Origin of the sequence: Streptomyces sp. NPDC126503, assembly GCF_040302405.1 — a bacterium.
Taxonomy (GTDB): Bacteria; Actinomycetota; Actinomycetes; order Streptomycetales; family Streptomycetaceae; genus Streptomyces; species Streptomyces gulbargensis.
On the sequence record NZ_JBEORS010000034.1, the window covers coordinates 1 to 43,091 of the forward strand.

Annotated in this window: 39 protein-coding genes; 26 read left to right on the forward strand and 13 right to left on the reverse strand. The window is 73.4% G+C overall.

Annotated features, from left to right (window positions below; translation table 11 throughout):
- Positions 1 to 54: 54 nt before the first annotated feature.
- From ABTY40_RS28760 to ABTY40_RS28780, 5 genes are all read right to left on the reverse strand, one after another.
- Positions 55 to 192, reverse strand: a complete 138-nt coding sequence (locus ABTY40_RS28760; RefSeq protein ID WP_352062186.1) for a hypothetical protein — start codon at positions 190 to 192, stop codon at positions 55 to 57.
- A 104-nt stretch (positions 193 to 296) separates the two neighbouring features.
- The gene (locus tag ABTY40_RS28765) at positions 297 to 998 is read right to left on the reverse strand and encodes a response regulator (RefSeq protein ID WP_352062187.1); all 702 of its coding nucleotides are present in this window, start codon (positions 996 to 998) and stop codon (positions 297 to 299) included.
- Complete coding sequence (locus ABTY40_RS28770) at positions 995 to 2,167, reverse strand: sensor histidine kinase (RefSeq protein WP_352062188.1); 1,173 nt, start codon at positions 2,165 to 2,167, stop codon at positions 995 to 997. Before ABTY40_RS28770 ends, ABTY40_RS28765 begins: the two co-directional genes overlap by 4 nt.
- Positions 2,168 to 2,169: 2 nt before the next feature.
- Positions 2,170 to 2,856, reverse strand: a complete 687-nt coding sequence (locus ABTY40_RS28775) for a glycerophosphodiester phosphodiesterase (RefSeq protein ID WP_352062189.1) — start codon at positions 2,854 to 2,856, stop codon at positions 2,170 to 2,172.
- Between the two features lie 18 nt (positions 2,857 to 2,874).
- Complete coding sequence (locus tag ABTY40_RS28780) at positions 2,875 to 3,930, reverse strand: adenosine deaminase (protein ID WP_352062190.1); 1,056 nt, start codon at positions 3,928 to 3,930, stop codon at positions 2,875 to 2,877.
- Between the two features lie 75 nt (positions 3,931 to 4,005).
- On the opposite strand from ABTY40_RS28780, the gene ABTY40_RS28785 reads away from it, so the two are divergent.
- Positions 4,006 to 4,635: a DUF4190 domain-containing protein gene (locus tag ABTY40_RS28785; protein WP_352062191.1), complete on the forward strand. Its 630-nt coding sequence runs from the start codon at positions 4,006 to 4,008 to the stop codon at positions 4,633 to 4,635.
- Between the two features lie 63 nt (positions 4,636 to 4,698).
- Here the strand turns inward: ABTY40_RS28785 and ybiA are convergent, their stop codons facing one another.
- Entirely contained in the window at positions 4,699 to 5,253 is a 555-nt protein-coding gene (ybiA, locus tag ABTY40_RS28790) for a riboflavin biosynthesis intermediates N-glycosidase (protein ID WP_352062192.1), read from the reverse strand.
- Between the two features lie 175 nt (positions 5,254 to 5,428).
- Between ybiA and ABTY40_RS28795 the strand changes: the two genes are divergently transcribed.
- From ABTY40_RS28795 to ABTY40_RS28830, 8 genes are all read left to right on the forward strand, one after another.
- Positions 5,429 to 6,943: a gamma-aminobutyraldehyde dehydrogenase gene (locus ABTY40_RS28795; protein ID WP_345286958.1), complete on the forward strand. Its 1,515-nt coding sequence runs from the start codon at positions 5,429 to 5,431 to the stop codon at positions 6,941 to 6,943.
- A 48-nt stretch (positions 6,944 to 6,991) separates the two neighbouring features.
- Complete coding sequence (locus ABTY40_RS28800) at positions 6,992 to 8,239, forward strand: ABC transporter substrate-binding protein (RefSeq protein ID WP_352062193.1); 1,248 nt, start codon at positions 6,992 to 6,994, stop codon at positions 8,237 to 8,239.
- 43 nt (positions 8,240 to 8,282) lie between these two features.
- The gene (locus ABTY40_RS28805) at positions 8,283 to 9,431 is read left to right on the forward strand and encodes an ABC transporter ATP-binding protein (RefSeq protein WP_352062194.1); all 1,149 of its coding nucleotides are present in this window, start codon (positions 8,283 to 8,285) and stop codon (positions 9,429 to 9,431) included.
- Positions 9,428 to 10,354, forward strand: a complete 927-nt coding sequence (locus ABTY40_RS28810; RefSeq protein ID WP_352062195.1) for an ABC transporter permease — start codon at positions 9,428 to 9,430, stop codon at positions 10,352 to 10,354. The genes ABTY40_RS28805 and ABTY40_RS28810 overlap by 4 nt, the downstream gene beginning before the upstream one ends.
- On the forward strand, positions 10,354 to 11,151 hold the full coding sequence (locus ABTY40_RS28815; protein WP_352062196.1) for an ABC transporter permease: 798 nt from the start codon (positions 10,354 to 10,356) through the stop codon (positions 11,149 to 11,151). Before ABTY40_RS28810 ends, ABTY40_RS28815 begins: the two co-directional genes overlap by 1 nt.
- 36 nt (positions 11,152 to 11,187) lie before the next feature.
- Positions 11,188 to 12,606, forward strand: coding sequence for an NAD(P)/FAD-dependent oxidoreductase (locus tag ABTY40_RS28820; RefSeq protein WP_352062197.1), 1,419 nt, complete (start codon positions 11,188 to 11,190; stop codon positions 12,604 to 12,606).
- A 123-nt stretch (positions 12,607 to 12,729) separates the two neighbouring features.
- Positions 12,730 to 13,254 carry a hypothetical protein gene (locus ABTY40_RS28825; RefSeq protein ID WP_352062198.1) on the forward strand — a complete coding sequence of 175 codons (525 nt, stop codon included), beginning with the start codon at positions 12,730 to 12,732 and terminating at the stop codon, positions 13,252 to 13,254.
- A 66-nt stretch (positions 13,255 to 13,320) separates the two neighbouring features.
- On the forward strand, positions 13,321 to 15,138 hold the full coding sequence (locus ABTY40_RS28830) for a chitinase (protein ID WP_352062199.1): 1,818 nt from the start codon (positions 13,321 to 13,323) through the stop codon (positions 15,136 to 15,138).
- On the opposite strand, the gene ABTY40_RS28835 is transcribed toward ABTY40_RS28830, so the two are convergent.
- A complete protein-coding gene (locus tag ABTY40_RS28835) occupies positions 15,086 to 15,838 on the reverse strand; it encodes a phosphatase PAP2 family protein (RefSeq protein ID WP_352062200.1) in 753 nt (250 codons plus the stop codon). The two genes, ABTY40_RS28830 and ABTY40_RS28835, sit on opposite strands and share 53 nt — an antisense overlap.
- Positions 15,839 to 15,965: 127 nt before the next feature.
- On the reverse strand, positions 15,966 to 17,300 hold the full coding sequence (gabT, locus tag ABTY40_RS28840; protein WP_352062201.1) for a 4-aminobutyrate--2-oxoglutarate transaminase: 1,335 nt from the start codon (positions 17,298 to 17,300) through the stop codon (positions 15,966 to 15,968).
- A 510-nt stretch (positions 17,301 to 17,810) separates the two neighbouring features.
- Here gabT and ABTY40_RS28845 point away from each other — a divergent pair.
- A complete protein-coding gene (locus ABTY40_RS28845; protein WP_352062202.1) occupies positions 17,811 to 20,111 on the forward strand; it encodes an ATP/GTP-binding protein in 2,301 nt (766 codons plus the stop codon).
- A 317-nt stretch (positions 20,112 to 20,428) separates the two neighbouring features.
- Positions 20,429 to 21,988, forward strand: a complete 1,560-nt coding sequence (locus ABTY40_RS28850; RefSeq protein ID WP_352062203.1) for a PucR family transcriptional regulator — start codon at positions 20,429 to 20,431, stop codon at positions 21,986 to 21,988.
- 228 nt (positions 21,989 to 22,216) lie between these two features.
- Here the strand turns inward: ABTY40_RS28850 and ABTY40_RS28855 are convergent, their stop codons facing one another.
- Positions 22,217 to 22,450: a hypothetical protein gene (locus ABTY40_RS28855; protein WP_352062204.1), complete on the reverse strand. Its 234-nt coding sequence runs from the start codon at positions 22,448 to 22,450 to the stop codon at positions 22,217 to 22,219.
- A 97-nt stretch (positions 22,451 to 22,547) separates the two neighbouring features.
- On the opposite strand from ABTY40_RS28855, the gene ABTY40_RS28860 reads away from it, so the two are divergent.
- The 11 genes from ABTY40_RS28860 (at position 22,548) to ABTY40_RS28910 (ending at position 37,166) form a co-directional block, all read left to right on the forward strand.
- The gene (locus ABTY40_RS28860; protein WP_352062205.1) at positions 22,548 to 23,528 is read left to right on the forward strand and encodes an EamA family transporter; all 981 of its coding nucleotides are present in this window, start codon (positions 22,548 to 22,550) and stop codon (positions 23,526 to 23,528) included.
- Between the two features lie 60 nt (positions 23,529 to 23,588).
- Positions 23,589 to 24,878, forward strand: coding sequence for an outer membrane protein assembly factor BamB family protein (locus tag ABTY40_RS28865; protein WP_352062206.1), 1,290 nt, complete (start codon positions 23,589 to 23,591; stop codon positions 24,876 to 24,878).
- A 170-nt stretch (positions 24,879 to 25,048) separates the two neighbouring features.
- Positions 25,049 to 26,494 (forward strand): aldehyde dehydrogenase family protein, encoded by a 1,446-nt coding sequence (locus ABTY40_RS28870; protein ID WP_352062207.1) that lies wholly within the window; start codon positions 25,049 to 25,051, stop codon positions 26,492 to 26,494.
- A 135-nt stretch (positions 26,495 to 26,629) separates the two neighbouring features.
- Positions 26,630 to 28,552 (forward strand): acyl-CoA dehydrogenase family protein, encoded by a 1,923-nt coding sequence (locus tag ABTY40_RS28875; RefSeq protein ID WP_352062208.1) that lies wholly within the window; start codon positions 26,630 to 26,632, stop codon positions 28,550 to 28,552.
- A gap of 74 nt (positions 28,553 to 28,626) precedes the next feature.
- Positions 28,627 to 29,874, forward strand: a complete 1,248-nt coding sequence (gene aroA, locus ABTY40_RS28880) for a 3-phosphoshikimate 1-carboxyvinyltransferase (RefSeq protein WP_352062209.1) — start codon at positions 28,627 to 28,629, stop codon at positions 29,872 to 29,874.
- Positions 29,875 to 29,908: 34 nt separating this feature from the next.
- Complete coding sequence (gene dxr / locus ABTY40_RS28885) at positions 29,909 to 31,159, forward strand: 1-deoxy-D-xylulose-5-phosphate reductoisomerase (RefSeq protein ID WP_352062210.1); 1,251 nt, start codon at positions 29,909 to 29,911, stop codon at positions 31,157 to 31,159.
- A complete protein-coding gene (locus tag ABTY40_RS28890) occupies positions 31,156 to 32,463 on the forward strand; it encodes a M50 family metallopeptidase (protein ID WP_352062211.1) in 1,308 nt (435 codons plus the stop codon). The genes dxr and ABTY40_RS28890 overlap by 4 nt, the downstream gene beginning before the upstream one ends.
- A 108-nt stretch (positions 32,464 to 32,571) precedes the next feature.
- Positions 32,572 to 33,729 carry a flavodoxin-dependent (E)-4-hydroxy-3-methylbut-2-enyl-diphosphate synthase gene (ispG, locus tag ABTY40_RS28895; RefSeq protein WP_345286916.1) on the forward strand — a complete coding sequence of 386 codons (1,158 nt, stop codon included), beginning with the start codon at positions 32,572 to 32,574 and terminating at the stop codon, positions 33,727 to 33,729.
- A gap of 181 nt (positions 33,730 to 33,910) precedes the next feature.
- Positions 33,911 to 34,756 carry a GNAT family N-acetyltransferase gene (locus ABTY40_RS28900; RefSeq protein WP_345286914.1) on the forward strand — a complete coding sequence of 282 codons (846 nt, stop codon included), beginning with the start codon at positions 33,911 to 33,913 and terminating at the stop codon, positions 34,754 to 34,756.
- A gap of 82 nt (positions 34,757 to 34,838) precedes the next feature.
- Positions 34,839 to 35,423: a GNAT family N-acetyltransferase gene (locus tag ABTY40_RS28905; protein ID WP_352062212.1), complete on the forward strand. Its 585-nt coding sequence runs from the start codon at positions 34,839 to 34,841 to the stop codon at positions 35,421 to 35,423.
- Between the two features lie 42 nt (positions 35,424 to 35,465).
- The gene (locus ABTY40_RS28910; protein ID WP_345286910.1) at positions 35,466 to 37,166 is read left to right on the forward strand and encodes a proline--tRNA ligase; all 1,701 of its coding nucleotides are present in this window, start codon (positions 35,466 to 35,468) and stop codon (positions 37,164 to 37,166) included.
- Positions 37,167 to 37,242: 76 nt separating this feature from the next.
- Here the strand turns inward: ABTY40_RS28910 and ABTY40_RS28915 are convergent, their stop codons facing one another.
- The 4 genes from ABTY40_RS28915 to ABTY40_RS28930 all read right to left on the reverse strand — a co-directional run bounded on the left by ABTY40_RS28915 (position 37,243) and on the right by ABTY40_RS28930 (position 40,204).
- Positions 37,243 to 38,226 carry a slipin family protein gene (locus ABTY40_RS28915; RefSeq protein WP_352062213.1) on the reverse strand — a complete coding sequence of 328 codons (984 nt, stop codon included), beginning with the start codon at positions 38,224 to 38,226 and terminating at the stop codon, positions 37,243 to 37,245.
- 86 nt (positions 38,227 to 38,312) lie between these two features.
- Positions 38,313 to 39,209: an aminoglycoside phosphotransferase family protein gene (locus ABTY40_RS28920; RefSeq protein WP_352062214.1), complete on the reverse strand. Its 897-nt coding sequence runs from the start codon at positions 39,207 to 39,209 to the stop codon at positions 38,313 to 38,315.
- A 36-nt stretch (positions 39,210 to 39,245) separates the two neighbouring features.
- Positions 39,246 to 39,662, reverse strand: coding sequence for a ferritin-like domain-containing protein (locus ABTY40_RS28925; protein WP_352062215.1), 417 nt, complete (start codon positions 39,660 to 39,662; stop codon positions 39,246 to 39,248).
- Positions 39,659 to 40,204 carry a hypothetical protein gene (locus ABTY40_RS28930; RefSeq protein ID WP_352062216.1) on the reverse strand — a complete coding sequence of 182 codons (546 nt, stop codon included), beginning with the start codon at positions 40,202 to 40,204 and terminating at the stop codon, positions 39,659 to 39,661. The genes ABTY40_RS28925 and ABTY40_RS28930 overlap by 4 nt, the downstream gene beginning before the upstream one ends.
- 157 nt (positions 40,205 to 40,361) lie before the next feature.
- On the opposite strand from ABTY40_RS28930, the gene rimP reads away from it, so the two are divergent.
- From rimP to ABTY40_RS28950, 4 genes are all read left to right on the forward strand, one after another.
- The gene (rimP, locus tag ABTY40_RS28935) at positions 40,362 to 40,859 is read left to right on the forward strand and encodes a ribosome maturation factor RimP (protein ID WP_352062217.1); all 498 of its coding nucleotides are present in this window, start codon (positions 40,362 to 40,364) and stop codon (positions 40,857 to 40,859) included.
- Positions 40,860 to 40,861: 2 nt separating this feature from the next.
- Entirely contained in the window at positions 40,862 to 41,857 is a 996-nt protein-coding gene (nusA, locus tag ABTY40_RS28940) for a transcription termination factor NusA (protein ID WP_352062218.1), read from the forward strand.
- An 85-nt stretch (positions 41,858 to 41,942) separates the two neighbouring features.
- Entirely contained in the window at positions 41,943 to 42,224 is a 282-nt protein-coding gene (locus ABTY40_RS28945) for a YlxR family protein (RefSeq protein ID WP_345286896.1), read from the forward strand.
- Between the two features lie 148 nt (positions 42,225 to 42,372).
- Complete coding sequence (locus ABTY40_RS28950) at positions 42,373 to 43,023, forward strand: translation initiation factor IF-2 N-terminal domain-containing protein (protein ID WP_352062219.1); 651 nt, start codon at positions 42,373 to 42,375, stop codon at positions 43,021 to 43,023.
- Positions 43,024 to 43,091 lie beyond the last annotated feature (68 nt).

Below are 43,091 nucleotides of genomic sequence, written 5' to 3' on the forward strand. Positions count from 1 at the left end.
AAGCTCGTGCGCTTGGCGCAGAGCACCAGCGCGCAGCCGCCTCCACACGAGCGCTCACGATCCCTCACTCTGTGGACGGCACCCCCCTACCCCTCCCGGCACCGCCCAGGCCGGGTCCGCCGCGACGGCGGAGGGCACGCCGACGCCCAGGAGCAGGGCGGCGGCGAGCAGGGTGCGGGTGGTCTTTCCCATGCTGAACTCCCGTGGGGGAAAACGTCGTTCCGGACGGTTCCCATCCTGCTGACCGGAGTCGCCGCGCGGATCGCCCGCACCGGCGGCATCGCCGCGCCGGTTCCTCACCGCCACGGGGGAGGGACCGCCCCCGCGCCTCCCCCGGCCGGGGGAGCGCCCGCCGCGACCAGGCCCGTCTCGTAGGCGCAGATGACCGCCTGCACCCGGTCCCGCAGCCCCAGCTTGGCCAGCACGTTGCCCACGTGCGTCTTCACGGTGTGCTCGCTCACCACCAGTTCCGCCGCGATCTCCGCGTTCGACAGGCCGCGCGCGAGGAGCAGCAGCGTCTGACGCTCCCGCCCCGTCAGGACGCCGAGCCGCGGGTCCGGGTCCGTCCGGCGCGGCCCGCCCGCCGTGTACTGCTCCACGAGCCGCCGCGCCACGGACGGTGCGAGCAGCGAGTCGCCCGCCGCCACCACCCGGACCGCGTGCACCAGGTCGTCGCGCCGCACGTCCTTCAGGAGGAAGCCGCTCGCGCCCGCGTGCAGCGCCTCGTACACGTACGCGTCCGTGTCGAAGGTCGTCAGCATCACCGTCCGGCAGGCGGACTCCGCCGCGATCGCACGGCAGGCCTCGATGCCGTCCACGCGCGGCATCCGGATGTCGAGCAGCGCCACGTCGGGCGCGTGCGCCCGCACCGCCGCGATCGCCGCCGCGCCGTCGCCGGCCTCCGCCACCACCTCGATGTCCGGCTGCGCGTCCAGGATCATCGCGAAGCCGCCGCGGACCAGCTCCTGGTCGTCGGCCACCACCACACGGATCGTCACGACCCCACCTCCGCCGTGGAGGGTACGGGCAGCAGCACCCGCACCTCGAACCCGCGCCCGCCCGGGCCCGGGCCCGCCGTCACGCTCCCGCCGTGCGCGGCGGCCCGCTCCCGGATGCCGACCAGACCGTGACCGGTGCCCGGCGCGGCGGCGGGGGAGCGGGGCCCGCGCCCGTCGTCCCGTACGAGCACGGTCAGCCGGCCGTCCGCGTGGTCGAGGCGGACGCTCGCGGTCCGGGCCCCGGCGTGCCGGACCACGTTGGTCAGCGCCTCCTGCACGATCCGGTAGACCGTCGCACCGACCGAGGAGGGCAGCGCCCGCACCCCGCCGGAGGTCTCGTACACGACGCCGAGGCCGCCGGCCCGTACCCGGTCGAGCAGGGCGGGCAGTTCGCCGAGGTCCGGCTGCGGCGCGCGCGGCGGCCCGCCCGCGCCGGGGTCCTCCCGCAGCACGCCCAGCATCCGCCGCAGCTGGACCATCGCCTCCCGGCCCGTCTCCGAGATCGCCTCGAAGGCGGCCTCGGCCCGCTCCGGCGCCGTCCGTACGGCGACGGGCCCGGCCTCCGCCTGGACGACCATCAGGCTCACCGCGTGCGAGAGGACGTCGTGCATCTCCCGGGCGATCCGGGCCCGTTCCCGCGCGGCGGCCCGCTCGGCCTCGACCACCTGGGCCCGCTGCCGGGCGGCGGTGAGCCGGCCGAGGACGTACGCGGCGCCGAACACGAAGAGGGAGAAGGTCAGTTCACGCGCCGACCGGGTGTTCAGCCACACCGAGACCGGCACCGCCACCACCAGGACCGCGGCGGTCACCACCCGCTTCCAGACCACCGAGAGCGCGGCGATCGTGTACACGGCGACGAGTCCGGTGTACGGCAGGGGCTGCCCCGGACCGTCCACGGCCAGCGTGTACAGGGCGCTCGTCGCGAGGACCGCCCACAGCACCGCCACCGGCGCCCGCCGCCGGGCCACCAGCGGCAGCACGGTGAGCGTCATCAGGCCGTACGCGCTCCACGTCGCCGGCTCCAGGTGCGCCGGGCGCGGCACCACGAACGGCATCGTCATCGCGGCCTGCACGAGCAGCGCGAGCCCGCCGTCCACCGCCCAGGGATTCGCCGCGCCCCAGGTCCGCGCCCGCGTCCACCGGTCGCGGACGTCCCCCCGTGCTCCCACGCCTACCGGCCCTCGCGCAGGACGGCGGCGAGCGCGTCGACCCGGTTGGTGGTGACGGAGTCGGCCCCGGCGGCGATCAGCCGGCGCATGGTGCGCCGGGTGTCGGCCGTCCACGCCGAGACGAGCAGGCCGTCCCGGTGGATCCGGTCGGTCAGCGGCCGGCTGATCAGCCCGAAGCGGTAGTTCAGCCACTTGGGGCGGACCGCGTCGAGCAGCACCGGCCGGGGCGGGGCGAGCGAGGTCCACGTCAGGGCGATCTCGGCGTCCGGGTCGGCCGCCCGCACCTGGAGCATGGCGACCGCCCCCGCGCAGTAGTAGACGCGCTCGGCGGCCCCGCACTCGCGGACGGTGCCGACGACCGTGCGGACCGACTCCTCGTTCCCGCCGGGCAGATCCAGCATCAGCCGGTGCGACCCCGCCACCACCAGCGCCTCGCGCAGGGTCGGCACCCCGCCGTCCGTCAGCTCGCGCAGCCGCGCGTACGGCAGGGAGGCCAGCGGCAGTTCGTGCCGCCACAGCCGCTTCAGCGTGTCGTCGTGGAGGAGGACGGGCACCCCGTCCGCGGTGAGCCGGACGTCGACCTCGACGGCGTCCGCGCCCCGCTCGATCGCGGAGGCGATCGAGGGGAGCGTGTTCTCACGGACGCGGTACGGGTCGCCGCGATGACCTACGACAGTGACAGGGCGCATGGGCCCATTGTCGGTGTCTCAGCGGGTGAGCCAGGCCTCGGTGTACGTGTCGATCTCGGCGGCGAGCCGGGCCTTGCCGGCCGGGTCGAGGAAGGAGGCCTCGACGGCGTTGACGGCCAGGGCGGCGAGGCCGCGCTCGTCCAGGCCGAGGAGCCGGGCGGCCACCGCGTACTCGTTGTTGAGGTCGGTGCCGAACATCGGCGGGTCGTCGCTGTTGACCGTGACCAGCACCCCGGCGTCGACCATGGCCCGGATCGGGTGCTCGTCCAGGGTGGCGACGGCCCGGGTGGCGATGTTGGACGTCGGGCAGACCTCCAGGGCGATCCGGTGCTCGGCCAGGTGGGCCAGGAGCTCGGGGTCCTTGACCGAGCTGGTGCCGTGGCCGACGCGCTCGGCGCCGAGTTCGCGCAGCGCGTCCCAGACCGTCTCCGGGCCGGTCGTCTCGCCCGCGTGCGGGACGGACCGCAGACCGGCCGCCCGGGCCCGGTCGAAGTACGGCTTGAACTGCGGGCGCGGCACGCCGATCTCGGGGCCGCCGAGGCCGAAGGAGACCAGGCCCTCCGGCCGGATGCCGTCCGTGGTGGCGAGCCGCGCGGTCTCCTCGGCGGCCTCCAGGCCCGCCTCGCCGGGGATGTCGAAGCACCAGCGCAGGACCGTGCCGAACTCGGCCTCGGCCGCCTTGCGCGCGTCCTCGATCGCCTCCATGAAGGCCCGCTCGTCGATGCCGCGTCGGGTGGAGGAGTAGGGGGTGACGGTCAGTTCGGCGTACCGGATGTTCTGCCGGGCCATGTCCCGGGCCACCTCGAAGGTCAGCAGCCGCACGTCCTCCGGGGTGCGGACCAGGTCCACCACCGAGAGGTAGACCTCGATGAAGTGGGCGAAGTCCGTGAAGGTGAAGTAGTCGGCCAGTGCCTCCGGGTCCGTGGGGACCTCGGAGTCCGGGTGCCGGGCGGCGAGCTCGGCGACGATCCGGGGGGAGGCGGAGCCGACGTGGTGGACGTGCAGTTCGGCCTTGGGCAGGCCGGCGATGAAGGGGTGGAGATCCGGGCGGAGGCCGGGGCGCAGATCGGTCATCCGGTCATCGTAGGCCGGTCGGTTCCCCCGTACGGGGGAGGCCGTAGCATGACGTGACCACGATGGGGGAGGCCCATGTCTGACAACCGACACCAGCAGCCGGGCGGCTTCGACCCGGCGGACCCGTGGGCTCCGCCGAACCGCGACGGGGTGGAACTGAGCAAGGGCTCGGCCACGTCCCCGGTCCACGACCAGCCGACCGTCACGTCCATGCCGTCCGCGGGCGGCCCCGCCGCCGACGTCCCGCCGCCCCCGGTCGCCCCCGGCGGCCCGGCGGCCACACCCGGCGCCTACGGATACCCGGCCCCCGCTTCCGCCCCCGCCGCGCCGCCCGGGCCCTCGTACGGCTACCCGCCCGCCTACGGGTACGGGACGCAGCCCGGCTGGGGCGCCAGGCCCGCCAACGGCATGGGCATCACGGCCATGGTCCTCGGCATCGTCGCCGTGGCCGGTTTCTGCTTCTGGGGCCTCGGCGTCGTCCTCGGGATCATGGCCCTCGTCTTCGGCGTCATCGGCATGAAGAAGGCCAACCGGGGCGAGGCCACCAACCGTGGCATGGCACTCGCCGGTGTCATCCTCGGCTCGATCGGCATCGTGATCAGCGGGGCCTTCCTGGGCTTCCTCATCTGGTCGCTCACCCAGGACTCCTCGTCGTCCGGCTCCGACGAGGACCCGTTCCCCACCAGCCTGTCGGACACCCGGTAGGGACCGGCCGCGGCAGCCGCCCGGCAGGAGGCGTTCCCGCCGGCCGCGCGCGGGGGCCCGGTGTCACCCGGCCGCCGCGCGCAGCCGGTCCCGGGCCTCCATCAGGGCGAATCCCAGCAGGTTGAGGCCGCGCCAGCGGGCCGGGTCGTGGGCGCGCGGGTCGTCGGCGGCGAGCCCGATCCCCCAGATCCGGTCCAGCGGGCTGGCCTCCACCAGGACCCGGGTGCCGGTGGAGAGAAGGAAACCGCGCAGGGCCTCGTCCGCGGAGAACTTGTGGACGCTGCCCGCGACGACGACCCCGAAGCGCTCCCGCTCCCACACCGCCTCGTCGAAGTCCCGCACCAGCCGGCCCGCGTTCTTCGCCTCCGCCGGGGTGGCGGAGGCCAGCACGGCCCGCTCGGCCGCGGCGTCGCCGAAGAGACGGGCCTTCGCCGCCATCATCCAGTGCTCGGCGGTCGCGTACTCCACCCCGTCCACGGTGAACGGCGCCGGCCACCACTGGCTCAGGCAGCTCGCCGAGAGCCGCCCGTCGGGTCGCGGACGGTGGCCCCAGAAGTGCAGCCACTTCACCCGTTCACCCTTGCTGACCTGCTGTGTCAGCTCCTCGATCATGGTCATGCACGCGAGTCTGGCAGGCGCCACGGACACTCCGTACGGAGATGTTCCGGCGGCCTCGACACATGGTCGACCGATTCCGTCGCGTAACCAAAAGGCAACAACGGAATCACTTGTTGGGCCGACAGGCCTCTGTCAGGATCGGCACTCAATTCGAGCTGGAACAACGGAGAGCGTCATGGGCAACCGCTTCCAGGTGACGGACCGCTTCGCGGACGGCGCACAGTACATCGGCGGGCGACCGCGCCACGGAACCTCGGGTCAGGACCACCACGTGATCGATCCGGCGACGGGGGAGAGCGTCCTCACCTACGCGCTCGCCTCCACCGCCGACGTGGACGCCGCCGTCGCCGCCGCCGAGGCGGCCCTCCCCGCGTGGGCGGGCGCCACCCCCGGCGAACGCGCGGAGGCACTCCACCGGCTCGCCGGCGTCCTCGCCGAGCGGGCCGACGACTTCGCCCGGGTGGAATCCCTCCAGTGCGGCAAGCCCCTCAAGCTCACCACCGAGTTCGACGTGCCCGGCACCGTCGACAACACCGCCTTCTTCGCCGGGGCCGCCCGCCACCTCCAGGGCCAGTCCGCCGGCGAGTACAGCGGCGACCACACCTCCTACGTACGGCGCGAGCCCATCGGCGTCATCGGCTCCATCGCCCCCTGGAACTACCCCCTCCAGATGGCCGCCTGGAAGATCCTCCCGGCCGTCGCCGCCGGCAACACCGTCGTCCTCAAGCCGGCCGAGCTCACCCCGCTCACCTCCCTCATGTTCGCCGAGGCGGCCACCGCCGCCGGCCTCCCCGACGGCGTCGTCAACATCGTCACCGGCGCCGGCCGCACCGCGGGCGAACACCTCGTCGGCCACCCGTCCGTCGCCATGACCTCCTTCACCGGCTCCACCGCCGTCGGCAAGCGGGTCGCGGAGATCGCCACCGCCACCGTCAAGCGCCTCCACCTCGAACTCGGCGGCAAGGCCCCCTTCGTCGTCTTCGACGACGCCGACCTGGAGGCCGCCGCCCACGGCGCCGTCGCCGCCTCCCTCATCAACACCGGCCAGGACTGCACCGCCGCCACCCGCGCCTACGTCCAGCGGCCCCTCTTCGACGCCTTCGTCGCCCGCGTCGCGGAACTCATGGAGACCGTCCGCCTCGGCGACCCCTTCGACCCCGCCACCGACCTCGGCCCGCTCATCAGCCACGCCCAGCGCGACCGGGTCGCCGGCTTCGTCGAGCGCGCCCGCGGCTACGCCACCGTCGTCACCGGCGGCGAGGCTCCCGGCGGAGACCTCAAGGACGGTGCGTACTATCGACCGACCCTGATCACCGGCGCCGCGCAGGACAGCGAGGTCGTCCGCTCGGAGATCTTCGGTCCGGTCCTGGTGGCCCTGCCCTTCGACAGCGACGACGAGGGCATCCGGCTCGCCAACGACACCCCCTACGGCCTCGCCGCCTCCGCCTGGAGCCGCGACGTCTACCGGGCGGGCCGGGCCACCCGCGAGATCAAGGCCGGCTGCGTCTGGGTCAACGACCACATCCCGATCATCAGCGAGATGCCCCACGGCGGATACCGGGCCTCGGGCTTCGGAAAGGACATGTCGGTGTACTCCTTCGAGGAGTACACGCAGGTCAAGCACGTGATGTACGACAACACGGCGGTGGCCGCCAAGGACTGGCACCGCACGATCTTCGGGGACCGATAGCAGCCCGCCGCCCGACCAGCGGCGAACCATCCCGAAAGGGCACAGCGCATGGAGCAGTACGAGCCCGACAGCCTCTCCGCCGCGCAGCGCGCGGCGATACGGCGCAGCCTCACGAACGGCCGGGGCGCCCTCAGCCGCCGTTCGCTGCTGCGCGCGGGCGGTGTCGGCGCGCTCACCGCGGGCGGCCTCACCACCCTGAGCGCCTGCGGCATCCCGCCGGCCAAGCGCGAGGGCCAGGGCCCCGCCTCCACCGACTTCTCGGCCAAGGAGAAGACCCTCGCCTTCTCCAACTGGACCGAGTACATGGACGTGAGCGAGGACGAGAAGTCCCGCCCCACCCTGGAGGCGTTCACGAAGCGCACCGGGATCAAGGTCAAGTACACCGAGGACATCAACGACAACGTCGAGTTCTTCGGCAAGATCAAGCCGCAGCTCGCGGCCGGCCAGGACACCGGCCGCGACCTGATCTGCGTCACCGACTGGCTGGCCGCCCGCATCATCCGGCTCGGCTGGGCCCAGAAGCTCGACCCCTCGAACCTCCCCCACGCCTACGCCAACCTCTCGGCCCAGTTCCGCAGCCCCGACTGGGACCCGGGCCGCGCCTACTCGTACCCGTGGACCGGCATCTCCACCGTCATCGCCTACAACGCCAAGGCGACCGGCGGGAAGAAGGTCGACTCGGTCAGCCAGCTGCTCGACGACCCCTCCCTCAAGGGCCGCGTCGGCTTCCTCACCGAGATGCGCGACTCCGTCGGCATGACCCTCATCGACATGGGCAAGGACCCCGGCAGCTTCACCGACGCCGACTTCGACGCCGCCGTCGGCCGCCTCCAGAAGGCCGTCGACAAGAAGCAGATCCGCCGCTTCACCGGCAACGACTACACCTCCGACCTCGACAAGGGCGACCTCGCGGCCTGTCTGGCCTGGGCCGGTGACGTCATCCAGCTCCAGGCCGACAACCCCGACATCAAGTTCGCCATCCCCGCCGCCGGTTACATCACCTCCAGCGACAACCTGCTCGTGCCCGCGCAGGCCCGGCACAAGACCAACGCCGAGAAGCTCATCGACCACTACTACGAGCTGCCCGTCGCCGCCCAGCTCGCCGCCTACATCAACTACGTCTGCCCCGTCGACGGGGTGAAGGACGAACTCGCCAAGATCGACCCCGAACTGGCGGACAACCCGCTGATCCTCCCGGACAAGGCCATGGCCAGGAAGTCCCGCGCCTTCCGCTCGCTCAGCAGCGCCGAGGAGTCCGCGTACGAGGAGAAGTTCGCCAAGCTCATCGGCGCCTGAGGCAGTCGTCGTCCACCCCTCTCACCGACCGGGACCAGCACCCATGACCGACACCACCACCGGCGGCGACGTCCGTCTCACCGGCATCAGCAAGACCTACGGCTCCTTCACCGCCGTCCACCCGCTCGACCTGACCGTCCCCCAGGGCTCCTTCTTCGCCCTCCTCGGCGCCTCCGGCTGCGGCAAGACCACCACCCTGCGCATGATCGCCGGCCTGGAGGACCCCAGCACCGGCAGCGTCTTCCTCGGCGACACGGACGTCACCGACCTGCCGCCCTACAAGCGGCCGGTCAACACCGTCTTCCAGTCCTACGCGCTCTTCCCGCACATGGACATCAGCGAGAACATCGCCTTCGGCCTGCGCCGGCGCGGCATCAAATCGGTGAAGAAGCAGGTCGACGACATGCTGGAACTCGTCCAGCTCGGCGACAAGGCCAGGCACCGGCCGCACCAGCTCTCCGGCGGCCAGCAGCAGCGCGTCGCCGTGGCTCGCGCCCTCATCAACCACCCGCAGGTGCTCCTCCTCGACGAGCCGCTCGGCGCCCTCGACCTCAAGCTGCGCCGCCAGATGCAGCTGGAGCTCAAGCGCATCCAGACCGAGGTCGGCATCACCTTCGTGCACGTCACCCACGACCAGGAGGAGGCCATGACCATGGCCGACCAGGTCGCGGTGATGAACGGCGGCCGGGTCGAGCAGCTCGGCGCCCCCGCCGACCTGTACGAGAACCCGCGCACCACCTTCGTGGCCAACTTCCTCGGCACCTCCAACCTCATCGAGGCGGAGGTCGTCGAGACCGGCGCCGACGTGCTCGTCACGGCCGGTGGCGGCCGGCTGCGGGTGCCCGCCGACCGCTGTACCTCCGCCGTCCGCAAGGGCGGCAAGCTCCTCGTCGGCGTACGCCCCGAAAAGATCTCGCTCGCGCACGCCGACGACGCGGGGGAGATCGGCGCGGGCCGCAACCGGGTGACCGGACGGATCGCCGACTCCTCGTTCATCGGGGTCTCCACCCAGTACGTGGTGAACTCGCCGGCCGGGGCCGAGCTCCAGGTGTACGAACAGAACGTGGAGAGGCGCGCCGGGCTCCTCCCCGGTACCGAGGTCGTCCTGCACTGGAACCCCGCCCACACCTTCGGCCTCGACGCCGACCAGGACATCGACGCCGGTGTGGAGACGGTGGAGGACTCGCTGTGAGCGCCACACCGACGACACAGGCGCCACCGGTGGCCGGGCCGGTGCCGCGCAAGCCCGCCACCCGCAAACGGCTCGTCCCCTACTGGCTGCTGCTGCCCGGCATCGTCTGGCTGCTCGTCTTCTTCGCGCTGCCGATGGTCTACCAGGCCTCCACCTCCGTGCAGACCGGCTCCCTGGAGCAGGGCTTCCAGGTCACCTGGCACGTCCGGACCTACTGGGACGCCTTCCAGGAGTACTGGCCGCAGTTCGTCCGCTCCCTGCTCTACGCCGGGACCGCGACCCTGCTCTGCCTGCTGCTCGGCTACCCGCTCGCGTACCTCATCGCCTTCCGGGCCGGCCGCTGGCGGAACCTGCTCCTCGTCCTCGTCATCGCGCCCTTCTTCACCAGCTTCCTCATCCGGACGCTGGCCTGGAAGACGATCCTGGCCGACGACAGCCTCCTGGTGGACGCGCTGGGCGCCCTGCACGTCCTCGACGTGACGAGCTGGCTCGGCTGGACCGAGGGCGACCGCGTCCTCGCCACCCCGATGGCGGTCGTCTGCGGCCTCACGTACAACTTCCTGCCGTTCATGATCCTGCCCCTCTACACCTCCCTGGAGCGGATCGACACCCGGCTCCACGAAGCGGCGCGGGACCTGTACGCCTCCCCGGCGACCACCTTCCGCAAGGTGACTTTCCCGCTGTCGATGCCCGGCGTGGTCTCCGGCACCCTGCTCACCTTCATCCCGGCGAGCGGCGACTACGTCAACGCCGAACTGCTCGGCTCCACCGACACCAAGATGGTCGGCAACGTCATCCAGTCGCAGTTCCTCCGCGTCCTGGACTACCCGACCGCCGCCGCCCTGTCCTTCATCCTCATGGCGATCGTGCTGCTCATGGTCACCTTCTACATCCGCAAGGCGGGAACGGAGGACCTGGTCTGATGCGCCGGCTCCGCAAGAACCTCGTCGTCATCGCCGGCCTGCTGACGCTCGCGTACATGATCCTGCCGAACGTCGTGGTCATGGTCTTCTCGTTCAACCGGCCGAACGGGCGCTTCAACTACTCCTGGCAGCGGTTCTCCACCGACGCCTGGAAGGACCCGTGCGGCGTCGCCGACCTGTGCCGGTCGCTGACACTCTCCCTCCAGCTGGCCGCCTGGGCCACGCTCGGGGCGGTCCTCCTCGGCACGATGATCGCCTTCGCGCTCGTCCGCTACCGCTTCCGGGCCCGGGGCGCGATCAACTCGCTCATCTTCCTGCCGATGGCGATGCCCGAGGTCGTCATGGCCGCCTCGCTGCTCACCCTCTTCCTCAACATGGGTGTCCAGCTCGGCTTCTGGACGGTCCTCATCGCCCACATCATGTTCTGCCTGTCGTTCGTCGTGACGGCGGTCAAGGCCCGGATCATGTCCATGGACCCGCGCCTGGAGGAAGCCGCGCGCGACCTCTACGCGGGGCCCGCGCAGACCTTCCTGCGCGTCACCCTGCCGATCGCCGCGCCCGGCATCGCCGCCGGCGGCCTCCTGGCCTTCGCGCTCTCGTTCGACGACTTCATCATCACCAACTTCAACGCGGGCCCGTCCACGGTGACCTTCCCCATGTTCGTCTGGGGCTCGGCACAGCGCGGAACGCCCGTTCAGATCAACGTCATCGGCACCGCCATGTTCGTCCTGGCGGTACTGATCGTCGTGACCGGCCAGCTCATCGCGAACCGGCGCAAGAAGACCGCAACGGCCTGACCGGCAGCCGGTCAGGCACCGAAGGAGTTGGAAACCATGGCCCCAGTCGCCATGCGTCTCGCTGCACAATCTCTCTCCGACGCCCAGCCCGTCCCCTTCTGGCTGGAAGACCCCGGCAAGCCCGGCGCCCTGCCCGCCCTCACCGGCACCGAGAAGTGCGACCTCCTCGTCGTCGGCGGCGGTTACAGCGGACTGTGGACCGCGCTCCTCGCCAAGGAGCGCGACCCCTCCCGGGACGTCGTGCTCATCGAAGGCCGCGAGGTGGGCTGGGCCGCCTCGGGCCGCAACGGCGGCTTCTGCGCCGCCTCCCTCACCCACGGCTTCGGCAACGGACTGGCCCGCTGGCCCGGTGAGCTGCCGAAGCTGGAGCGCATGGGCGAGGCCAACCTCGACGCCATCGAGGAGGCCGTCGCCCGCTACTCCCTGGACTGCGACTTCGAGCGCACCGGCGAGATCGACGTCGCCACCGAACCGCACCAGACCGAGGAACTCCACCAGTGGTACGAGGAGGCCGACCGGCTCGGCCTCGCGGACGGACTGGAGCTCCTGGACCGGGACGCCGTACGGGCCGAGGTCGACTCCCCGACCTTCCTCGCCGGCCTCTGGGACCGGCGCGGCGTCGCCATGCTCCACCCGGCGAGACTGGCCTGGGGCCTCAAGCGCGCCTGTCTGGACCTCGGCGTGCGGATCTTCGAGAACAGCCCCGGGCTCGACCTGGTGCCCGCGGGCGGCGGCATGGCCGTCCGCACCCCGTACGGCCGCGTCGCCGCCCGCCGGGTCGCCCTCGGCACCAACGTCTTCCCCTCCCTGGTCAAGCGGGTGCGGCACTACACCGTCCCGGTCTACGACTACGCCCTCATGACCGAACCGCTCAGCCCCGCGCAGCTCGCCTCGGTCGGCTGGAAGAACCGGCAGGGCCTCGGCGACTCCGCCAACCAGTTCCACTACTTCCGCATCACCGCCGACCACCGCATCCTGTGGGGCGGTTACGACGCGGTGTACCGCTTCGGCGGCAAGGTGGCCGCCGAGATGGACCACCGCCCCGAGACGTACCTCAAGCTGGCGCAGCACTTCTTCACCTGCTTCCCGCAGCTGGAGGGGCTCCGGTTCAGCCACGCCTGGGGCGGCGCCATCGACACCTGCTCGCGCTTCTCCGCCTTCTTCGGCACCGCCCACCAGGGCAGGGTGGCGTACGCGGCCGGGTTCACCGGCCTCGGGGTGGGCGCCACCCGCTTCGGCGCCGAGGTGATGCTCGACCTGCTCTCCGGTGAGCGCACCGAGCGGACGGAGCTGTCGATGGTCCGCTCCAAGCCGCTGCCGTTCCCGCCGGAACCGATCGCCTGGGCCGGGATCGGCCTCACCAAGTGGTCCCTCGCCCGCGCCGACGCCAACGGCGGCCGGCGCAACCTGTGGCTGAAGGCGATGGACCGCCTCGGCCTCGGCTTCGACAGCTGAGCCCCGGGCCGGTGCGTGTGACTCAGGTCACACGCCACGGTCGGGTGATGTCGCGTAAGAGCGGCCGTCCGGCCCGCTCTCTCCGTGCGGACACCGTGTCCGCACGGAGAGGAGAACGCTGCGATGACAGGTACGGGGGCCCCGGGGATCCGGAGCGCGGTGGAATGGCTGGTCTCGGTCGCGCCCGAGCCCGACGCCTGCCGGTGGGAGTGGGAGCGCAACCCGCACGGGGTCGCGCTGCTGCCCGCCGGCCGGCGCTGGGACGTGCTGATCCTGCCGGGCGGGCTCGGCCGGCCCGCCCTCGACGTCCTCACCCGGCTCCTGGACCGGCCCGGCCCGGTCCTCGCCGACCTCGGGGACGCCCGCACCGGCTTCTTCGTCCCGCCGGGCACCGCCGCCCGCTGGCTCGGTACCGGGGTGCGCGCCGCGGGTTCCGGCACCTGGGTCGTGGTGCCCCACCCGGGCCGGGTGACGACCGGTGGCGTGCGCTGGCTGGTGCCCCCCGACGGCACGGGCACCCTCACCGACCCGGCCCTCCTGGAGCGGGCCATGCACGAGGCGGCGGGGGAGCTGGCCGCGCGCGGGCGCCCGGAGGAGGCCCTTGGCGGCCTGCCGCCCGCCGACCCCGGCCCCGTCCAGAGGTCTTGACCACCTGATTGGTCTGGACCATGCTGTGCCGCGCTCCACTCCGATCCCCCACCTCCGGAGGCAGTCGTGGACCGCACCAGACCTCTCAGCCTGTTCCTCGCGGGCGCGCTCGCCGTCGGCGGGCTCGCCACGCTCTCACCGGCCGCCCGGGCCGCCGACACCGAACTCGCCCGCAACGGCGGCTTCGAGGCCGGTCTGGACGGCTGGAACTGCACGGCGGGCAGCGGCGCCGTCGTCACGTCCCCCGTGCACGGCGGGACGAAGGCGCTCCAGGCCACCCCCGCCGGCAGCGACCACGCCAAGTGCTCCCAGACGATCACCGTCAAACCCCACTCGGCCTACACGCTGAGCGGCTGGGTCCGAGGCAGCTACGTCCATCTGGGCGTCACCGGCACCGGCACCACCGACGTCTCCACCTGGACCCAGTCGGCCCCCGACTGGCAGAGGCTCGCCACCACCTTCACCACCGGGGCGAACACCACCTCGGTCACCCTCTACACCCACGGCTGGTACGGCACCCCCGCCTACCAGGCCGACGACCTCTCCCTCCACGGACCGGGCGGAGACCCGGCGCAGGTCCCCGCCGCGCCCACGGGCCTCGCCGCCGGCAGCCCGACCTCCACCTCGGTGCCGCTCACCTGGCCCGCGGTCGCGGGAGCCACCTCGTACAAGGTCTACCAGGGCGGCTCCCCGCTCGCCGCGACCACCGGGACCTCGTACACCGCCACCGGCCTCACCCCGGGCACCGCCTACAGCTTCCAGGTCTCGGCGGTCAACGGCGCGGGCGAGTCCGCGAAGTCCGCGGCCGTCACCGCCACCACGACCTCCGGAGGCGGCGGAGGCGCGGAACTTCCCGCCCGCGCGCTCGTCGGCTACCTCCACGCGAGCTTCGCGAACGGCTCCGGCTACACCCGGATGGCCGACGTACCGGAGTCCTGGGACGTCATCAACCTCGCCTTCGGCGAACCGACCTCGGTGACCTCCGGCGACATCCGCTTCCGTCTCTGCCCCGTCACCGAGTGCCCGAACGCCGAGTCCGAGGCCGACTTCAAGGCCGCGATCAAAGCCAAGCAGGCCGCGGGCAAGAAGGTCCTCATCTCCATCGGAGGCCAGAACGGGCAGGTCCAGCTCGCCACCACCGCGGCCCGCGACACCTTCGTCGCGTCCGTCTCGAAGATCATCGACGAGTACGGCCTCGACGGCCTCGACATCGACTTCGAGGGCCACTCCCTCTCGCTCCGGACCGGCGACACCGACTTCCGCAACCCGACCAGCCCGGTCATCGTCCACCTCATCCAGGCGGTCAAGACCCTCAAGGCCCGGTACGGCGCGAAGTTCGTCCTGACCATGGCCCCGGAGACCTTCTTCGTCCAGCTCGGGTACCAGTTCTACGGCTCCGGCCCCTGGGGCGGCCAGGACCCACGCGCCGGCGCGTACCTCCCGGTCATCCACGCCCTGCGCGACGACCTCACGCTGCTCCACGTCCAGGACTACAACTCCGGCCCGATCATGGGCCTCGACAACCAGTACCACTCCATGGGCGGCGCCGACTTCCACATCGCCATGACCGACATGCTGCTCACCGGCTTCCCGGTCGCCGGAAACGCCGAACGCTTCTTCCCGGGCCTGCGCCCCGACCAGGTCGCCATCGGCCTGCCGGCCTCCACCCAGGCGGGCAACGGCCACACCGCCCCCGCCGAGGTGAACAAGGCCCTCGACTGCCTCACGAAGAACCGGAACTGCGGCGGCTACCGGACCCACGGCACGTGGTCGTCCCTGCGCGGCCTGATGACCTGGTCCATCAACTGGGACCGCTTCAACGGCTGGGAGTTCAGCCGGAACTTCGACGCGTACTTCGGACAGAACGCAGCCGGCCGGAGCTGACGCCCAGGATCAGGAAGCCGAGGCAGCCACTGGCCACCACGTCCAGCGGCCAGTGGTAGCCGCGCAGCACCAGGCCGGTCCCCGTCACCGCCGTCAGGGCGGCGGCGACGGGGAGCAGGCGGCGCGAGACAAGGAAGGCGGCACCGAAGTAGGCGACCATCGCGGTCGCCGTGTGCCCCGAGGGGAAATAGCCCTCGGCCCAGGGCTCCAGCGGGCCGGGGCGGGCCGTCCACTCCTTCAGGGGGACGACGAGCAGCGGGACGGCGGCCATCGCGAGACCCGCGAAGAGGGCGTCCCGACGACGGCCGCGCCACACCGCGTACGCCGTCGCGCAGACCAGGACCGGCAGGGCGACCGTCAGATTGCCGAGGTCGGAGGCGAGTTCGCTCAAGGGGCGGGGCACGGCGTCCACCAGGGAGCGGGACACCCGCTCGTCGAGCCTGGCCAGAGGGCCGTGGACGAGCACCTGCCAGGTCACGACGGCGAGGGCGACGAGCGCCGTGAAGAGAGCCGGCCGCCCTGGAACAGGGGGGGTGGTTCCAGGGCGGCCGAGGGGATCGGGCTGCCGCCCGCCCCGGGGGGTGTGGGGCGTGCGGCCATCCGATCGGTGAGGAGTCCCGGGGCACGAGGCCCCGGCGGTGTGCGCGAAGGCACGGTGTGGGCGGGGCTGGGGAGGCTCCGCCCGGGGTGTTTCTCTCATCTGCGGAAACCGTACGGCAGAGACGAGGGGACCGACAGCGGTACGCGCGACCCGCCATCGGCCCCCCACAGAGTCTTCACACCGTGTGTGAGATGCGGGGCCCCGGACACGCCGGGGCCCGCGCGGCTCAGATCTGGGCGAAGGCGTTCTCGATGACGTCCAGGCCCTCGTTCAGCAGGTCCTCGCCGATGACGAGCGGCGGCAGGAAGCGCAGCACGTTGCCGTAGGTGCCGCAGGTGAGGACGAGGACGCCCTCGGCGTGGCACGCCTTGGCCAGCGCGGCGGCGGCCTCCGGGTGCGGCTCCTTGGTCGCCGGGTCCTTCACCAGCTCGATGGCGATCATGGCGCCACGGCCACGGATGTCACCGATGACCGGGAACTTCTCCTGCATGGCGGTGAGGCGGCCCTTCATGACCTCCTCGATGCGCTTCGCCTTGCCGTTGAGGTCCAGCTCCTTCATCGTCTCGATGGCGCCGAGCGCACCGGCGCAGGCCACCGGGTTGCCGCCGTAGGTGCCGCCCAGACCGCCGCCGTGGACGGAGTCCATGATCTCGGCGCGGCCGGTGACGGCGGCGAGCGGCAGACCGCCCGCGATGCCCTTGGCGGTGGTGATGAGGTCCGGGACGATGCCCTCGTCCTCACAGGCGAACCACTGGCCGGTGCGGCAGAAGCCGGCCTGGATCTCGTCCGCGACGAAGACGATGCCGTTGTCGTTGGCGAACTTCACGATCGCCGGCAGGAAGCCCTTGGCCGGCTCGATGAAGCCGCCCTCGCCGAGGACCGGCTCGATGATGATCGCGGCGACGTTCTCGGCGCCGATCTGCTTGGTGATGTTGTCGATCGCCTGGGCGGCGGCCTCGGGGCCGCAGTTCTCCGGGCCGGTGGGCCAGCGGTAGCCGTAGGCGACCGGCACGCGGTAGACCTCGGGCGCGAACGGGCCGAAGCCCTGCTTGTACGGCATGTTCTTCGCCGTCAGCGCCATCGTGAGGTTGGTGCGGCCGTGGTAGCCGTGGTCGAAGACGACGACGGCCTGGCGCTTGGTGTACGAGCGGGCGATCTTGACGGCGTTCTCGACGGCCTCGGCGCCCGAGTTGAACAGCGCGGACTTCTTGGCGTGGTCGCCCGGGGTCAGCTCGGCCAGCGCCTCGCAGACCTCCACGTAGCCCTCGTACGGGGTGACCATGAAGCAGGTGTGCGTGAAGTCCTGCAGCTGCGCGGAGGCGCGGCGCACGACGGCCTCGGCGGAGGCGCCCACGGAGGTCACGGCGATGCCGGAACCGAAGTCGATCAGCAGGTTGCCGTCGACGTCCTCGATGATGCCGCCGCCGGCCCGCTTGGTGAAGACGGGCAGCGTGGAGCCCACACCGCCGGCGACCGTGTCGAGGCGGCGGGCCTGAAGCTCCTGCGACTTCGGACCGGGGATGGCGGTGACGACGCGCCGCTCCTGCGGGACAGCGTTCATGCGGGGCTCCTGGGGGTGTTCTGGACGCACTTGCGGGTTTCCTCCGCAGGCTAGGCGTGGGGGAGGGGGTCAGGCATGCGCCGTTCGGGAGTGATGGCGGCGTGTCGTTGTCCGCGATGGACAGGGCGACGGGTGTCCGCGCGGACGGCGGCGCCGGACCGCACGGCCGGGAGAAACCGCTCCGGGGCGGCCGCGGGCCATTAGATTGACGAGGGCACAGTGGCGGCGACCTGGCTGGTCAGGGGGCAGGGGTTCATGGAGACCGACGGCACGTACGACTCGCGCGACACCAGGGGGGCGGCGGTGCCCCGCCCGACCCCGCCGCCCCCGGCGTCTCCTCCCGCTCCGCACGCCCCCACGGCCCCGCCGTCGCCGGCCGCTCCGCCGCCGTACCCGCCGGGCGGGGGGCCCGCGCCGGGATCCCCGGCGGGCTCCGGTACGGGCGGGGGCCCCGGGGCCGTACCCCCGCCGCCCGCCCACGCGCCCGGAGAGCACCCACAGCCGGCGGCCATGCCGCCCCGGCCCGCCGGGACGCCCGCCGCCAAGGGGCCCGTCGCCGAGTGGCTGGACGCCCCGCGTCCCGAGGCCGCCCCCGGCGTCTGGCGTCTGAGGCACGTCCCCGCGGCCCCGCACCGCCCTGCCCGGCGCATCGCCCCGGTCACCCTGGCCGGGGTCGCCGTCCCCCTCCTCCTCGGCCTCGTCCTGTGGTCGGTCTGGCGCAACGGCGGCGTCCCCTACCTCTGGGTCCCGCTGACCGCGCTCACCCCGCAGGAGTGGTGGTACTACGGCACGGCCAGCGCCCGCGGCTGGGAGGGAGGCCAGGCCCGCGTCGTCTACGGGGGCGTCGTCTTCGCCCTGATCACCGTCACCGTGACCCGCCTCGGCGCCTGGGGCCAGCTGGCCCGGCACCTCCTGGAGCCGTACCGGCCCCCCGTACGGGCCGCGCTCGCCGCCGTCGCCGCCCTCCTCGCGCTCACGCTCGTCTGGCCGGAGGCCTTCCCCGGCGTCGGCTGGGACCCGCTGCCCGTCGTCGGCCCGGTCCTCTCCCTCGTCGTCCTCGTCGGCGGCGGCTTCGACGTCCTCACCTCCCCGGTCCTCGTCTACACCCTCTACGCGCTGATCACGGCGGCCGTCCTCTGGCCCTTCGCCCGCCTCGGCGGCTGGGGAGCCCTCGCCCGTACCTGGCTGCGCCCCCGCCCGGACGCCGCCGGCGTCCCGGCGGCGACGGCCCCGGCGGCCCCCCGCTCCCAATGGCCCGCGCTGCGGGAGGCCGGCCAGGCGCGGGCGGCCGACCTGCTCACCGGCGAACTGCACGCCGGACGCATGAACGAGGTCGACGCCGCCCGGATCGACCGCCACTGGCGGCGTGCGCGCGGCGACGCCGGCCGCCTCGCCTCCTTCGTCGACACCGTGCTCCGCCACGGCGCCACCGCCTGGGCGCACCCGTCCGGCGCCCGCGACCTGCCCCGCCGCACCGTCCCCCACGACCTCCTCCTCGGCCAGGTGCGGATCGGGCGCTGCGTCGCCGGGGAGCGGAACCCCGCCGCCTACCGGGGCGCGGGCCTGGCGCTCGACCCGGCCGTCCTCGGCACCTCCCTGCTCGCCGTCGGCCCCTCCGGCTCGGGCAAGACCGCCCGGCTGACCGGTCCCGTCGCCGAAACGCTCGCCCTCCAGGCCCTCACCGGCGACTGCGCGGTCGTCGCCGTCGGTTCCGCCGACGCGCCGCTCGGCCCCGACACGGCGTACGACGTGGTCGTCAGGATCGGAGACCCGGAGTCCCCCTACGACCTCGACCCCTACGCCGGCCTCACCGACCCCGACGAGGCCGCCGCCCTCCTCGCGGAGGGCCTCGCCGGCGACGTGGAGACGGTCGACGCCCGGCGCGCCGCCACCGTACTCGCCCAGCTGATCGGCCCCTACCGGGCCGTGCACGGCCGCTTCCCGACCGTCCCCGTCCTGCGCGAACTGCTCGAAGCCGCCCCCCGCACCCTGTCGGAGCTGCTCGCCCGGCTGCCCGCGGACGCGCCCACGATGCGCCGCGAACTGGAGGCCCGCATCCGGAACGCCGGCGGGGCCGCCGACCCCGCGCCCCTCCTCGCCGACCGCCTCGCGCTGCTCGACCGCCCCGCCTTCGCCGACTTCTTCGGCGCGGAGGGCGACACCGGCCGCGTACGGCCCTTCTCGCTGCGGTCCGTCGTCCAGCACCCGCTGCGCGTCCTGGTGCAGCTGCCGGAGCGCGGCCACGAGGAGGCGTCCCGGCTCCTCACCCGGCTGGTGCTCGCCCAGTTCCTGGCGGCGGCCCGGGGCGGCACCGGCCGCTCCCACTTCGTCTGCCTCGTCCTCGACGACGCCACCGGCGCGCTCACCACCGGCACGGTCCGCTCCCTCCAGCGCCTCCGCCCGCACCACGCCGGGGTCGTCCTCGGCCTGCGCACCCTGGCCGACGTACCCGACTCCCTGCACGGGCCGCTGCTCGCCGCAGTCGGCTGCCGGGCGGCCTTCTCCGGGGTGACCACCTGGGACGGCCGCGGCTTCTCCGAGGCCTGGGGCACCGAGTGGGTGGAGACCGTGGAGGTCGCCCAGCACGCGGTCTTCGCGAACCAGCCGATGACCCGCGCCTACCACGCCCTGCGCAAGAAGCTCACGGGCAAGGCGGTCACCACCGACGCGGTCACCCGCCGCACGGTGGAGCGCGAACGCTGGTCCGCCTCCGAACTCGCCCACTCCGTCCCGGCCGGTCACGCCGTGATCTCCCTGACCACGGTCACCGGCGACCACACCCCCCCGATCCTGGTGGACCTCCGCGCCTGACGCCGGGGCCGGGCCCCGACGGACCCGGGCGGCTCCGGCGCGCCCGCAGCGAGCGGGACCGGACGGTACGGCCGCCGGCACCGGCGGCCGTGACGGGGCGCCCGGGCCCCGCGCGCCGGTGCGGCTCGGCGGGGCCCGGGTCCCCGCCACCGGAGCCTTACCCGCGCCCGCGCCCGCCCCCGCGCCGTCGCGCCCGCGCGGCCGGGGACCGGCCCTGGCACAATCGGGTGCGCCGCTCCGTCGAGCGGCGCCCTCCCCGTCGCCGCGCACGGCTCCCCCCGCGCGCGGTCCTCGCTCAAAGGTCCGCCGGTTCCCCGATGCCGCCCACCCTTGCCTCGCTCGTCCAGCACTCCTCCCTCAAGCTCGTCGTCCGCGCCGGTGAGGACCGTCTCGACACGCCCGTCCGCTGGGCCCACGTCAGTGAGCTCACCGACCCCGTCCCCTACATGGAGGGCGGCGAACTGCTGCTCACCACCGCCCTCACGCTCGACGCGGAGGACCCGGCGGCGATGCGCCGGTACGTGCGGCGGCTCCTCGCCGCCGGTGTCGTCGGTCTCGGCTTCGCCATCGGCGTCAACTACGAGGCCATCCCGGACGCCCTGCTCGACGCCGCCCGCGAGGAGCACCTGCCGCTCCTGGAGGTGCCGCGCAGGACGCCGTTCCTCGCGATCAGCAAGGCCGTGTCGGCCGCCATCGCGGCCGACCAGTACCGGGCCGTGACCGCCGGGTTCGAGGCCCAGCGCGAGCTGACCCGGGCCGCGCTCGCGGAGGGCCCGGACGCCGTCGTCGCCCGGCTCGCCGCGCACGTCGACGGCTGGGCGGCGCTGTACGACACGTCCGGGACCGTCGTCGCCGCCTCACCCGACTGGGCGGCACGCCGGGCCGCCCGGCTCACCCCCGACGTGGAGCGGCTGCGCGAGCGGCCCGCCCCGGCGAGCGCGGTGGTCGGCGGGACGGACGACCGGGTCGAGCTCCAGTCCCTCGGTTCGGGGCGGCGGGTCCGGGGCGCGCTCGCCGTCGGCACCGCCGCGCCGCTCGGCACCGCCGAGCGGTACGCGGTGCACTCCGCGATCGCCCTGCTCACCCTCACGACGGAGCGTTCCCGCTCGCTCCAGGCCGCCGAACAGCGGCTCGGCGCGGCCGTGCTGCGCATGCTGCTCGCCGGCCAGCCGGACCACGCCCGGGCGGTGGCGGGCGACGTGTACGGAAACCTGCTCGACGCCCCCTTCCGGCTGCTCGTCGCGGAGACCGCGGCGGGCGGCGAGAAGAGCCCGGCGGAACCGGCGCTGCCGGTGCTCGCCGAGGCGCTGGAGACGGCGGCGGCCCGCGCCGGCGAGGCGGTACTCGCCGTCCCGGAGGGCGACGACCGGCTCGTCGTCCTGGCCGGGGACGGCGGAGCGGTCGTCGCCGCCTGCGCCGGTTACGCCGAGCGGGAGGCGGAGGAGGCCGGGCTCGTCGTCGGCCTGTCCGCCCCGGCCGGCCCCATCGCGGCGGCCGCCGCCTACCGCCAGGCCGAGCAGGCGCTGTCGGTGGCCCGCCGCCGGGGCCGCGCGCTGGTCGAGCACGAGGAACTGGCGGCCGGCTCGGTCCTCCCGCTCCTCGCCGACGACGCCGTACGGGCCTTCGCCGACGGGATGCTCCGGGCGCTGCGCCAGCACGACGCCACCGGCCGCGGCGACCTGGTCGCCTCCCTGCGGGCCTGGCTCTCCCGGCACGGCCAGTGGGACGCGGCGGCGGCGGACCTGGGGGTCCACCGCCACACCCTGCGCTACCGGATGCGGCGGGTGGAGGAGATCCTGGGCCGCTCGCTGGACGACCCGGACGTCCGCATGGAGCTGTGGCTCGCGCTCAAGACCACGGGCGAGGACACCCCGTAGGGCCTGTCCTGTCCTGTCCTTTCGGGTCCTGCCGGGCTCGCGCCCGGCGGACCTCTCCGCCCGCCCGGGCCCGCGCGCAGGGTTCAGGGCCCGCGCCGGGCAGGGCCGCGGCACCCGCGCCCGCGGGACCCGCCGCGCACGGCACCGCGACCCGCCCCCCGAACCGGGGCACGGCCCCCTGGACCCGCGCCCCGCCCCGTACCGCCCTCGGCCGTCAGCCGCCGGCCGTCAGCCGTCCCCGCCCTGGGCCGGCTCCCCGTGCGAGGCGCGCCCTCCGCGCGGCGCGCGGCGGACCGCCTCGCCGCCGAGCACGGTGAGCCGCGCGACGACCCGGACCCACGGCGGGCCGCCCCGGGCCGCCCACACCACACACACGCACCCGCCCACGACGAGCGCGAGCACACCGATCAAAACGAGCAGGATCACGCCCGTCCCCCCTTCACCGACCATGGTCGGCACCATCGTCTCACCTCGCCCGAGGCCGGATTCCGCCCCACTCCTGCCCGGATCCGGGCAAAATTATTGGCTCGGAGAACCGTGTCTCCCTAGTCTCCTGATCATGACAAGTCCCGCCGTCGATCCGGCTCCCGAGACGTCCCCGGCCCCCACGGGCCCCGCCCCCGCCGCGCCCGCCGCCCCCGGCCCCGCCCGCCGCCGGATCACCGGCGCCGTGTGGCTCGCGCTGGGCATCGTGTACATCGTCTGGGGCTCGACCTATCTCGGCATCCGGATCGTCGTGGAGACGATCCCGCCCTTCCTCTCCAGCGGCGCCCGCTTCATCGCCGCCGGGCTGATCCTCACCGCGATCGTCGCCTGGCGGCGCGGTCCCTCCGCCCTCAAGGTCGACCGCCGGCGGCTCGGTTCGGCCGTCCTCGTCGGCCTCCTGCTCATCCCCGGCGGCAACGGCCTCGTCGTCCTCGCCGAGACCTCCCTCTCCTCCGGCCTCGCCGCCCTCCTCATCGCCGTCGTCCCCGTCTGGGTCGTCCTCCTGCGGACCCTCCTCGGAGAGCGCCCCGGCCTCGGGGCCTTCGGCGGCGTCCTGCTCGGCCTCGCGGGCCTCGGCGTCCTCACCCTCCCCGGGCTCAGCGGCACGGTGAAGCTGAGCGGCATCCTCCTCGTCATCACCGCGGCCCTGCTCTGGTCGCTGGGCTCGGTGGCCTCCTCCCGGCTCCCGATGCCGGCCGACCCCTTCACGGCGAGCGCGTACGAGATGATCGCCGGCGGCATCGCCGGCCTCGGGATCGGCCTGCTGCGCGGCGAGCACCACGGCCTCGACCTCGGCGCGATCTCGGGCCGCTCCTGGGCGGGCCTCGCCTACCTGCTGCTCGTCGGCTCCCTCGTCGGCTTCACCGCCTACGTCTGGCTTCTTCAGGCCGCCCCGCTCTCGCTGGTCGCCACGTACGCGTACGTGAACCCGATCGTCGCCGTGTTCCTCGGCGCCCTCGTCCTGAACGAAGCCCTGACCTGGCCGATCATCCTCGGCGGCGCGATCGTGGTCGCCGGGGTCTGTCTCATCGTCTCGACCGAGCGGCGGAGGTGATCCGCGGTCCCCTACCCTGACGGGGCTTCGGACGTTCGAGTGAGCCAGGGTGGGGATCCGATGGCAGAGGGCACGACCGGCCGCACGTGGCGGGAACGAGGGGGGTTCGCGGTCGCCGTGCTGGTCGTCCTCGGCGTCCCGCTGGCCCTCGTCGGAGGGGTCGCCTCCTGCGTCGCCTCCGACATGGGGCACCTGCCGGGTGACGCGATGGAGCGGGTCTGGGACACGCCGTACGACAAGGAGGCCGCCGCGTACGGCAACGCGGCCTGGGCCGTCGGCGACACCGTCGTCCGCAGCCGCTTCGACGCCGTCACCGCCTTCGACGCCCGGACCGGCGAGCGCCGCTGGGAGTACGCCGTGCCCGGCCGGACCGAGATCTGCGCCACCTCCTCCGCCACCGACTCCGTCGCCCTCGTCGGTCTCATGGAGCCGCAGGACGGCAAGGGGTGTGCGACCGTCGCCGCGATCGACCTGAGGAACGGTCGCGAGCTGTGGCGCACCAGCCGGCTCCCGGGAGCTGGAGACCCGAAGGACGGCGACGACGTCCTCGCCACCGGGGCCGGCCTCGCCGTGGTCCGCGACGAGGACGAGCAGTGGAACGACGAACCGGACCGGCGCACGCGGCCGGTCGTCCCCGGTGACCAGGCGGTGCGGGCCTTCGACCTGCGGACCGGCGCCCCGCGCTGGAAGGCGGTCGTGCCCAAGGGCTGCCTCCCCGGGGGCCTCGCCGTCTCGTCGAAGCAGGTCCTGGTGCCGCTCGCCTGCGCCACCGAGGCCAAGCTCGCCGCCTTCGACGCGGCCGACGGCAAGGAGCGGTGGACCGTTCCGCTGGGCGCCCGCCGTCCCGTCGCCCCGGACTCGTTCGTGTCCTTCCTGTCCGCCGAGCCGATCGTCCTCGACGTGCGGGAACCGACGCCGCACGGGGTGGACGCCCACTTCTCCTTCGGCCCGGACGGCCGGCGCCAGGCAGAGTTCGTCCTCGGTGGCGGAGAGACGGCCGTCGCCGAGGGCAAAGTCTTCGAAGCCTCCGGAGGCGGCGTCACCGCCTACGACGTGGAGACCGGGAGGGAGGTGTGGAGCGCCGGGGGCGGGAGCGCGTGGACGGAGACGACGGCGCTGCGCGTGGGAGGGGGCCGCGTGACGGTCTTCACCCATTCCCGCAAGGGCCCCGAGAAGTTCTACGTCCACGACGCCGCCACCGGCGAGACGGTGGACGAGCGCACCTTCGACCCGGACACCGCCCCGGGTGCCGCCGAGACCAACGCCCTGTTCCGGCACGGGGACCTGTGGATCGTCGCCCGCCGGCACGACGGAGCGGAGCGGCCCTTCTCGGCGTACCGCACCTGGTGACGCGGGGCCCCGCCCGCCACGCCTCGGCCCCTTCGGCCAAACCGGACAGGTGAAGTGGTCCACCACTCCATCACGGACAAGCGCCCCTTCGCCCGCTTCGCCCTAACGTGGCACGAGAGCGCGAGAAGACCCCCTCGCACCACCCCTGAAACGGAAAGGGCCGGGACGCAATGACGACCACCCACGCCTTCTGGCTCGCCGGCCGCGAGGCCACCGGCGACGCCACCTTCGACGTCACGAACTCGTACGACGGACGTCTGGTCGGCAAGGTCAGCGTGCCCACCGAGGCCCAGGTCGAGGAGGCCGTCGCCGCCGCGCACGCCGTCGTCGACGAGTTCGCCGCGACCCCGGCGCACGTCCGCGCCGCCGCCCTCGACCACGTGTCGAAGCGGCTCGCCGAGCGCACCGAGGAGATCGCCCAGCTGATCTCCGCCGAGAACGGCAAGCCCATCAAGTGGGCCCGCGGCGAGGTCGGCCGCGCCGTCTCCGTCTTCCGTTTCGCCGCCGAGGAGGCCCGCCGCTTCAACGGCGGCGAGGCCCAGCGCCTCGACACCGAGGCCGGCGGCGTGGGCCGCCTCGCGCTCACCCGCCGCATCCCCAAGGGCGTCGTCCTCGGCATCGCGCCGTTCAACTTCCCGCTGAACCTCAGCGCCCACAAGGTCGCCCCGGCCATCGCCGTCGGCGCCCCCATCATCCTCAAGCCGGCCCCCTCGACCCCGATCTCCTCCCTGATCCTGGGCGAGATCCTGGCCGAGACGGACCTGCCGGCCGGCTCCTGGTCGATCCTGACCGTGCCGAACGACCGCATGCCCGCCCTGGTCCAGGACGAGCGCCTCCCGGTCATCTCCTTCACCGGCTCCGACACGGTCGGCTACGCCATCCAGCAGTCCGTGCCGCACAAGCACTGCACCCTGGAGCTCGGCGGCAACGCCGCGGCCGTCGTCCTGCCCGACTGGTCCTCCGAGGAGGACCTGGACTGGGCGGCGACCCGCATCGCCACCTTCTCCAACTACCAGGGCGGCCAGTCCTGCATCTCCGTGCAGCGGGTCATCGCCGACGCCTCCGTGTACGACCGCCTGCTGCCGAAGATCGTCGCCGCCGTCGAGGCCCAGGTCACCGGCGACCCGGCGGACGACGCCACCGACGTCGGCCCGCTCGTCGACGAGAACGCCGCCCAGCGCGTCGAGGCCTGGGTGGACGAGGCCGTCGCGGCCGGCGCCAAGCTGCTCGCGGGCGGCAAGCGCGAGGGCGCCACCTACGCCCCGACCGTCCTCACCGACCTCCCGTCCGGCGTCACCCTGGCCCGCGCCGAGGTCTTCGGGCCGGTCCTGACCGTCGCCAAGGTGGACGGCGAGGCCGAGGCCTTCGCCGCCGTCAACGACTCCGACTTCGGCCTCCAGGCCGGCGTCTTCACCCACGACCTGCAGGCCGCCTTCCGCGCCCACCGCGCCCTGGAGGTCGGCGGCGTGATCATCGGCGACGTCCCGTCCTACCGCGCCGACCAGATGCCGTACGGCGGCGCCAAGCGCTCCGGCGTCGGCCGCGAGGGCGTCAAGTACGCCATGGACGACTACACCTACGAGCGCGTCCTCGTCCTGACGGGCCTCGCCCTGTAACCCGTACCGCCGCGCGCCGGTACGGTCCACGAGACCAGGCGGCCTGAGCCCACTGTGCGGGGGCTCAGGCCGCCTTCCCGTCTTTCCGGACCCGCGCACATCGGGTACGACGGACATAGCACCCAGGAGGTGAGCATGTCCGCACCCACGCAGCGGCCCAAGGTCACCGAGCGCGAGGCCCGGCAGGTCGCCGAGGCCGCGCGCGAGCAGGACTGGCACAGGCCGAGCTTCGCCAGGGAACTCTTCCTCGGCCGCTTCCGCCTCGACCTCGTCCATCCCCACCCGCTCCCCGCCGAGGAGGACGTACGGCGCGGAGAGGCCTTCCTGGCCACGCTCCGGACGTTCTGCGAGACCCGGATCGACGGCGCCCGCATCGACCGGGAGGCCCGTATCCCCGACGAGACGATCTCCGGACTGAAGGAGATCGGGGCGCTTGGGATGAAGATCGACACCAGGTACGGCGGCCTCGGCCTCACCCAGGTGTACTACAACCGCGCCCTCGCGCTCGTCGGCTCCGCGAGCCCCGCCGTCGGCGCGCTGCTCTCCGCGCATCAGTCGATCGGCGTACCGCAGCCGCTGAAACTCTTCGGCACCCAGGAGCAGAAGGACACCTTCCTGCCCCGCCTGGCCCGTACCGACCTCTCGGCCTTCCTGCTCACCGAGCCCGACGTGGGCTCCGACCCGGCCCGGCTCGCCACCACCGCCGTGCCCGACGGCGACGCGTACGTCCTCGACGGCGTGAAGCTGTGGACCACCAACGGCGTCGTCGCCGACCTGCTCGTCGTCATGGCCCGCGTCCCGGCCGGCGAGGGCCACCCCGGCGGCATCACCGCCTTCGTCGTCGAGGCCGACTCGCCCGGCATCACCGTCGAGCACCGCAACGCCTTCATGGGCCTGCGCGGCCTGGAGAACGGCGTCACCCGCTTCCACCGCGTCCGGGTCCCCGCCGCGCACCGCATCGGCCCCGAGGGCGCCGGCCTCAAGATCGCCCTCACCACCCTCAACACCGGCCGGCTCTCCCTCCCCGCCGCCTGCGCGGGCGCCGCCAAGTGGTGCCTGAAGATCGCCCGCGAGTGGACCGCCGTCCGCGAGCAGTGGGGCAAGCCGGTCGCCCGCCACGAGGCCGTCGGCACGAAGATCTCCTTCATGGCGGCCACCGCCTTCGCCCTGGAGGCCGTGGTCGACCTCGCCTCCCAGATGGCCGACGAGAACCGCAACGACATCCGCATCGAGGCCGCCCTCGCCAAGCTGTACGGCTCCGAGATGGCCTGGCGTATCGCCGACGAACTCGTCCAGATCCGCGGCGGCCGCGGCTACGAGACGGCCGACTCCCTCGCCGCCCGCGGCGAACGGGCCGTCCCCGCCGAGCAGCTCCTGCGCGACCTCAGGATCAACCGGATCTTCGAGGGATCCACCGAGATCATGCACCTGCTGATCGCCAGGGAGGCCGTCGACGCCCACCTCTCCGTCGCCGGCGACCTCATCGACCCCGACAAGACCCTCGCCGAGAAGGCGCGGGCCGGCGCGCGGGCCGGCGGCTTCTACGCCCGCTGGTTCCCCGGCCTCGTCACCGGGCCCGGACAGCGGCCCGGCGCGTACGGGGAGTTCGGCCCCCTCGCCGGCCACCTGCGGTACATCGAGCGGACCTCCCGCAGACTGGCCCGCTCCACCTTCTACGCGATGTCCCGCTGGCAGGGCCGCATGGAGCTCAAGCAGGCCTTCCTCGGCCGGATCGTGGACATCGGCGCCGAACTCTTCGCGATGAGCGCCGCCTGCGTCCGCGCCGAACTGCTGCGCACGACCGGCGACCACGGTCCCGAGGCGTACCGCCTCGCGGACGCCTTCTGCCGCCAGGCCCGGCTGCGCGTCGAGGAACTGTTCGGCCGCCTGTGGTCCAACACCGACGAGGTCGACCGGCGGATCGTCGACGGCGTCCTCGACGGCCGTTACACCTGGCTGGAGGCGGGCGTCGTCGACCCCAGCGGCGACGGCCCCTGGATCGCCGACGCCACCCCCGGGCCCTCGCGGGAGGAGAACGTCCGCCGCACGCTCCCCTGACCCCCGCACGGGCGGGCGGTCCGCCATCCGGAACGCCCGCCCACCACGGCCGCCCCGCCCGGCAGGATGACGCCGTGACCGTCATCGACATCCCCGGCTCCAAGTCCGTCACCGCCCGCGCGCTGTTCCTCGCCGCCGCCGCGGAGGGCACCACCACCCTCCTGCGGCCCCTCGTCTCCGACGACACCGAGGGGTTCGCGGAGGGCCTCACCGCCCTCGGGTACACCGTCCGCCGCGAGCCGGACGTCTGGCACGTCGAGGGCCGCCCCGGCGGCCCCGGCACGGACACCGCCGAGGTCCACTGCCGCGACGGGGCCACCACGGCCCGCTTCCTGCCCGCCCTCGCCGCCACCGGCCGCGGCACCTACCGCTTCGACGCCTCCGCCCAGATGCGCCGCCGCCCCCTCGGCCCCCTCACCACCGCGCTGCGCGGCCTCGGCGTCGACCTCCGGCACGGCGCGCGCGAGGGCCACCACCCGCTCACCGTGCACGCCGACGGCGTCGGGGGCGGCGCGCTCACCCTGGACGCGGGGCAGTCCTCCCAGTACCTGACGGCCCTGCTCCTGCTCGGCCCGCTGACCGCCGGGGGCCTCGACATCACCGTCACCGACCTCGTCTCGGAGCCGTACGTCGAGATCACCCTCGCGATGATGCGGGACTTCGGCGCCGAGGTCCGCCAGGAGGGCCGGACGTACTCCGTCGCCCCCACCGGCTACCGGGCCAGGACCTACGCCGTCGAGCCCGACGCCTCCACCGCGAGCTACTTCTTCGCCGCCGCCGCCCTCGAACCGGGCCGCTCCGTCACCGTCCCCGGCCTCGGCACCGGAGCCCTCCAGGGCGACCTCGCCTTCGTCGACGTCCTGCGCCGCATGGGCGCCGAGGTGACGGTCGGGGCCGAGCGGACCACCGTCCGCTCCACCGGCACCCTGCGCGGCCTCACCGTGAACATGCGCGACATCTCCGACACCATGCCGACCCTCGCCGCGATCGCCCCCTTCGCCGACGGACCGGTCCGCATCGAGGACGTCGCCAACACCCGGGTCAAGGAGTGCGACCGGCTGGACGCCTGCGCCGAGAACCTGCGCCGCCTCGGCATCACCGTCCGCACCGGCCCCGACTGGATCGAGATCCATCCCGGCACCCCCACCGGACCGGCCACGATCGCCACCCACGGCGACCACCGCATCGTCATGTCCTTCGCCGTCACCGGCCTGCGCACCCCCGGGATCACCTTCGACGACCCCGGCTGCGTCAAGAAGACGTTCCCCCGCTTCCACCAGGTCTTCGACGCCTTCCGCGGGGCCGCGCCGGACCTGACGTGAAGTCCCCGCGCCCGTTGCGGCGAGAATGGGGGGCATGAGCGACCGCCCCTCTCCTCTCGCCGACCCGCACACGGCCTTCGACCTGACCGAAGGACGCCGGGACATCGTCGTCCTCGGCTCGACCGGGTCCATCGGCACACAGGCCATCGACCTGGTGCTGCGCCACCCCGACCGCTTCCGGGTCACCGCCCTGGCCGCCTCCGGCGGCCGGATCGGCCTGCTGGCCGAGCAGGCGCACCGGCTGAGGGTCGGGACGGTCGCCGTGGCCCGCGAGGAGGCGCTGCCCGCCCTGCGCGAGGCGCTCACCGCCCGGTACGGCTCCGAGCCGCTGCCCGAGCTCCTCGCCGGGCCGGACGCCGCCACCCAGGTGGCCGCCTCCCCGTGCCACACGGTCCTCAACGGCATCACCGGCTCCATCGGCCTCGCGCCGACCCTCGCCGCCCTGGAGGCCGGCCGCACCCTCGCCCTCGCCAACAAGGAGTCGCTGATCGTCGGCGGCCCGCTGGTGAAGGCGCTGGCCGAGCCCGGCCAGATCATCCCGGTCGACTCCGAGCACGCGGCCCTGTTCCAGGCGCTCGCCGCCGGAACCCGCGCCGACGTCCGCAAGCTGGTGGTCACCGCCTCCGGCGGCCCCTTCCGCGGCCGTACCCGCGAGGAACTGGCCCACGTCACCCGCGAGGACGCGCTCGCCCACCCGACCTGGGCCATGGGGCCGGTCATCACGGTCAACAGCGCCACCCTGGTGAACAAGGGCCTGGAGGTCATCGAGGCCCACCTGCTCTACGACATCCCCTTCGACCGCATCGAGGTCGTCGTCCACCCCCAGTCGTACGTCCACTCGATGGTCGAGTTCACGGACGGCTCCACGCTCGCCCAGGCCACCCCGCCGGACATGCGCGGCCCGATCGCCATCGGCATCGGCTGGCCCGAACGGGTCCCCGACGCGGCCCCCGCCTTCGACTGGAGCAAGGCCTCCACCTGGGAGTTCTTCCCGCTCGACACCGAAGCCTTCCCGTCCGTCGGCCTCGCCCGCCACGTGGGCGAGCTGGGCGGCACCGCCCCCGCCGTCTTCAACGCGGCCAACGAGGAGTGCGTGGAGGCGTTTCTCGGCGGCCGGCTGCCGTTCAACGGAATCATGGATACGGTCACCGCTGTCGTCACCGAGCACGGCACCCCCGCGCGGGGAACCTCGCTCACGGTGTCGGACGTCCTGGAAGCGGAGACCTGGGCCCGGGCCCGGGCCCGTGAGCTCGCAGCGATGGCAACCGCGGAGGCGCGCGCATGACCGAAGTGCTCCTGTACGTTCTCGGCCTCGTGCTGTTCGCGCTCGGCCTGCTCGTCTCGATCGCCTGGCACGAGCTCGGCCACCTCTCCACGGCCAAGCTGTTCGGCATCCGCGTGCCGCAGTACATGGTCGGCTTCGGCCCCACGATCTGGTCGAGGAAGCGCGGCGAGACCGAGTACGGCATCAAGGCCATCCCGGCCGGCGGGTACATCCGCATGATCGGCATGTTCCCGCCCGGCGACGACGGCAAGATCGAGGCCCGCTCCACCTCGCCCTGGCGCTCCATGATCGAGGACGCCCGCGAGGCCTCCTTCGAGGAGCTCCGGCCCGGTGACGAGAAGCGGCTGTTCTACACGCGCAAGCCGTGGAAGCGCGTCATCGTCATGTTCGCCGGACCCTTCATGAACCTGGTCCTCGCGGTCGCGCTGTTCTTCGGCTCGATGATGACCCTCGGCATCGAGGGGCCGACGACGACCGTCGCCGGCGTCCAGAAGTGCGTCCTCAAGCAGAACGAGAAGCGGGAAGCCTGCCGCGGCGACGACCCCGTGTCCCCGGCGCACGCGGCCGGCCTGCGGGAGGGCGACAGGATCCTCGCCCTCGACGGGCACCCCGTCGCCGACTGGGACACCCTCTCCGAGCGCATCCGCGCCACCATCGGCCGCGCCACCCTCACCGTCGAGCGGGACGGGCAGCGCGTCGACCTCCACCCCACCCTGGTCGTCAACAAGGTCGAGAAGAAGGACGAGGACGGCAACGTCGTCCGGCCCGTCCAGTACGTCAGCGCCGGCTACCTCGGCTTCCAGCCGAAGTCCGAGGTCGCCCCCCTCAGCTTCGCCGAGACCACCGAGCGGATGACCGGCCTCCTGGAGAACGGCGTCCACTCCGTCATCGCCCTGCCCGGCAAGATCCCCGGCCTGTGGGACGCCACCTTCGGCGACGGCGAACGCGCCGAGGACTCGCCCGTCGGCGTCGTCGGCGCCGCCCGCATCACCGGCGAGCTCATGACCGTCGAGGCACCGCCCACGACCATCCTCGTGATGTTCATGAACCTGCTGGTCATGTTCAACGTGTCGCTGTTCCTGTTCAACATGCTCCCGCTGCTGCCGCTCGACGGCGGCCACATCGCGGGCGCCCTCTGGGAGTCCGTACGCCGCCACACGGCCCGGATCTTCCGGCGGCCCGACCCCGGCCCGTTCGACGTGGCCAAGCTGATGCCCGCCGCCTACGTGGTGGCCGGCGTCTTCGTCTGCTTCACCCTGCTCGTCCTCGCCGCCGACATCGTCAACCCGGTGAAGATCACGTAGCACTCCCGGGGGGCCGGCCGCGCCCGGCGCTGTCAGGCCCCCCGTGCCCGGGGCGGTAACCTCGGAGACCTGAGCCCGCCGACGCACAACCTTGAGGTTGCACTACAGATGACCGCGATTTCTCTCGGTATCCCTACCGTCCCGACCCGGCTCGCCGAGCGGCGCAAGAGCCGTCAGATCCAGGTCGGCAGCGTGGCCGTCGGCGGCGACGCACCCGTCTCGGTGCAGTCGATGACCACGACCCGCACCTCCGACATCGGCGCGACGCTCCAGCAGATCGCCGAGCTGACCGCCTCCGGCTGCCAGATCGTCCGCGTGGCCTGTCCGACGCAGGACGACGCCGACGCCCTCGCCACGATCGCGAGGAAGTCGCAGATCCCGGTCATCGCGGACATCCACTTCCAGCCGAAGTACGTCTTCGCGGCCATCGACGCCGGCTGCGCGGCCGTCCGGGTCAACCCGGGCAACATCAAGCAGTTCGACGACAAGGTCAAGGAGATCGCCAAGGCGGCCGGGGACGCGGGCGTCCCCATCCGCATCGGCGTCAACGCGGGCTCCCTCGACCGCCGTCTGCTCCAGAAGTACGGCAAGGCCACCCCCGAGGCGCTCGTCGAGTCCGCCCTCTGGGAGGCGTCCCTCTTCGAGGAGCACGGCTTCCGCGACATCAAGATCTCGGTCAAGCACAACGACCCGGTCGTGATGGTCAACGCCTACCGCCAGCTGGCCGCCCAGTGCGACTACCCGCTGCACCTCGGCGTCACCGAGGCGGGCCCCGCCTTCCAGGGCACCATCAAGTCGGCCGTCGCCTTCGGCGCGCTGCTCGCGGAGGGCATCGGCGACACCATCCGCGTCTCCCTCTCCGCGCCGCCGGCCGAGGAGATCAAGGTCGGCATCCAGATCCTGGAGTCGCTCAACCTGCGCCAGCGCCGCCTGGAGATCGTCTCCTGCCCGTCGTGCGGCCGGGCCCAGGTCGACGTCTACAAGCTGGCCGAGGAGGTCACCGCCGGCCTCGACGGCATGACCGTCCCGCTGCGCGTCGCCGTCATGGGCTGCGTCGTGAACGGCCCGGGCGAGGCCCGCGAGGCCGACCTCGGCGTCGCCTCCGGCAACGGCAAGGGCCAGATCTTCGTCAAGGGCGAGGTCATCAAGACCGTCCCCGAGTCGAAGATCGTGGAGACCCTCATCGAGGAGGCGCTGAAGATCGCCGAGCAGATGGAGAAGGACGGCATCGAGAGCGGCGAGCCGACGGTGGCCGTCGCCGGCTGACGTCCCCCGGCACCCCGTCACCCCGCGACCCCTCCGCGCCCCGCAGGCCGGAGGGGTTCGCGCATGGGGCCGGGAAACCACGGGCATACGGCCCCCGGTGCCCGGAGGCGAACCGAGCCCGCCGGAAAAGGGGAAGGGGTACAGTGCGAGGACCAGCAGAACCGTCCCGTGAGGCCCCCACGTGCTGACGCAAACCCACACCCGGGTCCTCGAGCCCGCCGATCTCGGCGCCGCGCTCGCCGTTCTGGAGAGCGACCCCGTCGAGAACGCCTTCGTCACCGCCCGCGTCCAGGTGGCGGGTCTCGATCCGTGGCGGCTGGGCGGGGAGATGTGGGGCTGGTACCAGGACGGCCGGCTGCGCTCGCTCTGCTACTCCGGCGCGAATCTGGTGCCGATCTGCGCGACTCCGGAGGCGGTCCGGGCCTTCGCGGACCGGGCGCGCCGGGTCGGCCGCCGGTGCTCGTCGATCGTGGGCCCGGCGGGCCCGACCGGCGAGCTGTGGCGGCTCCTCGAGCCGAGCTGGGGCCCGGCGAGGGACGTCCGGCCGTGCCAGCCGCTGATGGTGGCGGACGGGCCCTCGACGGAGGTCGCCCCCGATCCGTACGTGCGCCGGGTCCGCAAGGACGAGATGGACGTGATCCTGCCGGCCTGCGTCGCGATGTTCACCGAGGAGGTCGGGGTCTCCCCGATGGCCGGGGACGGCGGACTGCTGTACCAGGCGCGGGTGGCGGAACTGGTCGGTTCGGGCCGGTCCTTCGCCCGGATCCAGGACGGCAAGGTTCTCTTCAAGGCCGAGATCGGCGCGGCGACCCGCCAGGCCTGCCAGATCCAGGGCGTGTGGGTGGACCCGGAGCACCGGGGGAGGGGCCTGTCGGAGACGGGCATGGCGGCCGTGCTGCGCTACGCCCTGGCCGATGTGGCCCCCGTGGTGAGCCTGTACGTCAACGACTACAACGCCCCGGCCCGGGCCGCGTACCGCCGCGTGGGCTTCCGCGAGACGGGCGCCTTCATGAGCGTGCTGTTCTGACGGGCCGTTCGGGACGGGCGCGACCGGCCCCGCTGCCCTGAGCTGCTGTTCCGGGGCGGCGGGCGCTTGTAGGGTGCGCCGCATGGATGACGCACAGGTCGAGATCGCTCCGGTCAACCTCGCCGCCCGGGTGGACGAGGCGCTCGCCGTGCAGGCGGTGGCGTTCGGCCTCGACGACGACGAGGTGGCGGTGCGCCGGCACATCGTGCTGCGCCATCTGCTGAGCCCGGGGGCCCGCGCGTACGGGGCGCTGACTCCGGGCGGGCGGCTGGCCGGGTTCGTGTACGGGATGCCCAACGACCGGACGCACTGGTGGTCGACGGTGGTGGAGCCGTACCTGCGGGCGACGGGCACCGCCGACTGGCTGTCCGGGTCCTTCGTGATCACGGAACTGCACGTGCACCCCGACTTCCAGGGCCGGGGCGTCGGTCGGGCACTGATCACGACCATCACGGACACGGCGGAGGAGGAGCGGTCGATCCTCTCCGCCATCGACACCGACAGCCCGGCGCGCGCCCTCTACCGGTCGCTCGGCTACACGGACCTGGCCCGCCAGGTCCACTTCCCGAGCGCGGCCCGCCCGTACGCGGTCATGGGCGCCCCGCTGCCCCTCAGGCGCGGGGCACGCCAGGGAACTGATTTCTCCGAGCAGGGGCGGCCCGGATAACCTCGGGGCCATCACCCTTCCCCCGGCAGGAGTACGAGAACCATGGCCAAGGCACCGGTCCAGCGCATGTCCCAGTTGATGGCGAAGACGCTGCGCGACGACCCGGCGGACGCCGAGGTCCTCAGCCACAAGCTCCTCGTCCGCGCCGGTTACGTCCGGCGCACGGCCGCCGGCATCTGGAGCTGGCTGCCCCTCGGCAAGAAGGTGCTCGCCAACGTCGAGCGCATCGTCCGCGAGGAGATGGACGCCATCGGCGCCCAGGAGGTCTCCCTGCCGGCGCTGCTGCCCCGCGAGCCCTACGAGGCGACGGGCCGCTGGGACGAGTACGGTGCGGAGCTGTTCCGTCTGAAGGACCGCAAGGGCGGCGACTACCTCCTGGGCCCGACCCACGAGGAGATCTTCACCCTGCTGGTGAAGGACCAGTGCTCGTCCTACAAGGACCTGCCGGTGATCCTCTACCAGATCCAGACGAAGTTCCGTGACGAGGCCCGCCCCCGGGCCGGCATCCTGCGCGGCCGCGAGTTCCTGATGAAGGACTCCTACTCCTTCGACCTGGAGGACGAGGGCCTGGCCCGGTCGTACGCCCTGCACCGCCAGGCCTACCAGCGGGTCTTCGAGCGCCTCGGCCTCGACTACCGCATCTGCGCGGCGACGGCGGGCGCGATGGGCGGCTCGAAGTCCGAGGAGTTCCTCGCCCCGGCCGAGGCCGGCGAGGACACCTTCGCCGACTGCCCGAACTGCGACTTCGCCGCCAACACCGAGGCGATCACCTACGAGCTGAAGCCGGTGGACGCCGAGGGCGTGCCCGCCGCCGAGGAGATCCCCACCCCCGACACCCCCACCATCGAGACCCTGGCCGCCTCCCTCGGCGTCCCGGCCTCCGCCACGCTGAAGAACCTGCTGGTCAAGGTGGACGGCGAGATCGTCGCCGTGGGCGTGCCCGGCGACCGCGAGGTCGACCTCGGCAAGGTGGAGGCGCACTTCGCCCCCGCCACCGTCGAGATGGTGACGGAGAGCGACTTCGCCGAGCGCCACGACCTGGTCCGCGGCTACGTCGGTCCGCAGGGCCTGGAGAAGGTCACGTACCTCGCGGACCCGCGCGTGGCGCCCGGCACCGCCTGGATCACCGGGGCCAACAAGGAGGGCACGCACGCGAAGAACGTCGTCGCGGGCCGTGACTTCGAGGTCGACGCGTACGTGGACGTCGTGGTCGTCGAGGACGGCGACCCCTGCCCGAAGTGCGGCACCGGCCTGAAACTGGACCGCGCGATCGAGATCGGCCACATCTTCCAGCTGGGCCGCAAGTACGCCGACGCCCTGAAGCTGGACGTCCTCGGCCAGAACGGCAAGCCCGTCCGCGTCACCATGGGTTCGTACGGCATCGGCGTCTCGCGCGCCGTCGCCGCGCTGGCCGAGCAGACCGCCGACGACAAGGGCCTGTGCTGGCCGGCCGAGGTCGCCCCGGCCGACGTGCACGTGGTCGCCGCCGGCAAGGCGCTGCAGACCGAGCTGGCCCTGGAGGTCTCCGACCAGCTGGCCGCGGCCGGCCTGCGGGTCCTGGTGGACGACCGGGCCGGGGTCTCCCCGGGCGTGAAGTTCACCGACGCGGAGCTGATCGGTGTCCCGAAGATCCTGGTCGCGGGCCGCCGGGCCGGTGAGGGCGTCGTGGAGCTGAAGGACCGCCGCACGGGCGAGCGCGAGGAGCTGCCGGTCGCCGAGGCGATCGCCCGCCTCTCCGCCTGATCCCGCCGTACGGGGCCGGGCCCGGGGCGTCTTCGCCCGGGGCCCGGCCCTTCCGCGTCCGCGTCCGCTCCGCCCGTCAGGCCGGCTCCTCCCGGGGGGCCGGTTCGACCGAGGTGCCGGTGAGGTCCTCGATGGCGCCCGACGCGTCCGCGCGTCCCGTCAGGTACGCGTCGCCGGGCGGCACGCCCGCCTCCGCGCCGGTGGGCGGGACGGGCGCCCACGCCGCCGCCCGGGCCTCCTGGGCCGCCCTGGCGGCCTGGCCTTCCTGCCCCGCACCGGCCCGCTCCGGCTGTCCCGGCGGGGGCGCGGCGCGCTCCAGGAACCGCAGCAGTTCGACCGGGATGGGCAGCACCAGCGTCGAGTTCTTCTCGGCGGCGACCGCCATGACGGTCTGGAGCAGCCGCAGCTGGAGCGCGGACGGCGCGTCCGCCATCTGGTGGGCCGCCTCCGCCAGCTTCTTCGAGGCCTGGAGCTCCGCGTCCGCGTTGATCAGCCGGGCCCGCCGCTCGCGGTCGGCCTCCGCCTGCCGGGCCATGGACCGCTTCATCGTCTCCGGCAGGGACACGTCCTTGATCTCCACCCGGTCGATCTGCACGCCCCAGCCGATGGCGGGCGAGTCGAGCATGAGCTCCAGCCCCTGGTTGAGCTTCTCCCGGTTCGACAGCAGGTCGTCGAGGTCGCTCTTGCCGATGATGGACCGCAGCGAGGTCTGGGCCATCTGGGAGACGGCGAACTTGTAGTCCTCGACCCGCACCAGCGCCTCGGCCGCGTCCACGACCCTGAAGTAGACGACCGCGTCGACCCGGACCGTCACGTTGTCCCGGGTGATGCCCTCCTGGGCGGGCACCGGCATCGTGACGATCTGCATGTTCACCTTGTGGAGCCGGTCCATCCCCGGGACGATCATCGTGAAGCCGGGCTTGCGGACCTCGCCCCGCAGCCGTCCGAAGCGGAAGACGACACCGCGCTCGTACTGCTTCACCACCCGGGCCGCCGCGCCCACGTAGGCGACGGCGGCCGCCCCGGTACCGGCCGCCGTCATCAGCAGCTCCTGGATCATCGCGGCCCCCTGACGTCGAGCAGAACCGTACCGACCGTCTGGAAACGGTACAGAAAGGGTATTCCCGCTCGGGCGCCGCGCGAACGTCAGAGCCAGCTCGCGAACTCCAGCAGCAGCTCCGCGTCCTGCCGCCGCCCCGCCGTCAGGGCCCGCGTGCCCGACTCCACCGCACGGAAGAGGGTCCAGCCCCGCAGCCGCTCCCGGTCCACGTCCAGGGAGTCCGCCAGCTTGTTCACCCGGCGCCGGGCGATCGAGGCGCCCGCCGAGGCGCCCACCAGGTCCTCCACCCGGTCCCGTACCAGCCGTGCCAGGTCGTACGCCCGCTCACCGACCAGCGGCTCGGGCCCCACGGCCAGCCAGGGCGCCCGGTCCCCGGCGAGCACCTTGCCCTGCCGGAAGGCGCCGTGCAGCAGCAGCGTCTCGGCTCCGTCCGAGGTCAGCTCCTTGCGCGCCGCGAGCGCCGCCGCCGTCAGCGCGCCCGCCACCGGGTCGGCGCGGTACGGCTCCATGGCGGCGGCCTGCCGGGCCGACCGCTCGGCCACCGACTCGAAGCCGTGACCGGCCGGGGGCTCCACCCACAGCCTGCGGAGCGTGCCCGCCGCCTCCAGGAGCGCCTTCGCCTCGGGCAGGGACCGCAGCGACACCTCGGGGTGCAGCCGTTCGAGGACGAGCGCGTCCTCCCCGGCCCCGTCGAGCAGCCGGACCGCGCCCCAGCCGTTCCAGTGCGCGAGGGCCGCGCCCTCCAGGTCCGGACGGGCGAACGGCGGCGCGACCTTCAGGGCGGCGGGGGAGCCGTCCGGCCGGTGCACGAGGAGGACCAGGCTGCTCCGCCCGCCGGGGGCGACCACCCGGTCGGGGGAGAGCGACGCCCGGTCGACCGCCCGCTCGACCGGGCCGGGGAGCGCTGCCAGCCAGTCGGACGCCACGTCCCCGTGCGTCTCACCGAGCCCCCTGACAAGTCGCTGCGGCGGTTCGAAAGCCATGCGTGCGTGTCCTTCTGGTCGGGGCCCGGGCCGGACTCACACCCGCTCGGCGAGCCCAGGAAAGGTTACGCCGGTGCCGCGCCAGCGGACGGCGCGTACCGCCGCCTCCCGCAGCGAGGCGGCGGCCTCGGCCCGCAGCGGGCCCTCGGCCGCCCGGACGAGATCGGAGTAGACGCCGGCCACCCGGTCCTCCAGGTCGGCGGCCAGCCGCACCGCGCCCGCCGGATCGTCCACCGCGAACGGCAGCCGGTAGGCGGCCGCGGCCGCGACCGGCGAGCCGCCGAGGTCCCGCACGGTCCGCCGCAGCGCGTCACGCCGGGCCCGGTGGGCCTCGAAGGCGGCGGTGGCCTCCGCCTTGCGGTCGGGCGCGATCCGGCCGCCGACGACGCCGTACCCGTACACCGCCGCGTGCTCGGCCGCCAGGGCGGCCTGGGCCGCGTCGAGGGCGCTCACGGGCGGGCTCCTTCGGCCAGCAGGAAGGCGTGGGCGGCGCCGGCGGCGGCCACGGAGGCGAGCAGCCGGGCGTACTCGGGCGGGGCGGTGAGCAGGGCCGCCGTGTGGGCGTCCGCGGACCTGCGGGCGGCGGCCGCCAGCTCACCCAGCGCCGCCGCCGGGTCGGCCGGCACCAAGACGGGCGCGGCCGTCGCGGGGGCCGTCGGTGAGGCGGTGGGGGATGCGGTGGCGGGCCGGGCGCCGGTGCCGCCCTCGCCGAGCGCCTTCACGTGCGCGGCGGCGGACGCGCGCAGCGGGCCCAGCCGGGCGGCGAGCGGGGGATGGGCGGCGAGGGTGGCGTCGTAACGTTCCACCAGGGTCCGCGCGGTCGTCACGGACCGCTTCCGCAGCGCCGCCTCGGCGCGCGCCACCCGTTCGGCCCGCGCCCGTTCGGCGCCCGGCCGCCGCGCGCCGCCGTCCCCGGAGGTGCAGCCCGCGAGGAGCGCCGCGGCCCCGGTCGCCGCGCCCGCCGCCAGGAGCGCGCGCCTGCCCGTCGTCGTCACGCTCTCTCCGTTCAGTTCGAAAGATCGTCAGATCACCGCAGGCGAGCGTACCCGCGGCCCCCGGGCCGGTGGACGGCAACACCCTCGCGGACCGGATACCCTTTGATCTGACACGCGACGAACCCACAACAGCACACGCGGCCGAGGAGTCACCCGGATGAGCACCACCCAGAGCGACAGGCTGCGCGGACTCATTGAGCCGCTCGTCCACGCGAAGGCCCTGGATCTGGAGGAGATCGAGGTGTCCCGGGCCGGCCGCCGCGGACTGCTGAGGGTCGTCGTCGACTCCGACGAGGGCGTCGAACTGGACGCCTGCGCCGAGCTGAGCCGCGCGATCTCCGAGAAGCTCGACGAGAGCGACGCGATGGGCGAGGGCGAGTACGTCCTCGAAGTCAGCTCCCCCGGCGCCGACCGCCCCCTCACCGAGCACCGCCACTACGTCCGGGCCACCGGCCGGCTGGTGCGTCTGCAGCTCTCCGAGGGCGGGGACCTGGTGGCCAGGATCCTCGCCGTGGACGAGGACGGCCTCGACCTGGAGGTGCCGGGCGTGAAGGGCCGCAAGGCCACCGCCCGGCGGATCGGCTTCCCCGAGATCACCAAGGCGCGTGTCGAGATCGAGTTCAACCGCAAGGACAAGAAGGAAGAGGAGGCGTAGCCGTGGACATCGACGTGAAGCTCCTGAAGGGCTTGGCGACCGAGAAGGAGATCTCCTTCGATCTGCTGGTCGAGGCGATCGAGTCGGCCCTCCTCATCGCCTACCACCGCACCCCGTCCGCACGCCGTCACGCGCGCGTGGAGCTGGACCGCCACACGGGCCACGTGACGGTGTGGGCGAAGGAAGACCCCGCCGACCTGGAGGAGGGGCAGGAGCCGAAGGAGTTCGACGACACCCCGTCGGACTTCGGCCGGATCGCGGCGAGCACCGCCCGCCAGGTGATCCAGCAGCGGCTGAGGGACGCCGAGAACGACGTGACCTTCGGCGAGTACGCGCGCCGCGAAGGCGATGTCGTCGCCGGTGTCGTACAGCAGGGCAAGGACCCGAAGAACGTCCTCGTCAGGCTGGACGACAAGCTGGAGGCCATCCTTCCGGTGCAGGAGCAGGTGCCGGGCGAGGAGTACACGCACGGTCTGCGGCTGCGGACGTACGTCGTCCGGGTGGCGAAGGGTGTGCGCGGTCCGTCCGTCACCCTCTCGCGCACCCACCCCAATCTGGTGAAGAAGCTGTTCGCCCTGGAGGTGCCGGAGATCGCCGACGGGTCCGTCGAGATCTCCGCCATCGCCCGTGAGGCCGGTCACCGCACCAAGATCGCCGTCCGGTCCACCCGATCGGGCCTGAACGCCAAGGGCGCCTGCATCGGCCCGATGGGCAGCCGCGTCCGCAACGTGATGGCGGAGCTGCTCGGCGAGAAGATCGACATCGTCGACTGGTCGGACGACCCGGCCGAGATGGTGGCGAACGCGCTGTCCCCGGCCCGGGTCTCCCGGGTCGAGGTCGTCGACATGGCGGCCCGCTCCGCCCGGGTGACCGTGCCGGACTATCAGCTCTCCCTGGCGATCGGCAAGGAGGGGCAGAACGCCCGGCTCGCCGCCCGCCTCACAGGCTGGCGGATCGACATCCGGCCCGACACCGAGCCCGCCGAGCCGCGGGACTGAGCCCGCGCCGAGAAGTTTTTTGGCCAACAGCTGTTCGATTTTTGCCCCGCACGGGTGAGGTCGCTACGGGGAGGTAGACTTACTAGTGTCTGGCCGGACGCATGCCCGCGTATGCCCTGAGCGAACCTGTGTGGGATGCCGGGAGCGAGCGGCCAAAAGCGAACTGCTGCGGATCGTGATGAATAAGGACGAGTGCGTTCCCGATCATCGCGGTACGCTGCCCGGCCGGGGTGCGTACCTGCACCCCGCCTCGGTCTGTCTCGACCTGGCGGTCCGCCGCCGGGCGTTCCCACGGGCCTTCCGGGTCCAGGGACCGCTCGACACCGCGGCCCTCCGCCACCACGTCGAGCAGGCGGCACAGCAGTGAACAAGAAGTACGGCACGGAACACCGTGCGGTCAGGTACCTCGCGAGTTGGAAGTAGGTCGAGATTGCGATGAGCACTCGATGAGTACGCGATGAGTACGCCCATGAAGTAGCGACGGTCCGGCGGTAACCGGACCTCAAAGGAGCGATGTGGCTAAGGTCCGGGTATACGAACTCGCCAAGGAGTTCGGTGTGGAGAGCAAGGTCGTCATGGCCAAGCTCCAAGAACTCGGTGAATTCGTCCGTTCGGCGTCCTCGACGATCGAGGCGCCGGTCGTGCGCAAGCTGACTGACGCTTTGCAGGGTCCCGGCGGCAACGCCGGCAAGACCGCTGCCAAGCCCGGCGCGCCCCGCAAGGCGGCGCCCACCCCTGCCGCGCCGAAGCCGGCGCAGGCGAACCCCGCGCCGTCCCCGGCGCAGGCGGCACGTCCCGCCGCCCCGAAGCCTGGCGCGCCCACTCCGGCGCCCAAGCCCGCGGCGGCCGAGAAGCCCTCCGCGGCGCCCGCTCCGGGCCCGCGTCCCACCCCGGGTCCGAAGCCCGCGGCAGCGCCCAAGCCGGCGCCCGCCGCCCCGGCTCCGACCAACCCGGAGTTCTCCGCGCCTCCGGCGGCCCCCGCCGCCGGTCAGCGCCCCGGCGGTGCCGCCCCCGGCCCGCGTCCGGCCGGTGCCCGTCCGGGCCAGTCGTCGGCGCGTCCGGGCCAGCAGGCGCCGCGCCCCGGCCAGCAGACCCCCCGTCCGGGCGGCGCCCGTCCGGCCGGTCCGCGTCCGGGCAATCCCACCACAGACGAGGCGGCCCGCTGATGGGCGACCTGCTCTGGAACATCGCCCTCGTCCTCGCGTTCGTGCTGATCGGCGGTGTCTTCGCTGCG

Coding starts and splice junctions, on each gene's coding strand:
- ABTY40_RS28915 (WP_352062213.1), bottom strand. CDS start 38,226: ATGATCCAGGAGCTGCTGATGACGGCGGCCGGTACCGGGGCGGCCGCC.
- ABTY40_RS28855 (WP_352062204.1), bottom strand. CDS start 22,450: ATGGTGCCGACCATGGTCGGTGAAGGGGGGACGGGCGTGATCCTGCTC.
- ABTY40_RS28795 (WP_345286958.1), top strand. CDS start 5,429: ATGGGCAACCGCTTCCAGGTGACGGACCGCTTCGCGGACGGCGCACAG.
- gabT (WP_352062201.1), bottom strand. CDS start 17,300: ATGAACGCTGTCCCGCAGGAGCGGCGCGTCGTCACCGCCATCCCCGGT.
- ABTY40_RS28860 (WP_352062205.1), top strand. CDS start 22,548: ATGACAAGTCCCGCCGTCGATCCGGCTCCCGAGACGTCCCCGGCCCCC.
- ABTY40_RS28785 (WP_352062191.1), top strand. CDS start 4,006: ATGTCTGACAACCGACACCAGCAGCCGGGCGGCTTCGACCCGGCGGAC.
- ispG (WP_345286916.1), top strand. CDS start 32,572: ATGACCGCGATTTCTCTCGGTATCCCTACCGTCCCGACCCGGCTCGCC.
- dxr (WP_352062210.1), top strand. CDS start 29,909: ATGAGCGACCGCCCCTCTCCTCTCGCCGACCCGCACACGGCCTTCGAC.
- ABTY40_RS28820 (WP_352062197.1), top strand. CDS start 11,188: ATGGCCCCAGTCGCCATGCGTCTCGCTGCACAATCTCTCTCCGACGCC.
- ABTY40_RS28890 (WP_352062211.1), top strand. CDS start 31,156: ATGACCGAAGTGCTCCTGTACGTTCTCGGCCTCGTGCTGTTCGCGCTC.
- ABTY40_RS28780 (WP_352062190.1), bottom strand. CDS start 3,930: ATGACCGATCTGCGCCCCGGCCTCCGCCCGGATCTCCACCCCTTCATC.
- rimP (WP_352062217.1), top strand. CDS start 40,362: ATGAGCACCACCCAGAGCGACAGGCTGCGCGGACTCATTGAGCCGCTC.
- ABTY40_RS28835 (WP_352062200.1), bottom strand. CDS start 15,838: ATGAGAGAAACACCCCGGGCGGAGCCTCCCCAGCCCCGCCCACACCGT.
- ABTY40_RS28815 (WP_352062196.1), top strand. CDS start 10,354: ATGCGCCGGCTCCGCAAGAACCTCGTCGTCATCGCCGGCCTGCTGACG.
- ABTY40_RS28825 (WP_352062198.1), top strand. CDS start 12,730: ATGACAGGTACGGGGGCCCCGGGGATCCGGAGCGCGGTGGAATGGCTG.
- ABTY40_RS28870 (WP_352062207.1), top strand. CDS start 25,049: ATGACGACCACCCACGCCTTCTGGCTCGCCGGCCGCGAGGCCACCGGC.
- ABTY40_RS28910 (WP_345286910.1), top strand. CDS start 35,466: ATGGCCAAGGCACCGGTCCAGCGCATGTCCCAGTTGATGGCGAAGACG.
- ABTY40_RS28800 (WP_352062193.1), top strand. CDS start 6,992: ATGGAGCAGTACGAGCCCGACAGCCTCTCCGCCGCGCAGCGCGCGGCG.
- ABTY40_RS28775 (WP_352062189.1), bottom strand. CDS start 2,856: ATGCGCCCTGTCACTGTCGTAGGTCATCGCGGCGACCCGTACCGCGTC.
- ABTY40_RS28875 (WP_352062208.1), top strand. CDS start 26,630: ATGTCCGCACCCACGCAGCGGCCCAAGGTCACCGAGCGCGAGGCCCGG.
- ABTY40_RS28905 (WP_352062212.1), top strand. CDS start 34,839: ATGGATGACGCACAGGTCGAGATCGCTCCGGTCAACCTCGCCGCCCGG.
- ABTY40_RS28920 (WP_352062214.1), bottom strand. CDS start 39,209: ATGGCTTTCGAACCGCCGCAGCGACTTGTCAGGGGGCTCGGTGAGACG.
- ABTY40_RS28850 (WP_352062203.1), top strand. CDS start 20,429: ATGCCGCCCACCCTTGCCTCGCTCGTCCAGCACTCCTCCCTCAAGCTC.
- ybiA (WP_352062192.1), bottom strand. CDS start 5,253: ATGACCATGATCGAGGAGCTGACACAGCAGGTCAGCAAGGGTGAACGG.
- ABTY40_RS28845 (WP_352062202.1), top strand. CDS start 17,811: ATGCCGCCCCGGCCCGCCGGGACGCCCGCCGCCAAGGGGCCCGTCGCC.
- ABTY40_RS28865 (WP_352062206.1), top strand. CDS start 23,589: ATGGCAGAGGGCACGACCGGCCGCACGTGGCGGGAACGAGGGGGGTTC.
- ABTY40_RS28805 (WP_352062194.1), top strand. CDS start 8,283: ATGACCGACACCACCACCGGCGGCGACGTCCGTCTCACCGGCATCAGC.
- ABTY40_RS28760 (WP_352062186.1), bottom strand. CDS start 192: ATGGGAAAGACCACCCGCACCCTGCTCGCCGCCGCCCTGCTCCTGGGC.